Below are 56,709 nucleotides of genomic sequence, written 5' to 3' on the forward strand. Positions count from 1 at the left end.
AAAAAATCCCTTTCAACTTTGTTGGAAACGTAGAAGGCCGCGATCTTTATGGTGGCGGCCGAGAAGTGGACGTTGTTGTATGTGATGGTTTTATCGGGAACATTGTTCTTAAAGCAACAGAAGGACTTGCAAAATCCATATTCAATGTTTTAAAGAATTCTATCAGACATTCAAGCCTTGCAAAAACCGGTGCTTTACTTTTAAAATCAACCTTTACGGCTGCGAAAAAACGTTTAGACTATGCGGAATATGGCGGTGCCCTTCTTCTTGGTGTAGAAGGGATTTGTATGATTGGTCATGGTTCTTCTAATGCATTGGCAGTGAAAAATGCCGTTCGGGTCATTGCCGAGTGCGCCAAACACGGAATCAACGATCGGATTCGAACAAGACTTAGCGAATATAAAACTCTTTTGAGTGATTCAGTTTAAACATAAATAGGATTCATTTAGATTCATTTCATTTAGAAAATATTTTAGGAATTAGGAAAGAAGAGGAAAAAACCAAATGATTAGTTTATCAGGAAAAACAGCCATCGTAACAGGTGGAGCAAGAGGAATTGGAAAGGCAACTTGTTTGAAACTTGCTTCTCTTGGAGCCAACATCGTTGTAGCAGATATGAACCCAGAAGCAACGAGTGCTACTGCGGAAGAATTAAAATCCAAAGGTTACAAAGCAATTGCTGTAGTGGCGAATGTTTCTGTTGAAGAAGATGCACAAAAACTAATTGATGCGGCAAAAAAAGAATTTGGAACTGTAGACATCCTCGTGAATAACGCAGGGATTACTCGTGATACTCTCCTTATGAGAATGAAAAAAGAGCAGTGGGATGCAGTGATTGCAGTAAACCTTACTGGAACATACCTCTGTACACAAGCAGCAATCAAAGTGATGATGAAACAAGAAAATGGTGGATCAATCATCAATCTTTCCTCTATTTCCGGTGAAAACGGAAACATTGGACAAACAAATTACTCTGCATCCAAAGCAGGGGTCATTGGTTTTACAAAGGCTGTGGCTCTTGAGATGGCTTCTAGAAAGGTACGTTGTAATGCGATCGCTCCAGGTTTTATTGCTACTGAAATGACAGAAGCAATCCCTGAAAATATCAGACATGGTATGGTGCAAGCAATCCCACTCAAACGTGCGGGTCTTCCTGAAGACATCGCCAACGGAATTGCCTTCCTTGCCTCTGATGCATCTTCCTTTATCACTGGACATGTTTTAGATATCAATGGTGGTGGATTTTTGCCAGGTGGCGGTCACTAAGATTTTAAAATAGAATTCATTACTAACAATTAGTAATGATATACTAAATAATAAACAATAACGATTGATTGTTATTGTTCTGTCCCCTCCCGATCGGATGTAAAACCGTTTTCGAGGGGATTTTTTATTTGTTTCGATTTTGTTTCGATTGGTATGAAAAGGCTCGAGGGATTTCCATTGTGTAAGCAATCCCTTCCGTCTCTTCCCCAAAAAAACCAATGCCCTCTAATACAGAGATAACTTCTGGAAGATTTTTTTTGGGAATGAGAAGGTTTGCCACCTCTCTTGCTGGCGTAAATGCATTCAGTTCACTTTGTGAATGCATAAGTTTATTTAGAGATATTGTGGAGCTAGAAACTCCGACCTTTCGTAAACTAACAAGTGCAGATTCGATGGATTCCTCCTTACAATTTAGAACAACATTGACTCCTTCGAAATAATTTCTTTGGCGTGTGGATTGCCTAAATTGGTTGGATTTTTTTCTCCAGTCCATATTCCCGTATAACTGATCCAATGCGGAGATGATTTGGTCCATACTAGCAGCTTGTTTTGGTCCTTCTAAACTGACCTTGGTATTGAGTAATCCACGTCCCATAGGGAATTCAAAAATAAATCCTCTACCTGGAAGGTCGAGTCTTCCTACCTCAATGATAAAGTCCATCGCATGTTCTGCGTCAGACGAGTGAACAACGATTTTTAAGATTTCTTTTTCTTTGGGAATGGTGATTCTTAATAATCCCAACTTATCACGTAAACCTGTCCCTGTTCCATAACTAATGGTAGGAACTGCCACTCCATTTTGTAAAATCAAACGAGCAATGGATTCTGCTGATCCACGCGGAAGGATACAAAAAATTCCAGTGAGACCCGAAAACCCAATGGCTTTATTTTTTTCTTCTGTTGTAAAGATGTAGTCGGTAGGAACAGGACTGTGTAAGTCAATTGTCTCTGAATACACACTTCCATGTCCTGGAACATTTAATTCCGCTGCATCTCGAAATAGTGTGAGTAAAAAGTTTTCAGCTATTGGTTCGCAAGAAACTTCAAAGATGGTAACTGGTGTATCAATAATAGAATGGTTTTGGTAAAAGTCGAATAACAACCAACCTCGTTTTGCAAGGACTGGATACCTTCCCTGTTCCATAGAGAAATAATGAATTTTATTTCTTTTTAAAGCAGAAACAACAAGATCTGTTAGGTCTCTGTGAATAATTGCGGTGATTCTAATGGCTTTTCGTTTAGAATTCATTTTATTTCTCTTTTAGTTCCGAATCACGTAATGAAAGTTTGCGGGATTTTTCGACGATCATCCCCATAAGAAGAACGGATAAAATAGGGAAGGCGGAAGCTGCGGCAAGAACTCCGAACCCATCCACCGTACCCATTTGGTTTCCGATCCCAAGTCCCATGGCGATGATGAGTGGAACTGTTATGGGACCTGTGGTCACTCCCGCACTATCCCAAGCAATATCGATAAACTCGGATTTGCTGAAAGTATTTAAAATAAGAAGGAAGAGATAAACTGGAACGATGATCCAAACAAGTGGGATCTCAAGTAGAATCTTTAACATTCCTAGAAGTGTGCCTAAACCCACCCCTATGGCGACAGATTGGATTAATAGGGATTTACGAAAGGTTCCAACCGTTGTTTCTTCGACTGCATTCCCAAGAGCAGATAATGCTGGTTCTGCGAGAGTAGCACTATATCCTAAAAAGAAAGCAAAAACTAAAACAACTAAGTAACCAAGCAAATTGTCTTCCTTCCCAAAGATGGGTCCATGGATGGGAACATATTCATACACCTTACTTTTTGGATTCCAGTTTTCTTCGTGATAAGGAATTCCTGTATAGGATTTCCGTTCTTTAAGATAAAAGAATTTTTCTTCTTTTCCTTCTTCGTTGACTGCCTTCAATACAGACTTGGGGTTGAAGTTTGGGATAAATTTTGTAGAGTCTACAAGTTCAATGGAACGAAATGTAGAGGGAAGTTTTCCTCCCACTTGGTCTCCTAGTTTGTTCAGTCCAAAAATAATTCCAAAGTTAAAGATGGAAAGCCCAATGACAGAAAATCCTATTCCTAAAAAAACTTCTTCGGGATAAGGAATTTTTTCTCTGATAATAAAAGTCAAAAATAAAAGTAGAAAAATAGAAATGGGAAGGATGGCTCGCATCGCCATCTGTAAAGCATCTACGATATTATCTTTTGCTTTTTGATAAATTTCTTTGGGATTGGTAGCGAGTGTTAAGGAAGGTTTTTTTGTAAGAGGAATTTTATGAGAATCGCCAAGTAGGAGTTTTGCTTGCTCCAATGTAATTCCTTGTTTGAAAAAAATCTCTTCCGGCATGGGTTTTGGTAATTTTTCAGAAAAATACATTCCCACAAGAAATACAGAAAGGATTGGAAATAGGGAAGCGAGTGTCACAACTCCATAAGCACTACTTTGTTCATTTTTTTCAGCAACTTTGGAGATCCCGATCCCTAAAGCCACAACAAGTGGAACGGTTACAGGTCCCGTTGTCACAGCCCCTGAATCCCAAGCAAGACCAGATATGAATTTTAAATTCTCATCGAAGTACGCATATATACTCACACCTAACAATATGAATATGGTAGGAACAAGAATTCTCATCAAAGAAAATCCAAATAAAAACCGCAACATCCCAAAAACTACAGAAACGCCGACTCCGATGGCTATAGATAGATAAAGATAGTGAGAACCTTCATTGAGTAAAAAGTAAAGTAGGGGTGCATCCCAAGGAGCTACTTTGCTACCACAGGCTCTCAGTATGGAAATGGCAGGTTCGGCTAAGGTGGCCCCCACCCCAATGAGAACGGAAAATACAATGATACTGAAGAGGCCTAACTTTTGCGGCAATCGAAGCCCTAAGGCTTCACCCAAGGGCATAAGTCCAAGAAGTAATCCCTCCAAAAAAAAGGTAAGCCCAAGGACAACGGCAGAAATTCCAAAGGTAATGAGTCCCGCTTCTTTGATAGGAATTCGTAAAACAAATAATTGAAAGAGTGCAAGGTATAAGACAATCCAAATGACGGCTTTGATCTGGCCCCAAAGTTTTTTCTGAAAGTAAGGTAATATTAGGGTAATTGTTTCTCGAAATCCAATGTGAATGGACTCTTCTTTTTCATTCCTTGCCATATAGACAAACTGAATGGGAAAAACTTTTTTGCAAAGGGATTTTCAGAAAGAATGTCTCCCGGCGGATACCGGGAGACGAAGTGGGCAAACTGGGAAAGAGATTAGTATTTATAAGCCTTATCTTCTTGAATGAATTTTTTTGTAGTGGTTGCCGTAAGATTCACAGTGGGACGAACAACATGTGTTGGTTCATTGTACCAAAGGAAGTTTGATATACTTGCTGGATTCACAACAAGGGCATTTCTTGGCACATTTAGTCCCTGTGCTGTCCCATCATACTGAGCCGCAGGTCTTGCGTCGATAATCTGTTGTTTGGTGGTAAGTCCCCAGAGATTTGCAGGATAAGCGCCGGCTGTAATTCCATTTCCTGTTCCTACGGTAAAAACAACTAAGTCTTTAGAAAGATTGATTCCAGATGAGGTTCCCTGTGATATGACTTGGTTTGTTGGCAGCCAAAAAAAGTAAAGCAGCCAGTAAAGTATTGTTGTCTTCTTTCTTATCGACGCAAGAAACCGAGAAAGAAAGTCGGAGGAAAGCGGTTAGTGTTCGGGTCCATTTATGAATCATGGTGTTCTTCCTTTAAAAATGTTCTTAGAATTGATTTCGTAAGGAAGGGTTGGTTATAAAAGCATGTTCTGTTATAGCAGAATTTAAATCTGTTAAAATAGAGCAAACGATCGGAATTCCGTCCAGAATTTTGGAATTCTCAGGGGGATCGTTCGCTTCTCGCCATTTTTTTTAGCAAAACGTCCCCAATTGACCTTGTGTAATTTGCGTTAGGTGATGTTAGAATGATGTCAAAGGTTTCAAGAGGAAAATAATCTATTTAGACTTGCCAAAAATTCCGACAATTTCATTTTAAAAAAACGCTAGGCGTACATATATACCTAGCGGAAAACGATTTAACACTTGCCCCACTGATTAACAGTGGCCTGGAGGATATAAAATGGCAGATTTCGAAAAAATTAAGTCAATCATCGTAGAACAACTTGGTGTTGATGAATCAGAAGTTACACCTGAAGCTCACTTCATCAATGATCTTGGTGCTGACTCTCTTGATACAGTTGAACTAGTTATGGCTCTTGAAGAAGAGTTTGGTGTGGAGATTTCTGATGAAGACGCAGAAAAAATCCAAACCGTAGGCGATGTAATTAAATTCATCGATAAACTTAAGGGGTAATTCCCAATCCAAAAACCGGGTTCCTTGAATAGAGGAACCCGGATCTTTGTACCTTGCCGAACTCGATTCGTATCAAACTTCCCCCCGAAAGAATTTCCTCTCTCAAAGAACTTCAATCCCTTACAAAAACACAGTTTAAGGATATATCCCTTCTCCACCTAGCATTTGTTCATAGATCATTCGCAAACGAAGACTCGGATCGTTATCTTTCTGATAATGAACGATTAGAATTTTTGGGAGACTCCGTTCTTGGTATCCTCGCGGCCGAATTTTTATACAGGTCCCTTCCGAAAGGAAAAGAAGGAAAACTAGCCAAACTCAAAAGTAAAATGGTTTCGGCCCCTGCCATTGCGAAACTCGCTAGATCCTATAGATTCCCTGAATTTTTACTTCTAGGTAGGGGGGAGAGAGAAAAGGGGGAATCCAATACCAATCTCCAAGCAGATAGCTTTGAGGCCTTTCTAGGGGCTCTGTATCTTGACCAGGGTCTTGAGAGTTGTCGGAAATTTCTCACTCCTCACTTTCAGGTGATGGAAAAGGGTGTGGATGATGCGGAAGAGACAAAAGATTATAAAACCATTTTGCAGGAATTTTGCCAAAAGAAATGGAAAAAAATACCAGAGTATTCCGTTATGAAAGAAGAGGGTCCTGACCACGACAAAGAGTTCCTTGTTTCTGTTCTTTGCGAAAATCATTTCCAAACCAGCGGAGATGGAAAGAACAAACGTCGGGCAGAACAGATGGCAGCCAAGGCAGCTCTCCGCTTTTTAAAAATACTATGATCGACTTTTTATTAAAATCCAAATCGATGCGGGTTCGTGTGGCAGCCCTCATCCAAGATCCCAAGGGTAAAATTTTACTTGTACAACAGCAGAAAAAACAATCGGGGTATTGGCTACTTCCCGGTGGAGGGATTGAATTTGGGGAGTCGGGAGAAGAGGCACTCAAACGTGAACTAAACGAGGAGTTGTCTCTGGAGGTAAGCCAGATGGATTTTTTATTTTTAAATGAATCCATTGATCCGGATAAAAAACGCCACTTGATCCAAATTGTTTTTTTAACCAAAGTAAAAGATTTGTTACCAATCCTAAATCCAAAAGAAAAAGCAATTTCTGGATTTGGTTACTTTACAACAAAAGAGATTTTATCTATGGACATTCGTCCGGACATTAAACATTACTTCCGAGCTAAAAGCACAAATAAACCTAGATATATTTCCAGCCCATGGGTGAATGAACCATGAAGTTGTCAGAACGTGAAATTATTGGGCAGGGGTTTCGTTACCCAATTGAATTACACGAAGACTTCCAGGGCTTATCCGAAAAATTAAATTCACTTCCCAAAGTTTCCAAAGTATATGTCCTCACAAGTCGTGAAATTGCTGGCATTTACGAAAAATACATTACAAAAGAACTAAACTCGCTGAACGTTCCTTTTTCTTTTATTTATTTAAAACCCGGTGAAAAGAACAAACACATTGATCGGGTAAAGAAGGTCTACAACCAACTCATTGAAACAGATGCAGATAGAAAGGCAGTTGTTATCGCTTTTGGTGGGGGAGTTGTCGGAGACTTCGCTGGATTCATCGCAGCGACCTACCAGAGAGGTGTACGGTTTGTCCAGGTTCCTACGACACTTCTTGCTTGCGTTGATTCCTCTGTGGGGGGAAAGGTTGCAGTCAATGTAGATTCGGGTAAAAATATGGTAGGAGCTTTTTACCAACCAGAGTTTGTATTTGCACCTCTTTTTACCCTATCCACTTTACCAGAAAAAGAATGGAGTTGCGGACTTGCAGAAATTGTTAAACACGCATTTCTTGATGGCGGAGATTTTTTAGATAAAATATCCAAAACAAAACGTTCCGATTTTTCTGCCAATTCACCAACACTTCGTTATGCGATTGAGGAGTCGGTTCGAGTTAAGTCTGGGATTGTTTCTCAGGACGAAAAAGAAACGGGTTTACGTGCTGTTTTGAATTTGGGACATACCACGGGACATGCCATAGAATCCTTAACTCAATATAAAAAATACTCCCATGGGGAAGCAGTTGCTGTTGGTCTTGTGACAGCTTTGTTGTTATCACGAGAGCTTGTTGGTTTCTCAGAATCAAATTTTCAAAAAGCAATTACGCTTATGAAACAATTGGAACTTCCAACACGTTTAGGTGAGAAACCAGATGAAATCCTAAAACATATGGAACATGATAAAAAAAAGGAAGGGACTTCCTTAAAATTTGTTCTATTGGAAGATTTTGGAAAACCAAAATTTGGTGTTTCTGTGGATCGTAAAACTATCTTTGAAATTTTAAAACGTCAGAAAGGGAAATTGTAGAATGGGTGGAGGAAGCCTAAAAGAATTCTATTTGGATTTGAATCCATTAACACTGCTTCGTAGTTCCGGTCGTGATTTTGCAGAAACTATGATCCTATTTGGATACATGGTAGTTTTTGCTATTTTTTCCTATAAAATCACAATGGTTCTTGTTGAGAGAATCAAACCAGCACCCGATGCCGTTCACGAATACAACCGCAGAAAAGTGGCTCGTATGGGTTTCCTTTTGGTTTTCGGAATTGCTTATCTTCCCGTTATTTTTTCTAGTTTATCACTCCTGCCAACTGTCCTTGGTCTTGCTGGCGCGGGGATTGTCATTTCGCTGAAAGAAGTTTGGCTGAATATGGTCGGTTGGTTTATGATTATGGGAGGTAATGGATTTAAGGTTGGTGACCGAATTGAGATCGACAACATCAAAGGGGATGTTGTGAATATTGGTTTTTTTAAGTTCACTCTACTTGAAATTGCAGCAGATCCCAGATTTGAACAATCCACAAACAGACTCATTCATTTCCCGAATTATAACGTTGTATTACATCGATTTTTTATCGTTTCGGAAACCATGGATTTTGTTTGGGATGAGTTTCGTGTGTATTTGGATTTGAATTCTAATTGGGAAAAAGCAGAAAAAATTTGTTCTCAAATTCTGAATGAAGAATTGGTATTAGCACCAGAACTAGTAGAATCAAAAATTCGCGAGATGTCAAAAAATTACCTGGTGAGGCTTGGCAAAACCACTCCTATTGTGTATACTTCCTTAGAACCAGAAGGAACGATCCTAATGTGTTTGCGATATTTAACGCCTATTAGGTCAAAGCGTCTTAATCGAATCCTTATCTCCAAAGAAATTCTTACAAAGTTCAAAAATGAAAATGACATCCACATCTACTCCCATTAAAGATAATTCCATTTGGATCTTTGTATCCTTACTTCTTTTTGTTTTGTTGGCCGGTGTAATTTTGGGTCCATGTAAAGGTGGCACAACAAAACATAACTCAATTCCAAAAGAAGCGGTGTACAATAAAAAAACAAACTACTATAGTTTAACTAGTGAAGGTATCTATCGGGAGTGGTATGAAAATGGAAATTTAATCACAGAATTTCCGGTAAATGCACTCGGTCAACCCGATGGATATAGCAAAAAATTAAACTATCTTACTGGAATTACTATCATGGAAGGGAAATTTTTAAACGGAGATCGAGATGGTCTTTGGAAGTTTTATTTCTCTGATGGAAAGATTTATATTGAACAAAACTACAAATCGGGGAATCGAAAGAAACAATTGTGGATTCAAACTGCCGAACTTGGAAATGAAACGGGATCGTTCCATAGATATTTCCGAAGTGGTAGGTTAAACGAAAAAGGTTTCTTTGATGGTGGGCTTCGCACTGGGGACTGGGTGCGTTATTATCCAGACACTAGAGTGGAAGAGAAAGGTAGTTACGAAAACGACAAAAAAGTAGGTGAATGGTTTTATTATTATCCCACTGGCGCTAAAGAAGCCTCTGAAGTTTACTCCGATGAAGGAGATTTGATTGCGAGGTCAACCTATTATCCAAATGGGAAGGAATGGTGTTTAGTGAGGAAAGGGAAGGAACCAGAGTGCCATTAGGCACTCCTTTCATGTGGATTAGAATTCGGTGGCTTTACCGAAGAGACCCAAATGGTTTTGGATTAAGTCAATATTAAACAACAAAAGACTAAACAAAAACGTTACAAACAAAACAATCAAAATGGTGCTAAACACAGCCCAGAAACTATTTCTTAAAAATCTAAATTGTAGATAAGCAAAACTAACAGCCAGGTTCTTCCAGTTGTTACTATTTGGTTCTCCACCCACTTTTTTGTAGTTGAAGATATAAAACAGAGATAAAAGCCCAAGTAAAAAGAATATAAAGTAACTAAATTCAGTTACGTAGTGTTTTTGTAAGAGAAAGAGAGGAATGTAAATTAAATTTCCAATCAAAATCCCAATTAGGATGATGATGGCAACATGAAAAACAGGGGCAAAGATGGATCCTGTTTTTGTATTACTTGGTGATCTACCTTCTTCCTCTAAGGAAGAGGAAAACTGGAGAGATTGAAATCCTTCTGCCAATTCTTTGTTTTTTAAAATTAAACGGTAAGAGATGATTGTGATCACATAAGTGAAAACTAAAAAGACAAAATAGAAGTAGGATAAAACTTCCTTTTGTAGCATTAGGTTGAATTGAAAAAAGACTTTTGGCGCTAATACGAGAAAAGAAACAGGATAAAAAACATTTGCCAAAGACTTATGAAACCAAACTCGAAAGGCATAAGAAACTGCCGTTGAAAAGGTTAATAATAAATAAAATAGGGAAAGCCCAAGTAGTAACTTTTGTCCCACTAAAACACGTTTGATATTGTCTTTGGTTTCTTCTTGTTCTGTATCAACGGGGAGTTCTCTGGATTCCAACTCTACCAAAAAAGATTCTAAATAAGAAATCCGATTTAATACTCCATTTTCAGAAATCACTTTTGGTTTCATGGATTCCATCGCCGATTCTGAAGTTTCTGCTGCGATATAGTCAGGGAATTGAACTGTGTAATCGACAAAGAGGGAGTGGATGATTACGATAGCAATGAATATAGGTGTAATGATAGGGAGTTGTTTTTTCAATTTTTCCATAGAGATTATAAGATCACAAAAATAGTCATCATACCAATAGCAAGGACTACTAACATAATGATGTAAGGCCATAAATGAAAACTTTCATCCGCAGAAAGAGTCGGATTCTGTTTTGCTTTTGAGACTGCTACTGTTGGTGAGGCAACCGAATTCATGATGTTGGCTGCACCTTGTTGGCTGTCGGTGGTTTTGATTTTTACAGAGTTTTCTTCCTCAATGATTTTCCCGTATACTTGCTCATTGATTTTGATGACAACTTCCGAAAAATTCTTGTTATTCGAGATGTTCACAATTTTAGCGGGAATTTGTTTGATCGCACCAGACTCTTCTTTCAATTCTAAGGCATTGATAATAGAATCTGTGACTGCGTCTCCTGGAACCAAACGGATGTACACATTGTCACCTGCTTTCAGTTCTACGAGTGGTGTTCCATTTACGGGAGAGAGTTGGAATTTGAATTGAACAATTTGTTTATCCGCAGGAATTAAAAAACCAGAGGCTTGAGGAACTGGTGTTACCGGAGGCGCTTCTTTTTTTGCAATTTCCTCTTCATCCACGGTGGTTTTGGAAATATCGTTTGGATCGATTAGTTCAAAATGGATTTCGACCTTGGGTTCCGTGTTCCCTGAGGTTCTTTTGTGAATTTCACTAAAAACAAAATCCAAACGATCTGTTAGGTTGTGATCCATGTAATGGAGGATTTCTTCCAAAAAACTTTCTGAGCCAAATTTGGTTTTGATCAGCTCTTGGAGGGACTTGGTAATGTTTTTTTGTTGGTCCCCTTTGTAGATGACCCTCTGCATCCGGTTGTAAAAGTCCTGAAATGTGGACCGAACGGGCAAAAGGGACAGTGGGCTTGTACATGAAACTCCCTCAAACTTCACCGATTTGGTTTCAACCGGGTCAATGACGGCAGCAATCATGGTGTAGACCATGTTGGCTTCGTCTCGAAGGTTTACTTTGACAGAATAATAGTTTGGTGTCTCAGGCATAAGGTTCTTTTTTGACAGTATCCATCTTTAGAAGAAAGCTGTCAAAAAGATTAGGTCATCATGGGAATCGTCTCTTTAATCACAATCCGTTACATCCGAGGGTCCAGAGTTCTGGGTTTCCTCTCTATCAAATCCAGGCTGTCGTTCATTGTTATGGCGGTCGGAGTGGGACTCCTAGTAGTAGTCCTCTCCATTTTCAACGGATTCCAAAAACAAGTAAAGGAATCACTTTGGCAAGGGGGGCCTCATATCACCATTGAGAACTCTTACGGTTCTGGTGCCATTTATGATTACGAAAAGGTCATCAAACACCTGAAGGAAGACCCGAAACTTGCGGAGTCCTTTGTTTCCGTAGAAGGAAATATCACAAGCCACGGTCTCATCCAAAGTAATAACAACTTCAACCCGATTATGATTCGCGCAGTTCCCGTGGACTCCGTAGAAAAATTGGTGGAGAATGGTCTACCGAACTTTCCTCGGATCTTACAATACGATCGAGATGAAATCCAAGCTATCAATTCTAAAAAGTTGGTGGTTGTCGGAAAAGAAATGAGTGCCATTTACGGATACGGTCTCGGTCGTGAGATTACCATGGCAGTTCCTGGGGGAAGGTTTACTGTCGAACGAGGGGTTCAAGTGAACGTAAAAACCTTTCGTTTAGTTGGACTTTTTAAAACGGGTTATTATAACTACGATTCAAAGTTTGTGTTTTTGTCTCTTCCGCAAGCCCAAGAGTTTTTTAAAATGGAAGGTGCAGTAAACCAAGTGGCAATTAAGGTTCGTTCTCTAGATGATTTAAAACTGACTAAACATAGAATTTTATCTCGGTTAAACGAAGAGAATTGGAATCCAAAAATTCAAGAGGAAACTTCATGGTCTGTGCGAACCATTGCAGAAGAACAAGAAAACTTTTTGGCAGCCCTAAGACTTGAAAAAACAATCATCTCTATCATTGTTTTTCTTTTTATCGTTCTTGCTGCCCTTGGGATGGTGGCAACTGTGCACTCTCTCATCCGTGCGAAACGTAGATCCATTGGAACATTAAAAGCACTTGGTCTTGCATCCAATGATATACTACTTATCTTTACTTTGAATGCAATGATCGTCGGAATTCTATCTTCGCTTGTGGGTGGGATGACGGGAATCTTCATTGCTACAAAATTAGAAGTCATCATCAATATCATTTCTGAGATTATCAATGGGGTTGGTGGTTTACTCAATCCAGGCGATTGGGATCCAGTGGAACTTGTTCCAAAAGATATTTATTATTTTGACCATATCCCTGTGGATATCGATATATCTTTTATTTTTATGGTGACAACAGCCGCAACGATCCTCTCTGGACTTGCTGGTTATTTTCCGGCACGTATGGCAGCTAATCTAAACCCTGTGGATACAATAAGAAATGACTGATATAAGTGTAAAACCAACTGTTTCTGTTCGCAAATTAGAAAAATACTACCAGGTTGTAGACAAAAAGTACCATATCATTTCTGGTCTTGATTTTGAAGTGATGCCTGGTGAGATTGTTTCTGTGGAAGGGGCATCGGGTGTGGGAAAATCCACACTTCTCAATATCCTTGGTGCCATGGATTCTTTTGACGATGGTGAGGTGGAAGTTTGTGGGGTCAGTCTAAAAAACCTAAATGAAAAACAAAGAGAAACTTTCCGTGCTGAAAAAATTTCTTTTATTTTCCAACAACATCTTTTGTTACCAGACTTCACTGCATTGGAAAATGTGATGATGCCTCTTCTCATTGCCCGGATGAATCCGAGTGTCGCCAAAGGACAAGCCACAGAGATTTTAAAAAAAGTAGGCCTTGGGGAAAGGACTGGAAGTTTTCCTTCCCAACTATCGGGAGGAGAGAGTGCGAGAGTCGGTGTCGCTCGGGCCCTTGTGGGAAGAAGACAACTGATTTTGGCCGATGAACCCACAGGAAACTTAGACCGGGATAACTCAAGACATCTCATGGATCTTATTAAAGAACTCCAAAACGAATTTAAGTTTTCTTTGATTCTTGTGACTCATGACTTGGAGCTTGCCTCCATGGCTCATAAACGGAACAGAATTGTTTCAGGACAGCTAACGCCAGTTACGTAATATGATTTTTTGTCGTTTTTGCGGAACCAAAGAAATTCAGTTTCGTAAAAGCGGCAAGTTCGGGTGTATCCACTGCGCCCAAATTTTTAATTATCCCAAACCAAATCGCAGAACAAAAATTCCTGAAAGCATAATCCAAACTTTAGAATCCTTCGTAAAAACGAATGCAAAGTCTTTAAGACTTTTGTCATTACGAACTCGGATCACAAGAAATCTAAGATCGAGTTTGTTTCCTTTTTATGATCCATTCATCGAAAAATCCAAACAATTGTTAGTTGAAATTGGACTAGGTTCTCAATTGTATTCGGATGCAGACTTACCTTCTTTGGATTCTACTGAGAAGCCGGAACCTAGGATGGGCTTTTATTTAGGTTCGGAAGACCATGTACGGTGGGAAGAAATCTCACTTCAGGCATTTGCGAATCGAAATCAAAATTTAACCCAAAAAAAACAGAGAATTGGTCTTTTTCGATTTTTGTTCCAAAAATCTCACTGGGCAGAGTTTCCCGAGATTGGATTTGTTTCTTCTTGTCCTACCAATTTAGGGACTGGAAGGAGGGATTCGATACTCTTGGAATTAGATCCAGAGGTCAGTTTGCAGTTTTTTTCAATTTTACAAACATTACCTGAATTTGGTATAGAATTTGCTCCATCCACCGATCATAGAATGAGGAACTTCGGAAAAGACCGTGTTCTTGTCGTAAAAATCTCGTGGAAGAACGTTTTGGCAGTTCAAAAACGTCAGTTTTACAAAATTCTTGGTTTACTAGGCTCCTATTAAACCGGTACGGTCATGATGGGAACAAGGACGTTCGTCTAATTAATAAAGGCAGGGTGCGGCATGTTGGAATTCACAAAAAGAGCAAAAAGAGTCATCAACGAAATCGCCCAAGATGAGGCGAAACGTTTGGGTTCCGATTTTATCGGTCCTGAACACATTCTACTTGGGCTTCTCCGGGAGGAGGACTCTGTCGCGATTAAGATTCTTACGAATCTAAACATCAATTTGAACGAACTCCGTAAAGAAGTCGAAAAGAGAACTCGTGAGGGTTCCGGTGCCTTGTTACTTGATGTAAGCCAAGGACAAGACAAATACCAAAAAATGATCGAAGTTTCTAAAGAGGAAGCAAAACGCCTCAAACATAACTATGTAGGAACGGAACACATTCTTTTGGCACTACTTCGCGATAACAATAATATCGCCGGTGGATCGTTATCATCTTTCAGCGTAAATTATAACGTCATCAAATCAGAGATTTTACGTCTTCTCGGAGCACCACCTTCAGGTGCAGTGGGAGGCGGGGCAACTGGAACACAATCGGGTCCACAAGGCCAAACGCAAACAGCGGCTCCGAGACAAGAAAAAAGCAAAACTCCGATTTTAGATGAGTTTGCACGGGATTTAACACAACTAGCGCGTGAGAAAAAATTGGATCCAGTGATTGGTCGTTCGAAAGAAATCGAACGGGTCATCCAAATCCTTTCTCGTAAAACAAAAAATAACCCCGTTCTCGTGGGAGAATCAGGTGTGGGAAAAACCGCCATTGTGGAAGGCCTTGCCCAAGCAGTGATTGAAAAATTGGTTCCTGATCTTCTTTTCGACAAACGAGTGTTATCTTTGGATCTAGCAAGCCTAATTGCTGGTACTAAATATCGTGGTGAGTTTGAAGAACGATTGAAAAAAATCATGAAAGAAATCGTCACCTCCCAAAACATCATCATCTTTATTGATGAGTTGCACACTCTCATTGGAGCCGGTGCCGCAGAGGGAGCCGTGGATGCAGCAAACATCTTAAAACCAGCTCTCGCAAGGGGTGAGTTGCAATGTATTGGTGCCACAACCAATAACGAATACCGCAAATACATCGAAAAAGATTCTGCTTTGGAAAGAAGATTCCAAATGGTGAAGGTTCTTGAACCTTCTGTGGATGATGCAGTTTTGATCTTAGATGGTTTGAAAAAAGCGTATGAAGCTCACCATAAGGTGCGTTATACGGAAAAAGCGATCGAACAAGCGGTAAAATTATCTCACCGTTATATCAACGATCGTTTTTTACCGGACAAAGCCATTGATATCATTGATGAGGCTGGAGCAAAGGCTCGTCTTGCCAATTGCCAACGTCCTAACGAAATCAAAGAGATCGAAGAAGAAATCAAAGGTCTTTCTGTTAAAAAAGAAGATTTGGTTCGTAGCCAAGAGTATGAAAAAGCGGCTGCCGTTCGGGATGAAGTGAATCGTAAAAAAGGCCTTCTGGATGAAAAAACCAAACAGTGGCAAGAACGAATGGAAGGCTATGCTGTTTCGATTGAAGAAGAAGACATCCTATCCGTTGTTAGCCTCTGGACAGGAATTCCTTTGAAAAAAATGGAAGAGTCCGAAAATACAAAACTTCTCAATCTAGAAGAAGACATCAAAACTCGCATTGTGGGTCAAACTGACGCTATCGAAAAAGTGGCTCGTGCCGTCCGCCGTTCACGCACTGGACTCAAAAGTGAAAAACGACCTACAGGATCGTTTATTTTCCTTGGTCCAACAGGTGTCGGAAAAACGGAACTTGCAAAAGCACTCGCAGAACAACTCTTTGGTTCGGAAGACAATATGCTCCGTATTGATATGTCCGAATACATGGAACCTCATGCGGTTTCAAGACTTATCGGGGCTCCTCCAGGTTACGTCGGATATGATGATGGTGGCCAACTCACAGAATTTGTAAGAAGAAAACCATATAGTTTGGTTTTACTTGATGAAATCGAAAAAGCTCACCATGATCTTTTTAATATCCTACTTCAAATTATGGAAGAAGGGAATTTAACAGATACGAAAGGTCGTAAGGTAAACTTCCGAGATACCATTATTATTATGACATCGAACATCGCTGCGAAAGAAATATCCAAAGGTGGTCGATTGGGTTTTGAGGATTTTGCAGACGAAAGAGAAACTTACAAAGCAGAACAGGCTCGGGAACAATTGAAAAAACATTTCAATCCAGAGTTCCTCAACCGTGTGGATGAAGTTGTTTACTTTGCACCTCTCAAAAAAGAAGAGATTGTAAACATTGTAGACATCATGTTGAAAGACTTTAACAAACGTTTGACTGAAAAAAAAGTGCTCGTGGATCTTTCTTTTGCCGCCAAAGAACATTTTGCTACCATTGGATACGACCAAAACTATGGAGCTCGTCCACTGCGACGTGTGTTCCAAAGAGAATTGGAAGACTATATGGCGGTGCAGTCTTTGAAGGGTGTCTACGACAACCCAACTAAGATCCTCGTAGATTTGGTCGAGGGAAAACTCGTTTATACAGAGACTCCTTGGACTGAATACAAGGAAGCTCCGAAAAAAGACGGTGGTTCTTCTACCAGTGCTGAGGAAAAAGATTTGGCTCTCGTTTAGAGAGCCTTTCGGAAAGGCGAACGGAAATGGCTATCCTCATTCCCCTCGTCTTTCTGTTTTCTTATTTTTTCATTCGCAAAGTATGGTTCCAACTCCGGAAAATCCGCACTGTTGGAACCATCGAGCGGATTGAATTGGGTTACATTCGACCCAATCTTATCCTCCCTGAAGTCAAAGTTTTTTATAAGTATTACTTTCAGTCGGGCCTTTATTTTGGTTCGGGTTACCTGAACTTGTCCGATTTTCTCACCAATCAGGAATTTCATGTCCATCTAGGACCAGGTGAAAATCCCATTTTGTATACAGAAGATTCAGAGATCATCACGGAAGAACATATCGAACATTACTTGCTTTCCAAGGGGGGCAGCGTTTTCCTATACCTGGACCCCATCGAACCCTACCATTCTAGGATTGATTCGGTCAATTTGAACTCCATTACAGTTCCCTCGGATCTTTTATGAAACATTTTATTCACGCTTTTGCTGTTACTTGTCTTCTCGTAACTTCCCTTTACTCTCAAGAAAAAGAACAAGTTGGTTCGGCCTATTTTCAAGCTGTTGATGAATATAAGGTAAAAAATTACAACAAGTCAATTGAACTTGTAAAAAGCCTACTTACAGATGGTAAGTCTTCCTATGAATTCTATGCTTTACTTGCATATAACTATGATAAGCTGAATGATTTTGAGAATTCCTATAAAAATATTTTGGAAGCAAGAAAACGTAAACCCGATGATGAAGATCTTTTACAAGGTAGCCTTGCCATTTTAACTCGTCATAAAAAATGGAAACCTGCCATTGAACTGGCAGAAAAAACCATTCCTCTATACCCACAAAATCCAGAAGTTCGCTATTTTTATGCTTTAGCACTTTCTGAAAAAGGGGCTTCCAAAACAGCTCTTTCTCAAATTGAAAAAGCAAAAGCCGGTAGCCCTAGTGACTTTCGGATGTTGGAGTTAGAAGGCAAAATTTATTATAACTTAAAAAATTATGACAAAGCAGATGTTAGTTTACGCTGGGCATCTTCTTTGAACCAAAACTCCGCAGAAATTTGGAATAACTTAGCCCTTGTCCAAGAGTCCTTATACAAATCGAATAAAAAGTTGGGTAAAAAATCCCAAGCAAACACTTATTTGACGGAAGCTAAGGACTGTATCCAAAAAGCTTCTGATTTGAATGGGGAAAGTATTACCATTAAAGAAAATTCTAAACGGATTGCTGCCTTCACATCCCTGTGAAAATTAAGTTTCATACACTCGGTTGTCGGTTGAATTTTTTTGAGACCGATGGTATGTATTCTGTTCTGAGAGACAGAGGTTTTTCTCTTGCCCAAGCGGAAGAAGAGGCTCAGTATATTGTTGTCAACACTTGCACGGTTACCAATAAAGCTGACGTAAAGAACAGAAATATCATTCGTAATGCCATTCGGACAAATCCTGGAGCCAAAGTTTATGTAACTGGCTGTTATGCGGAAACAGATAAAGAAATTTTACAAAACATTCCTGGTGTTTTTGGCGTTTTTGGAAATACAGAAAAAAGTGCACTTCCCTATAAGATATTAGAAGATTGGGAAGGAAAAGAAACTCATCCCCATAAGATACTCGATCGTTTTTCTTATTCGGATGTACTTCCCGAAGGTCATACCCGCGCTTATCTAAAAATCCAAGACGGATGCAACAGGAAATGTTCTTATTGCAAAATTCCTGCAGCAAGGGGTCTTGGGGTCAGTAGGAACTACAATGACGTTTTAGACCAAGTTAGATACCTTCAGGACAATGGAGTTGGTGAAATTCAATTAACGGGTGTTAACCTTGGTTGGTACAGGTTAGAAAATGGGGAAAAGGGCTTTTTAAATCTTTTGGAAGGTATTCTAAAGATTTTAGAATACTCTCGAATTCGTCTGTCTTCCATTGAACCACCCGATGTGGGCCCGGGCCTACTTGATCTTATGAAACATCCCAGGTTTTGTAAATTTCTGCATATACCCATTCAAAGTGGCAGCCGTAAGGTTTTAAAAGATATGCGAAGGACTTACCATCCAGATGCCTTTCGCACAAGGATCGAACTGGCAAAAGAAAAACTTCCCAACTTGTTCCTCGGAACCGATGTAATTGTTGGATTTCCTTCTGAAACAGAATTAGAGTTCCAAGAAACAAAACAATTATTAGTGGAACTTGGGTTTGCAAAACTACATGTGTTTCCGTATTCGGTTCGTAAAGGAACAACGGCCGAAAGTTTTGGTGACCCGATTCCGGGTGATGAAAAAAAACGCAGGGTGCTTGATTTGATGTCACTGAGTTCTACGCTTCATAACAAGTATGCAGAGTCAGTGATTGGAAAATCTTATGAAGCCATTCTTGAAAGTGATGGAAGGTTTGTGACTGACAATTATCTGAAAGGCAGATTGGCTGATTCTTTCCGATTTGATACCTTACAAACAGGTCAATTTGTAGATGTTAGGTGCTTGGATTACAAACCCGCCAAAGATAGAGAAGGTGAGTTTGTTTTTGGATTGACTCTTTAGTTTTCCTTAGAAAAAGAATTCCCAAAAACACTTGATTCATTACGATTAGGTCATCATGGATCGTAAAAAGCTATATATTATTGGTTTTATTGTTGTAATGGTTCTAATCATTACGTCCTTTTGGTTCCTCAGGAATTCCCAATCCAACCGAATGAGAGTCGATAGAGGATCGTTAGTAGAAGCCGTTTATGCTTTAGGAACGGTAAAACCTGTAGATAGTTTCAGTTTAAAATTTGGAATTGCCGCTTCTGTCCGTGAGATCTTTGTAGAAGAGGGGCAAACGGTCACTAAAGGCCAAGCACTTCTTATTAATGATTCAGGAATTACCTTTCGTTCTCCTTTCAATGGAACCTTAACCAAGTTAAATGTAGCCAAAAATGAAACGGCTATGCCCGGGCTCCCGCTTTTGGAAATCCAAAATTTAAAAGAAGTTTATATCTCTGTATCTCTTGATCAAGAATCCGCTTTACGAGTCAAACCAGGGCAACAAGCCCAACTTAGTTTTGAATCCATTCGAGGGAATGTGTATAAAGGAAAGGTGGAAAGAATCTATCCATCCAATGGACAGTTTTTAGTTCGAATTGAGCCACAGGAACTGCCACAAGGGATTCTACCTGATATGACAACAGACGTTGCCATTGAAGTTTCTTCTAAAGAAAATGTCATCTTGGTTCCGTTAGTTGCAGTAGACCGTGGAAAATTAACTCGGTTTCGTAATGGGAAACGTGATAAAATTGAAATTCGTATCGGAGCCATCAATTCAGAATATGGAGAACTCATCCAAGGAGATTTGAAAGAAGGCGATGAAGTATTGGTAAAAAACTAATATGTTATTTCTTGCCATTAGACAGATTCTTTCTAGGCCCCAACAATCCATCCTTACACTCATTGGAATTATACTTGGGACCGCTGGTTATATTGTCTTTTCAGGAATTATGCTCGGGTTTCAGGCTGTCATTACGGACCAATTGGTGAACTCCGATGGGCAAATCAAAATCTCTCCTAAAGATGAACTCATTACGGAACGAACTTTCGAAGATGTTTTTTTTCAAGGCAAAACAGTTCGTTGGTTGTCTCCACCTTCTGGAAGGACAGACAATTCTCGATTAACGAATGTTCTTGGGTGGATGGACAAACTTTCCAACGATCATAGAGTTCTTTCCTTTGCCCCGCAGCTAACCAAGGAAGTTATTTTTGTAAATGGAAAAGCAACGGCACCAGCAAGGTTTGTGGGTGTTGATCCCAATATCCAACCTAAGGTTACTAATTTAAGCGATTATATTGTAGAGGGAAAAATTTCAGATTTATCCAGAGGAACTTCTCTTGCCATTATGGGGGAGGGTGTACTCAATAAACTTGGTGCAAAAATTGGTGATACCATCTCTGTATACATCCCAGGAACTGATTTAATTCCTTTGAAAGTGGTTGGTATTTTGAGTACGGGCAACCGCCTTGTCGATGAAGTCACCGTATATTCTTCGTTATCCACCGTTCAAAGTATAACAAAATCAAGTGGCGAAATCTCGCAAATCATTGTTAAAATTAAAGACATTCGAGCCGCTGCGCAAATTGCAGAGGATTGGCGTTACTTTAGCAAAGATAAGGTGGAAAGTTGGGATGAAGTGAATGCAAGTATTCTCCAAGTTTTTAGAACTCAGGATATTGTGCGTAACTCAACAACATTTACAATTATTCTCGTAGTTGCTTTCGGTATTTATAATATTCTGAATATGGTTGTGAACCAAAAGAAAAAGGAAGTAGCCATCCTTCGTTCGATTGGGTTTGATGAAAAAGACACAATCCAACTATTTATATTCCAAGGATTGTTTTTAGGAACCTTGGGAGCTGTGATTGGGATTTTTGTCGGGGTCCTCGGATGTTATTATATCGATGGAATTCCGATTGGGGATCCCAAACAAAATTCAAAAGCATTAATGAAAACCATGATGATTTCTTGGGATTGGGTAATTTATGTAAAAGGTTTTTCCATTGCCGTTCTCAGTGCATCGATCGCCAGTTATATTCCTGCACGGATGGCAAGTCGTCTTTCTCCTGTAGATATCATTCGAGGGGCAACCTAAATGTTAGGAATCGAGGCCAATCATATTTTTAAATCCTTTGGTGAACCACCGCAAGATGTAATCAAGGATGTTTCTTTGGAGATTGCCGTAGGCGATTTTGTTGCCCTTACAGGTAAGTCAGGATCTGGTAAATCTACCTTATTGTACATTGTTAGTGGTTTAGACAATCCTACTAGTGGTGATGTTAAGTTGAATGGACATTCGCTCATAGGGATGGGAAGTGCAGAGATCCATCGTTTGAGAAATTTATCCATTGGTTTTGTTTTCCAGTTTCATTACTTACTTCCTGAACTTACTGGCCTCGAAAACATTACTATGCCTGCCAGAAAAACCGGCTCTCAAAAAGCGATTGAGGATTATGCTCTCCATCTTATGGAAAGTTTTTCAGTTTTGCATTGTAAAGATAAGTTTCCAAGCCAGATGTCCGGTGGAGAAGGGCAAAGGGTCGCCATTGCAAGGGCTCTCGTTCAAAAACCAAAATTTCTTTTTGCGGATGAACCGACTGGTAACTTAGATACAGCTAACGGTGACAAGGTGATGGAGATATTCAAACGAATCAATCAAGTGGATGGAACAACCATTCTGTTTGTTACGCATGACCCTGATTATGCGGGCCTTGCGAGCCGCCGGGTTCATATGATCGATGGTAAAATTGCAGAAATTTCTTAAAAATTCTGTTATATTAGCTTAAATTCGATTCTATAGCAGATTTTTTCCAAAAAAATTAATGAATTCGAACGTTCCTCACCGACCTTGGTAGAAGATATGTTTGAACACTTTGAAACTGACGCCATCCGCATCCAAACCAAACGAACCGGGGAAAAGGAACATTCTACCCCTCTTTTTTTAACATCCAGTTTTGTTTTTGATGATGCGGAACATGCGAGGGCACTTTTTGCAGAAGAAGTCACCGGTAACCAATACACAAGGTTTTCCAATCCGAATACCACCGAACTCATCGATAAACTTTGTTCTTTGGAACATACAGAGGATGGAATAACAACAGCATCTGGAATGTCGGCAGTTTTTACATCTGTGTTTGGCCTTATCAAATCGGGAGACCATATTGTATCAGCAAGGGCCATTTTTGGGTCCACTCATCAGATTTTTGCAAACATTCTTCCTCGTTTTGGAGTGACCACAACTTATGTTGATATCAACAAACAAGAGTTATGGGAAGCTGCTTTCCAAGAAAATACAAAGATAGTCTATATTGAAACCCCCTCCAATCCAGGTCTTGATATTGTAGACTTAGCATGGGTATCAGCACTCTGTAAAAAGAAAAATGCGATCCTCATTGTGGATAATTGTTTTTGTTCACCTTATATCCAAAGGCCCGCTGACTTTGGGGCTGATGTCGTTATCCACTCGGCAACCAAATACTTGGATGGCCAAGGACGGGTCATTGCTGGGGTCATTTTAGGAAAAAAAGAATTTATCCAGCCCATTCGTTATATGGCTCGTAATACGGGACCATCACTTTCCCCTATGAATGCGTGGATTATTTCTAAAAGTTTAGAAACACTTGCTGTGCGGATGGATAGACATTCTGAGAATGCAATGAAGTTAGCTGAGTTTTTAGAACAATCACCAGATGTGGAACTGGTTCGTTATCCTTTTTTACCGAAGGATCCCGGTTATGCGATCGCTAAAAAACAAATGAAACTGGGTGGTGGTATTGTCTCTTTTGTAATTAAAGGTGGAGTGGATAGAGCAAGAAAATTTTTAGATTCATTAAAGTGGTTTTCGCTTACTGCCAATTTAGGGGATACAAGAACCACTGTAACTCATCCCACTTCAACAACACATTCTAAGTTATCGGAAGCCGAAAGACTTGCAGTGGGAATTTTACCTGGGCTCATTCGTGTATCGGTTGGTTTAGAGCATATTGATGACATCATTGCGGAAGTGAAACAGGCACTTTCAAACTCAAAGTAAAGAGCATATAACGAGAGTTCTTTTTTTCAGAAAGGGACTCTTGCAATAACTTTTTCGTTGGTATAGAAAGTTTGTCTCCTTTCTCTCTTAATTGTTCTTCAAAACTTCGTATATACTGTTCATCTGGATCTACTTCAAGCTCCCAAAGAAATTTTTGAATTTTATTTTCTTTTGGTTCGAAATCAAAACGAACAAAATGTGATTTCTGCGGTTGGATCCGCGTATCTAGATACTCTTCTGTCAGATTCGTATTTACGATTCTTCCAATGACTGATTCTTCGAGGAGGATGGGAGTGGGTTTTTCCTTTAATACAACATAAAAACGTAAGTAGATTTTGGGAACTATGTAAGTGGGAAACGCATGGCCAACACCAATGGACTTGAGTTCTGCTTTTATATGGTAGATACCCTTGTTTTCTGTAATGGTCCATGTTGGTAATAACGAATTTTGGACAAAAGTTTTATCGTGGATTCCTTTCCAGGAATGTTCCCTATCTGGCATATGACAATTTTGGCATTGGATCCCATGTTTTGCAAAAGGGCTTTTCTTCCATTCGGAATAAACTTCCATTAGTCTTTTTCCCGCGAGTTTGACTCCGGTCTCTTTGCTTTCATGACAAGACTTACAAAATTCGGAGGCTTCAAATTCCTGTTTCACAACATAGCCGTTATGCGGAAGTTTGTTTGACTGATATTCATGGACCAGATTCGTTCTTGGTGGCGGACCAAATCGAATTTGATTTCGAATATGACAAGAAGCACAAATGATGGATGGATTCGATATCCCTTCAGGGAAATTGTGAGCTTTTGAATTTAAAATCTCCTTTGTTTTGTAGGTGTCAGATAGTTCTGATTTAGTTTCTGCTAAAGGTGAGTGGCATTGGAAACAGGACCTATACTCTTCAGAAGATAAAATTTCCTTCTGCCATAAAAAACCTTTGTTTGCTGACTTTGCATGAAAACTTTTTTCCCAATTTTGGTACTGATTTTTATGGCATGATCCGCATGCATTCGGATCCAAATTTTTTTCTAGGTTAGAAAAATTTCCTGGGGGTAACCCTTGTTCTGCGATGGGGTGTTTCCAATGAGAGTCTAAAAAGTTTGAATCCAAACAACTTACGAACATGATCATAAAGAGAAAGATGCTCGTAAGTTGAATAGTTGGGAAAACCATACAATGGTTGATCGTATCTAAGAGATTATCCCCCGCAAGCATTTCCTCCACCGCCGGAAGGCGCACCGCCACCACCACCTGACCCAGAAGAAGCTGTTCCTCTTAAGAAAGATTTGTCTTCGGTTCTTAGTTTGTTGGAATTTTTGATAAACTGTCTAGAGACATCCAATTGGTAATTGGGAACATTTGCGTCAGCATTGGGAGTATTACTTTCTGACAGTGTTGCAATATCTGTTCGCCAGTAGGATGCAGGTTGTGAGATGGCACTGGGACTAGATCCGGAAGAAGGGGATCTAAGTCCCAGTGCACCGAATTGTTTCCAGCCACCTTCATATAATCTAGTTGGTTTTCCTAGGATTTGATGTAAAACAAACCAAATGAGAGATCCTTTCGTTGCATCCTCTCCATAAATATAAATCTGTTTATTTGTGGGGTATCCTGTATTACTCAAATAGGTTTGTAATTGGCTAAACGATTTAAACTGGAAAGTGGTTCCATCATATAAATCTGACGGAACTAAATTTGCAGATGATTTGATCCTTCCTTCATAAGTGACAACACAAGTATTCGATACAAATGTAGAATTAGTTTTAGTAGTGCAGTTGGCATACTTGGAACCAGAGGCAGTTGAATTTATTGTTCCCGTATACGATGCATTAGGCCTTCCATCAATTATATAAAAACCTTCTGCAGGGATTGGATCTACTTCCTCTAAATTAGTATTTCCATTTTTTATTGCATGGATCAAATCTCCAATTGTGAGTTGTAATACAGTATGATCACGGAAAAGGTTCTTTATGTTTCCAACACGATTACTATTTGCATAAGTGTAGGAAGGTGTGGTAAAAAGACTACTTGCTGCTGTCAAATCTGCAATCGATCCATTTAACACGGCTAACCTTTCTTTTGGAAAACCCCAGTATAACAAAGAGTAGTATGCAAATGTTGCTGATGATAGGTTAGCAAGGGAAGCTGTATCTCCTGCAAATACTATATAATCGATTGCTGGATCAATACCATAGATAGAGAAAAAGTCCGAAATTTTTTTACCTTTGGGAACAACTCCATCGATGGCTAACACGCCATCATCTCTTACATCTGCGAGAAGTTCCGGTAGGTTTGGAACGGGATATGCAAATGTTTGTTTACCGTCAAAAAAAACAAAACGTCCACTTCCTCCAGATGTTTGGACTTGGAAAACTATCAAATTTCCTGGGACTCCTGCAGGTCGATTGTTATTCCAGTTTGATAAATAATGAGATAACTTAGCCGCAGTGATAAGTCCACTTTCATTTAAGTTATAATCAGCATTTGATAAAGTTGCTAACTCTGCAGGTGAGTAAACACGGAATAAAAAGGGAGTTAAATCAAATTTTAAACTTTGCGGAAGGAATAAATATTCCGGTAAACCTTTACAGCCAATCATCTGAGCGAATATAAAAGTAAGGATTGTTAAGTATTTAAGTTTCATGATTATACCTCAAAGATTGTACGGAAGTGTTACAGCAAACCCCACGGTTTTTAGCCTTGCGGTGTTATATCCTGCAATTGTTTCTGAATAGAAGAGTGTGTAAAAGTTTCCGAAACTATCCGAATAACTTAAGCCCACTTCTGCGTTATGAAAACTTTCTTTTCTTCCCCATGCCGGCCGATCATTTTGTACATAAACATCATAAGGGTTGATTCCATAAAGTGATGGCTGCGGGTAACGAACTATATTTAAAGGTGGTTCTTGCCTTGGATCGGCATAAGCATACCCACCTTGGCCTACTTGGCCACGAAGACCTACAGTCAAAAATAACGACTCAAAGAAACGTTTGTAAATTGCGGAGTAATAAAGAATATCATCTGGAACTGGATTTTCCCTTTTTCGATAGGAAAATTCACCTAAGGATCCAAGACCCCATACACCAAAATCTTTTGCTAAGTAAAGATTGACCTCACCTCCGCTTGCACCATCACCTAGGGACTGAGGGTTACGATCGTAATCTCCGCGTTTGATTCCTCCGACACGTAGGGAAATTGTTGGCATCCATCGGTATTTAGAATCAAACTCGTCTAGAATTTTATAACGAAGTCCAAATCTTGTATCCATAAATCCATATTTATCGGGAACGTCTGGTGTTTGTTGTAAACCCAAATACCGATTGAATACTCTGTGGCGACCTAACTTTCCGAATCCTATTGTTAAGTCTGCTGTAAGTCGGTCTGTGATTCCGTATTCCAATGCTAAGTTGGCAACCGACAAACGTACGTTATCGTCATACTTTGCCTTCTGACCAGCAAGGAAGGCACTATCGTATTCCGAGTGTATGAATACAGGGCGAACCCAAAGTTGTCTTTCATAAGGGGCCCATGCTTGTTGTGCATAAATACTGGGAGTTATAAAAATAGAAAAAAAAGAAATATATTTTATAAAGTTAAAGAAAGATCTCATAGTTTATTCCTTCTTTTTTTCCGGAAATTTCACATTAAATCTTACTTGAACAAAATATTCGAGAGCTTGTAATTGTTCTTCCGTTAGTTTCCCAGAAAAATCGGGAAGGTTAACTCTTCTTTTTTCTGTATTTGGTAAACTTCCTTGTAAGTATTCCAATCGTTCTTCTTGTTCTTGTGGATTAACTTTTGTTTGGCTATCTAAGGTTATATCTTGGTTGTATACTGCTTTTCCTAAATGGTATTTTTCACGGTCTTGGCCTTGTGGAATATTGGCAATTCCTCCGCCCCCAATTCCACCAGATGCATTTATACCTGTAATCAGCAGTAGATTCATAATCAAAATTTTTATAAAGTTCTTCATGTAACTTTCCCTGTTAATACGGATTTTTATTTATAGATTTTGAGAGGAATGTAGAACCATTCCTCTCTCGTTTAGCTTTAGCGTTTGTATGCTTTATCATCTTCGATGATTTTTCTTGAAGTTGTTGCTGAAATATTCAAGTTTGTCGGTAAGGTTGTATCAACATCACCAGCAACATTATAAGTAATCACTTCGGAAAGTTCCGGTAAGTCTGTTCGAAAAGGCGAGTCTGCTGGCAATTTAGGAGCTGGTCCTGCACCTGTTAAACTTCCCCATTCGATCCAACTTCCATCATAATATGTAGATGGGTATCCTAGGATCGCAATGTATGAGAATCCAGTCACCTGAGATCTGTTATTTGTTCTGCAAAGTTGGATAGCAGTTTGGCCTGATTGGTAACCTCGGGCATCGAAGTATGCCTTTAGGTCTGCTTTTGATTTGAATCTATGTTCCGTATCCAAAAGACCAGTCCATGGAACATCTTTTGCACCTTTGATTCTACCTTCAAATCCAACATATTTACCTGCTGTTTCCGATTGAGTACTTCGGATGGTTCCGTTGTATTCTGCGGCACTTGCGGAAGACCTTGCATCTGAGACAAAAACACTGGAAGTAAGACCAACAATTGTAACATTATTAGGTGCCTTTACTGCTTTGATTACATCTTCTAATGGAAGCATTAGAATTGTATTATCCACTCGTAAACTTTTTACACTATAGCGATTGTTATAGCCTGGAGGTGTACTTGTTGTAGAGCCGAAAGGGACAAAGTTTCCTTCGGTATCAATAAGTCTAGGGAGTGTCCCGTTTAAGAAGGCAAGATTTTTATGATCAAATCCCCAATAACGAAAGGAATAAAAAGCTCTTAAAGTACCTTGTACATGGTTTGCGGCATCTGCAGTAGAAACTAAAACCACTAGATCATTGGCAGGATCAATTCCATATTGGTTTAAGACTTTGTCGATATGAGCGCCGTCCGCAATGATCGAAATTGTATCTGCAAGTCCATTGTTTCGTTTCTGACTAAATCCATCACCCCCATCCAGTGCATTCGCACCACTTGCAAAGTTGAAGGAATAGACTACGACATCGTTTCCATTTCCGCCGATATATTCTTTTCCAACTTGTGTACCGGTGCCGCCTGTTCCTCTTGGATTGACTCCGTTTTGTAAGATCACTAATTTGCCATTGATCCCAGCCGGTTTCGTTCCTGACCAATTGTTTACCCATTTTCCCAAAGTAGATGGAGTGACGAGTCCGTATTCGTTTAGGTTGTAATTTTCATTCGATTCTTTTGCTAACTCAGCGGCAGTATTGACTTTAATTCCTGAAGAAAGTGCAAGTGCTGCGAGAAGTAAGTTTTCAATATCCTTATTCTTCTTAGCTCCACCGCAGGCTCCGATGAACCCCGCGGTAATTAGAGCAATCAATTTGTAAAATAGATTGGTTTTCATTTTTTAATCCTTAGATTGTATTCCTGTTTCTTCTCTGTAGGGGTTGCACCAGAGGCAAAAACATGGTATGGACAATCTTAAAAAGGATTAAAAATCAAAGAACATAAAATCTCATATAATGAATATATATTCCTATATAACGTACAGTATATTCTCGTGATGTGTATCCTTTTAGCAGGTTACGTTGGGGATGGGCCTACCGTGCTTTTTTGGAAGCAATCCATAGGAATCTGGATTCTTCTGAGGATTCATTTTCTACGAATTCCATTTCCGCTATAGGAAAAAAAGCACTATCTGCTGGTCCCAAAACAAGCTCTTTCGTTTTTAATTTGATTCTGGTTTTTCCGGTTACTTGGTAGATTTTGATATCAAATGCTGATGGTAAATGATTGAACTGTGAAACTTTACCAGTTGCCAGTTTCCATTCCACGATACTCAATCGGTCTCTTTCCTCTTGGTAAAAAATGCGAGATTCTGCTGTATTTTTGGGAGAAATCCAGCGTTTCCCTTCATTTGCTCCAATGAAACGAGGGGATTGAGCAAACAAATCGGGAATCATTTCGCCAATTGGAATACGTAGTGATTTTGATAACTTCCACAAAATTCCAATACTGGGAGTAGTTTTTCCAGACTCTATGAGCCCGAGCATGCCTCGGCTAACAGTGGATAACTGTGAAAGTTTTTCCATTGATAATCCGAGTTCTAGCCTTCTTCGTTTTAAGGTCTCACCGAGGACAACCGTCAAAACTTCGTCGACATTTCTTTCGTTTTCTGTTGTGGCCGAAAAACTTTCAATTTCTGTTCCCATACCCAATACTTCCCTTTGGGGCTATGTTTGATATATTGGATATCTTGTAAAGTAAAATGAATATTTGCCTGAAATGCCATAGCAGACAGATTAGGGACGTAGTCGCTTCTAGAAGGAGGATAAAGTCCGGTATTTCATAGAAATAAGTAAATTGGAAACCCAAACGGGCTTTGGTTAAGTAGGATAACTGCGGTATAGAAATCAAAATCCAAGGAGTTAGGCTCTCTGATTTTTGTGTCACCAAAAGTGGAAGTAGGATTAAAAAGTACCAAGGATTATAAACTGGTAACAAAGTTAGAAATAGGTAACCGTATAGAAAGTACAAATCTAATTTTGCTGTTACGGATATAAATTTTCGCAGACGATTTTTTTTCTCCAGGGAAATGAATACAAAGACACTAATTGTGATTAAGTGTAATAAAAAAGGGAATGTCTTTAAGTCGATAATTCCAAATGTTTTCCAGAATGGTTCATAGAATTGGTTGAACTTAAAATTGTCGCCAAACTTCAATAAATTTAGAAATCCAAAATCTATTGTAGTTGGAAAAAAAATATAGTAGATGAAGTAGAATATAAAAAATCCGGCACTTAAAGCTGTGATACATAAGATCCAATGGAGCCAATCACTTTTCCATCTTTTATAATTCAGTGTTGTGATTAGTGACAACAAATAAGGAAGAGTTAAGATTTTAATGTGGATCACTAGACCTAAAATAAAACTAGAAAGGATTATTTTTTTGTCTCGGGCCAATCTAAAAAAAATCCAAAGTAGCGAGAGAATTAAAACTTCAAAGTGAAAATTAATATATATTTCTTTAATAAAAATTGGAAATATCCAATACAACAAACGAGATTTATTAAAATTCCCCTTAGAGAAAAAGATAAAACTAGATGTCTCAAAAACTAGATAAGCAATTTTTAAAAAAAACCCCGAAAAACCTAAAGAAAATAAGGCAAAAAAGAATAAAACAAAGGGACTGTAAATAGTTGTCCAATCTGGATGATTGATCTGCGATAAAATTTCAATTTCTGATTCATTTAAATTAGGTTTTTGAAAGTAATTAAGGGGAGCCATTTGGTAAGGTGACTCACCACTTCGAATTAAATTTCCTTCCCATAAGTATCTCGACCAATCGTCTTCCCAAAGAGGAGGTAAAAAGATACATAGAATTCGCAGTCCCAATCCTATGATGAAAATTTGATTTCTATATTTTTTAAAAAAATGTTTTTGGAGTGTTACCATCCAAAGAAAGAGAATGGTAACCAAAGAAAGTAGGGAAAATAAAATCCATTGCAACAATGTCGTACAACAAATTATTTATTGAAGTTTAGATGATTACACCTTTCACAAATTTCTTCTGGAATTACTCCCAGTTTCATAAGTAAAGCAAAGGCAAAACAACCAGCACACCAACCTAAAAAAGATTCTAAAGAGGCAAAGAAAACTAAAGTGGCTAGTGTGATTTGGTAAGCCAATGGGAAGCCGAGTATGAAAAATACAATGGCACCAGTGCAAAATAGAAACCCAATAAGCTGCGCAAACCGTTTTGGTGGTCCTGCGGTTCCGACAAAAGAAATCCCAAGCCATGGAACAAGGTAGCGGGAAGTAAAAAAGGCAAAGGGTTCAAACTTGGGCCCGTAACTGAGTCTCAACGCAAATCCGAAAAGAAGTAGTCCCAGCACATAAGGATTGGGAAATAAGATAGCGATGACTCCAAGGAATACGACAGTCGAGGCGACAATCCTCGTGACATTTTCATTGACCACATCCGGATAATAACCTATTTTCATATTGGCCTCCATTTGCTTCCAAAATACGGAGAGGGTTCGGTTAGGCAAGAAAAATTCGTTTTCTTGGATGAAATGTTTATTTTATTGACGGAAATTCGTCTTAAAAGAGAAAGAATGTAGAAATTGGGAGGGTATCTTCGTGAAAGTACTACGTGGTTATGGGATTTATCTATTTTCTATTTCTCTGTTATGGGCATTTTGGCTCCAATTGAGTGCGGGCCCCCCAGGCCCCTCCTTACCCAAAAAAGAAACTCCCTGGTTTTTGTCTGCAGAATCGGCTCTACAGGTTTCTAAATATACGATCGTTGACACCCGATCTTTCGTCCATCGTTTGAAAAACAAAGTTCCTGGTTCAAAAACAATTTCTTGGGAAGATCTGTCGCGAACGGATGCACCTCACAAGGGAGAACTACTTGAATTAAAGTTGGTTCGTAAAAAAATAAATGAGTTGGGAATCAAACAGAATGAAAATATTTTTGTGTTAGGTGATGGGAACTCGGGTTGGGGGGAAGAGGGGCGCATTGTTTGGAGTTTACGTGAAGCCGGGTTCCACGAGTCTTATTGGGTGGATGGTGGTTATTCTGCTTATGAAAAAGAGATTCAAAGGAAACCAAATGCAAAGGTGAAGGAAAACAAAGTAACCAGTTTAGCCATTCCTGAGAATAAAACAAACCAATCATCTGCAGTACAAAAAGAAGAGATCCTGAAAGGATTATCATCAAAACAATTCCAAATCCTTGATACAAGGGAACCTAGGGAATTTTCTGGAGCAACTCCTTACGGAGAAACCAGGGGTGGACATATACCTGGAGCTAAATCTTTATTCTACCAAGAATTATTCGATGCAAAAGGTAATATCAAATCCAAAGCTGAGGTAGAACTTTACTTAAAACAGCTAGGTATCCAAAAAGAGAAACCAATTGTTGCCTATTGCACGGGAGGGGTTCGCTCTGCTTTTGTCGTTGGAATTCTTCGCACTTATGGATATAATGCTTATAATTATGCCGGGTCTATGTGGGAATGGTCTAACGATCCGAAACTTCCGTTGGAAACTGGAAATTGAAACGAAACATTTACATTTCATTTTTTTTATTCTTAGTTTTAGGTATTAGCTTTTATCTCTATCGTAATCAACGAGAAATTGCCATCGAACAGGTGTTTCCTGGTAAAATTTGGGCAAAACCAATAGAAAATCTCCCCAATTTAAAAGGTGTTGGTGCACCCACGGCAAAAAACTGTGGAAGTTGCCATACAGAAATTTATGAGGAATGGAAACGTTCCACTCATGCCAATGCTCTTTCTGATATCCAATTCCAATCAGAATTAGCAAAACCGAGTTCGCCAAAATGGATTTGTTTGAATTGTCATATTCCTATTCAAAATCAAAGAGAAACCATTATCACTGGCCTTAAAAATGGAGACTACTTTAGACCAGTTGAAATTCCCAATCCAAGTTTTAATGCAGAAATGAAAGCAGAAGGGGTCACATGTGCCACCTGTCATGTTCGTGTGGATTCGGAATCTAAGGAAAGTTATGTGATCGGAGCTTTAGGTGGAACATCCCCTCCTCATCCAGTAAAAATTGATCGCAAACAACTACAAGAGCGTTGTTATGATTGTCATAACGAAACTTACACTTTAAACGAATCGCTTGTTTGTTCTTTTCAGACAGGTACAGAATTGTTTTCTACTAAATCAAATGAATCTTGTTCTTCTTGCCACCAACCGGAAGTTCGTCGGTCACTGGTAAAAAAATCCTTACACAAACCAATACGAACTTCACACAAACATGGATTTATTGGTGGCGGTGTTCCAAAAACTTTCGAATTATATCCTGACCAAATCCGATTGGGTTATAAACCGGGAATTGTTCTCTCTGAAATAAAGTTAGAGAAAAATAGTATTGAAGTTCAAATTACAAATGTGAATGCCAATCATCATGTTACAACCGGGGATCCTGAACGTTTTTATCGATTACTCCTTGTTGGGTTAGACCAAGAAGGAAATTCCATTTTCAATGCAGAAACTAAGATCGGGCAAGAATGGACTTGGTCTCCTGTCGCAAAAAAAGTTGGTGATACGAGAATCCCTTTTGGAAAAAAATTTGTTTGGCAACTCAAACGATCTGACTTGCCAATTGTATCTTATAAATTTCAAGCAATTCACGTTCGGTTAAAAAATATAACCTCGGATTATATGATACAAGCCTCAGGATACGTTTCTTCCCCTTATAAGGAAAAACTAGAAAAAATGAAAGATTTATACCCACATAGTTCACTGGTCATTGAGTCATTGTATCATATAAAAACAAAATCGAGGAAGGACACTCCTCTTGAAGAATTATTCAAAAGGAATCAACTCAGAAAAGGTGAATAATGTTTTTTGTATCATTCCGGCGAGAGACGAGGAAGAGGGCATAGAACGTGCATTAACTGGTCTTCTTTCTGGTTCTGGATTATCCAAATCCAATTTCATAGTTGTGAACAACGCATCTAAAGACCAAACGTCGGACATTGTGAAACAAATGGGATTTTTTTCAATGAATTGCCATCAAATTGGATATGGGAGCGCCTGTTTGGTGGCACTTGATTGGATCAAACAGGCGAATCTTCAGCCAGATTATATTCTATTTTGCGACGCCGATGGTTCGGACGATCCTTCCGATATTCAAAAATTAATTCGAGTCATCCAAGAGACTGGTGCGGATTTAGTGATTGGGTCAAGGACTATTGGTGTAGTGGAAAAAGGGGCTTTGTCGCCGATTCAAATTTTCGGAAATGCGTTAACTTGCTTTTTAATACTAATTTTTTTCCGACGTAAGTTTTCGGACATGGGGCCACTTCGGATTATCAAGTATTCTTCTATTTTACAATTGCAGATGGAGGATCCCACTTGGGGTTGGAATATTGAAATGCATGTAAAGGCTTTACAATTTGGATTTGATATTCGGGAAATTTCTGTTAACTATAGGAAACGGTTTGCAGGCGTCTCAAAAATATCGGGAACTCTTTCTATGTCCTTACGTGTTGGTATCAAAATTTTATACACTTTTTTTCGGTTACTCCTCTTTCGTGTCCACCGCTAACAAATCAATAAAAATTATATTGGGTGTGTTATACCCAATACTCTTATTTGTTTCGACTCATTTTGGTGATAGAAACGATTTAAGTATCATACTTGTTGTCGCTACTGTTTTGCCGTTGTACTTTTATTTTTTGGCTGATTTTGGATCTTTGTTTGGAAAACACTTTTATCTGTTTTTACTCTACTCAGCTTTATTGCGTATAACAGTCGTTGGATCTCCTGCTGTATGGAGTGATGATATCTATCGTTATTTATTTGATGCCAGAATTTTTTTAGAAGGGATTTCTCCTTATCGATATACTCCCCAGGAGTTTATAGGGTTTATCAAAGGTGATCACTTGGGATTGGAGCCTCTTCTATCAAAGATGAATAGTCCGAATTATTATTCCGTTTATCCCTTGTTACTACAGTGTTTTTTTTTGTTGGGGACTCTTTTGGGTTCAATTTTGGGGAGTAGTTTTCTTGGAGTTCAAATTTTACTTGTAGCTGTTGACTGTTTGAATTTATATTTAATTCGGAAATTGTATCCGCAGACGACAATGGAATCCTATTGGCTTTATTTTGGAAACCCGATTGTGATTTTTGAAGGTATCTCACAAATGCACCCAGAGATTCTTTTGGTAACAGGATTCTTATTGTTGTTTGGTGCAAGGTCAGTAGGTTCTCGTATCCTTTTTTTCTTTTTATTGACTCAATTGAAATTAAATACCTTCCTTTTTGTTTTGGGTTTTAGATGGGATCGTAAGTTGTGGGTTAGGTTGGCTGCCATCTCTGGTTTTTCTTTCATTGTATGGAAGGTGACAGTTTTTTCTGATTTGGTGTCACAAGGTAGCGCAGGGATTGGGCTTTTTTTTCATTCATTTCGATTTGCAGGAATTCTCGAACCTTTTTTCTATCTTCTTTTATACCCATTCCGAGGAGAGTATCTTTCTGGGATATTTTCCTTTATCATACTTTGTTGCCTTTATATACTCTGTTTTAAAAAGGATATCCTTTTTAGTTTTACCCTTCAGAGCAAATTTCTTTTTATTTATTCTTTGTTTCTTTTGTTTTCTCCTGTGATCCATCCTTGGTATTGGATTCCTTGGATCCTGTTTTTGGTTGGAAAAGAGAAAATGGGAAGACTGGTGGCATTCGTTTCTTTTTTAGCTTTTTTATCTTATGGATTGTATGTTTCTATTGATTTTGTGTACATCCACTGGGTTATCTCAATTTTGGTTTTAGGTTATTATGGAAAAAAACAAATTAATTATTTTTGCAAAACAACCCAAAATGGGGAAGATTAAAACTCGCCTTGCTGCTAGTATCGGGGAGGAAAAAACATTAAAGATTTACTTGGAGTTACTTGCGATCACAAAGTCTGTTACTTCTACACTTGAAGTAGATAGGATTGTTTTTTGGGATCACCTAACGGATGATCCGTCCCAAGAATTTGAGTTTGGATACCAAAATAGAATTCAGGAAATCGGAGACCTCGGGTTCAAAATGGAAGCCGCATTCCAAATGGAATTTCAATCGGGTGCAAAAAAAATCATCATCATAGGAACAGACTGTCCCTTTTTGACAAAAGAAATTTTACAAAATGCCTTTGTTATTTTGGATCATTCTGACTTTGTATTGGGACCAGCTTTAGATGGTGGGTATTACCTTTTGGGAATGAAAGAATTCTCTTCTTTCGTTTTTCATTCGATTCCCTGGAGCACAGAGCAAGTACTGCCACTAACAATCGATTTTATACAAAACAACAACAAAACAGTAACTCTTTTGGAATCGTTATGTGATATTGATGATATCGATGATTTGAAATTTTGGAAAGGTCAAATTTAAGGGATTAACTGGATTCGGATTTCAACTCGCCTGTTGAGTGCTTGGTGTTCTTTTGTTTTGTTCAGTAATTTAGAGTTCCCGTAGAAGAGCCGCCTAATTTGATTTGGTTCTACAAAGTGAATCAAAAAAAAACGTTCTACCTCCAAAGACCTTTTTTCGCTCATTCTCATATCTTCCGTTGCCGTTTTCCCTTCGTTCGCATGGGCTTGGATGTAAACTTCGTAATTTCTGTTTTGGTTCAGAAAATCTGCTGCGGTTTGTAATTGGACCAAATCTGATTTTGATATTTTGGATGACTGTTTTGAAAAGTATAAAGTAAAGGATTTGTCATCAGAGGCATTTTCTGTTTTTTTGTATGGATTTTCGAAAACCACACCTTCTTGTGCTACCAACCCTTGTGTAAATAAACAATATTGAACGGTGTAAGTTAACAAAAGCAAACGGAGGCCTTTGTTTGAATTGAGGTAGAGCATAGTCTAATCATCGGATAGTTTGAAAAGTTTCAATATGATAGATTTTAAAATTATGATTGAAATATGTCCCTTCCAATTATTTTTCAAGTGTAAGGTGTTTAAATGAAACTAAAAGATTTGGCTGAACAATTAGGTGCAAGTTTCACCGGAAATGGTGATTTGGAGATCAATGGAATCAAAGATTTGGAGCATTATACTCCCGTTGATCCAAATAGCATATATTATGTGGCTTCCAAAAAATATTTAACTAAACACAAAAAAGCATCCGATGTGAAAGTCGCACTCACCATTGAATCGTTAGCTTCCCAGTTCCAGAACGCAATTATCATCCCAGAAGAAGGCTCTAAAGTAAAGTTCATTCAAGTTGTATCTCTTTTTGAAAGAAAACCAAAATACACTGCTTCTATTTCCGAAAAAGCGAGTATCCATCCCACCGCCAAACTTGGTAAAGATGTTACCATTATGGATTTTGTCGTGGTCCAAGAAAATGTTGTCATTGGAGATCGCGTTGTAATTTATCCTAATGTTGTTTTAGAATCCAATGTGGAAATTGGAGAAGAAACTGTTTTGAAATCAGGAGTTGTCGTTTATTACAATTGTAAGTTGGGAAAAAGAAATTTGATCCATTCAAATACAGTCATTGGTGCTGATGGTTTCGGATTCTATGACTATGCAGGCGTACGTTATAAGGTTCCACAAATTGGAAACGTAATCATAGGTGACGAAGTAGAAATGGGAGCGCACTGTACGGTGGACCGTGCGGCCCTCGAATCTACAACGATTGGAAATTTTACAAAATTTGATGACCATGTACATGTGGGGCATAACTGTCGTGTTGGAAATTATGTTTATATAGCAGGGGCCACCGTTCTTGCCGGTTCTGTTACAATCGAAGATGGATGTTTTCTCGCAGGACAATCTGCTGTCGCAGAACACCTAACAATGAAAAAAGGGTCTATTCTTCTGGGGCTTTCGGGACTCACTGAAGATTCGAAAGAAAAAACAGTTTATTTTGGAATTCCGGCAAGGCCTGCATTGGAAATGCATAGAATCCACAGTTCGCTTCCGATGTTACCAGAAATATCGAAGGATTTTTTAAGACGAAAGAAGGGGGAGTCTTGAGATTTTTGAAATTCTTTTGTGAGGCAAAAAGCTGACCTTTTCCTTATAGAAGAAGGGAGTGACTTTTTATTTTTTAGATTCTAAAATCCACTGTTTCCAGATGTCAGGAACAAACCCGATGGTGGCACGTTTGCCATCGCGAACTATCGGTGTTTTGAATAGAAGCGGGTTTGTGAGTAGGGCTTCCTCTTTATCGTATAACATATATTTTAGATTTTTGTCTTCGTAAACTTTGGATTCCGTATCAATCAAATCATCCAATTTTACACTTCCTAAAATGGACTTAAGTTCCCCTTTGCTCATTTCTTTTTCTTGGAGGTTGATAAATTGAAAAGGTACACGACGTTCTTGAAAGAACAATTGTGCCTTCTTAGAATCTTTGCATTTTTTGGTTCCGAAGATTTGGAGGTTCATCCAAAAATAGACTTTTTGAAATCTTCTAAAAGAGGTTCTGTTCCAGATAACATCAACTCAATTTGATCCTTGTCCAAATCATACATCACATGTGCTTGTAGGTATAATGTGAATTCTTCCGCAGAAACTTTTTTTGCATCGAAGTTTTCTTTTAGAAAATTATACCAAGCAGCAAGGATGACTTTTTGGTGAGCCAGTTCTTTGATACCGATGGTAATGATTTTAGAGGATTTCATGTAATTTTCTTAAAGAATGATACCTTTCCCAAGAGATCGTCAATCCAAAAACCTTTGAAAGACTGAAAAATAGAGAACCCATGATCCCGAATTCATATCCAACCTTCTGAAAGTTTGTGCACTGCTCACAGTGGCATCAATGATTCTTGTATCATCAACGACACCGACTCTACCATCGGCTCGGATATAGAAACTAGATGTTTCTCCGTTATAATTTCCACTAAACTTATCAATAGCTACATAATGGTATCCAAGTCCAAGTTGAAAAAATGTATTTTCGTATAACCTATGATTGATGGCAGTTTCTACCCTGTAGGCGAGTCCGCTTCCCCTCAATCTTCCTTTTTGATTGAAGTATTGAGTATCAGGAGGTAAACCGCCACCAGCAGAATATCCACGAACGTTCCAATCTGCGGAAGTAAACCCTCCACCCAATCCATTTTCCCATTCCCAGTTTCGAAATACTGGTACATTAAAGTAATACATCCCCAAAAAATGATAGGAATAGATTTCGGAACGAAGTTTTGTGTAGTAAAAGTCACTTGTAACTTCGGTTAGGTGTAACATTTGCCAGTCATTTCTTCCGACAACAAATCCGACTCGGGACCTTGAGTCCAACAGGAAACGAACAAACCCCTCATACAAATTGGTAGATCTGCCACCACTTAGGTTCACATCAGAAGCAATCAAAGGGCTGAAGGTAGATGAAAACTGTTTTAGGTCTCCATCAAATCGCCCTGGAATTCTTTCTCCGCCACCATACCGCAGCCCCACTTCCATTCCAGAAGGTTCGGAGGCTAAGTTGCCAAAGACAATAGAAGAAATCATAAAAACCAGAAACGGAAGGATCACAATACATCTTGACATAACAATTTCATCCAATTTCGTGAGGAAGAACCAATATGGAAACACTCTTTCAAAACGGATCTAAGTTTAATCTGATTTTAGGATCGGACATCCTGAGCCCTTATTTCTATCTCATCCTTGTCGCCTCGCTCTATTTGAGTTTTCGATTGGGATTTCCACAAATTCGTTTTCTCTTTCTCGCACTCAAGATCCTCACGGGCAATATGGACTTCAAAGGTTCCAAGGGCCAGTTGGTTCATTCGCAAGCATTCTTTGCAGGGATTGGGTCCTCATTGCTTGCAGGTTCTGTGATTGGAACGGGTCTTGCCATCGCCTATGGTGGAATTGGCGTTCTTTTTTGGATTTGGGTAATGAGTTTGTTTGTGATGCCCATCCGATTTGTGTCCTCCACTTTGGCGGTGAAGTTTCGTAACCAACTTCCTAGTGGACGTTACCTTTCGGGTCCGATGTACTTTATCGAAAAGGCACTTAGAGCCAAGTGGCTTGCCGTAGCATTTTCACTAGCGAGTATGGTAACGGTTCTTTTGTTTGGTGGGATTTTCCCTTTTGTGGGACTCACATACATCACAAAAGAAGGTTTGAATTTATCCGGACTTTCGGGCCCCATTTCTATTTCTGTTATTTTACTTTTTATAGTAATTGGTGGTGTTAGGCGAGTGGGGCGTGCTGCCTCAATTCTTGCTCCTATCGGTATCATTCTTTTTATTTTCGGATATGTTTCCCTTTTTTCCAATGGAATGATTTCCTTTTTCGGATTTTTATCCGATGTCACCAAAGAAGCTTTTTCCATCAAAGCTTTGCAAGGTGGTGGAGCTTTCGGAATTTTACGCGCTCTTTCTGTTTCTTTGAGTACTTTCTTTTTGTCTACAGAAACCGCAGTTGGTAAGTCTTCTGGAATTGCGGGTGTGGTTCGAACTGATTATGCCGCAAAACAAGGGTTAGTGAGTATGCTCGCCTCCTTTTTTGAAGGTTTTGTTATGGCGACTCTTGTTGGATTCGTTTTGTATTCCTATGGAGCAGTCAATTTAGATACCATCTTATCATTTCCAAATCGAATTTTAGAACAAAAAGAATCCTTATCTGCCATTTTGTTTTTTGTCTCCTTCTTGTGTTTTGGAGTCCTAAGCCTTGCTGGTTGGTTCTATAGTGGAGAACAAAATGCATTTTATGTATTTGGAGAAAAGTTTTCCAATTTTTTTAGAATGTTGTTTATTGGTTCTACACTCGGTTTTGCTTACCTCTATGTAAAGTACGGAATCGACGTACTTGTTTTTGTCATGCATTGGGGTTATATTGCCGCAGTAATTACAAGCGTACCCCTGTTAGTTTCCCTGATGTTACTAGGAAAATCTGCCAATTTTGAACTTAAAAAATACCTCTCGGAATCGGGAGCACGGTATGAAATTTTCAAAGATATTTATCTTTTGTTTTTAACCTTACTTCCAAAAAACTTAATCTCCAAAATTTTTGGATACTTCTCTACCTTACGTTTACCACGATTTATGATGATTCCCATTTTAAAGGCTTTTGCGAAGGTTTATAAGATTAATTTAAGTGAAGCTGAACTGGAAATCAAAGAATACGCATCCTTAAATCAGTTCTTTACTCGTGCCCTTCGTGCTGAAGCGAGGATCATTGACTCGGCCGTTAATGCTGTGGTTTCTCCTACGGATTCCAAAATCACGAGTTTCGGTAATATCAACCAGTCTACCATCATCCAAGCCAAAGGGATCGATTATTCCGTAAAAGAATTGTTAGGTTCCGAAAAGTATTATCCTCACTTTACAAACGGAAAATATATCACTTTCTATTTATCGCCACAAGACTACCACCGCATCCATAGTCCGTTTGCTGGTCAAATTTTAGGATACTATTATGAACCAGGGAAACTTTTCCCGGTAAATGATTTGGCGGTTCTCAATATCCGAGGACTTTTTCCGAAAAACGAAAGACTCATCACCTTCTTACAAACAGAATACGGAAAAATTGCCGTGATCAAAGTAGGGGCCTCGAACGTAGGAAAAATCCGAGTGACTTATGATAATAAAATCGTGACAAACAATTGGATCCGTTTTGCCAAGGAACACCATTACAAAGACGTATCGATCATGATCGACAAAGGGTCAGAGCTCGGTCGTTTCGAAATGGGTTCTACTGTGATTCTTGTTTTCGAAAACGATACCATCGACTTGACAAACATAACTCTCGGTGACAAAATCCAATACGGGACCACCGTTGGAAATTTTCGTTCCAAAACGACAAAACTACCGGTGAAAGCATAAAAATGCCAAACTCGCAGTTAGCCACTTTCCCTAAGGAAATCTCTTTCGATGAGGATTCGCTCTATATCGAATGGAAGGACGGCCATGGATCCAAGTATTCTCTTCTCGACCTTCGAAAAAAATGTCCCTGTGCGACTTGTCGCGGGGGGCATGGTGGGAGTGTGGGTCAGGCAACGGGTCATATCGAGTCCATCAAACTCCTTTCCTGGACCAAAGTGGGTCGTTATGCGATTTCGATTGTTTGGAGTGACTACCACAATACGGGAATTTACTCGTATGACAATCTTCGTGCTTATTCTGACGGCCTTGCGAGTGCTTTCGACTAATCTCGCTTACTTTTTGTCAATTCGGAAAAAAACTGAGTGACAAAAAGATTCATATTATGTCTCATTATCCTAAGTTTTTCCGGAGATAAAAGGGTATGGGTGAAGGTTCACTCTCACAAGACGAGATAGACGCATTACTACAAGGCGCGGATGATACATTCGACCTCTCTTCCTTAAGTGGCGCCGCAAGTTCGTCATCGGACAACTTATCTCCAATTGACCGCGACATTATATCCGATGTGATCGGCTCTGCATTCCAGGTGGCGGGGAACACACTTGGCACGATCTTGGCAAAAAACACTCGTTTTATGAACCCTGCCACCGAATCGAGCTCCTCTGCCGATGTTCAAAAAGAACTCGGAACCAAATCAGTCAGTTTGTTTTCAACAATTAGCGGAAGTTTGGCGGGACGGGCTTGTCTTATTATGGCCCAAGAGAATGCAGCTAAAATTGCTGGTGTAATGATGGGGGGAATGACTCCTCCGGGGCAACTCGACAACGCACAACTCCAAACCCTAAAAGATTCTTTATCGCCGATTTTGGGAACTGTCACGGCACAAATTGGAATGAAACTTGGTGGCACCATGTCGGGCAGCCCACCAGAAATCGCTCTGGTTAATTCTGGGCGTGATTTACAGTTACCAGATGACAACAGTTTGGTGAAAACCTCCCTCAGTTTGAATATTGATGGAGTAGGTTCTTTTAAAGTATACTATGTGATCTCCCTCTCTATGGCGAATTCCATTTTGGATATTCAAAAAGGTGGGGGTCAAAAACAACCACAGCAGTCCGGTGGAATGAACGTCAACATGCAACCCAATATGGGATTGGGTGGTGGCCAAGGTTCTGTTGGGATCAAAGGTGTCAATTTTCCTTCTCTTGCCACGGCAGGTGGTGGTCCCGGACAAACCAACCTCAATCTACTTATGGATGTGCAAATGGCACTGACTGTGGAACTCGGAAGGACTAAAATGTATATCAAAGATATTCTAGGCCTTGGAGAAGGTTCCATCATCGAGTTGGACAAGTTAGCTGGTGAGCCGGTAGATTTACTTGTCAACGGCAAACTCATCGCTAAAGGTGAGGTTGTGGTCATCGATGAAAACTTTGGTGTTCGTGTTACCGATATCGTAAGTCCTACCGACCGACTCAAAGGCGAAAAATGATCGACTTCTCCAAGAGATTGTTAAAACAAAAGGGGCAAGTTATGTACTTTTGCCTCATTCTTGTTTTTACAGTTTTTCCTCTTCTTTCACAAGCTGTGGAAACCAAAGAACTTGACCAAATCCTTCGCCAAGAGTTAGGAGATTCTAAATCCAAATCAACGGATTCCAATAATTCCAATCAAGCTCCAAAGTTTGAAGGATCACCTAATTCTAATAAAACGAATGCGGGAGAGGCAACCAAGGTTTCCGAAGAAACCAATCTGATTCAAGAAAGGTATTCAGAAAACCCAGATGATTCTCCTTCTGCGACTTGGATTTTATTAAAAATTTTATTTATTTTGGCCATCCTTGTGGGTGCAGGTTATTTTCTCATATTACAAATGCAAAAAACAAAATCGGCAAAATACCCTGTAAAGGGATTTATGAAGGTTTTGTCTAGTCTCTCTCTCTCGGCAACACAATCCGTACAAATTGTGGAAGTGGGTGGGCGTACACTCGTGTTAGGTGTTGCTGATGGTTCGGTAAGTTTACTCACAGAAGTGACAAACCCGGAAGAAAAATCGCAAATCCAAAAAATGAAAGAGGAAGCCGATCCTTATGTTCCTAATTTTTTAGAATCGGTTCTTGAGAGTTTACAATCTAAAGCCCAAAGAAAAATTCGCATCAACCCATCCAAAATGGAAAGTTTGGAATTTGATGGGGCCGCTGAGATCCAAATAAAGGCCAAAGAAGGACTGGAACGCCTACGCAAACACCGGGAATTGTTAGAGGGAGGGGAATCATGAGAGTTCATTTTTTATCCTTCTGTAAGAGACATAAATCTATTATTTTTCTCATAAGCATTTTATTACTCATCACGGCTGGTGGGTTTACTGGGCTTATGGCCCAAGATAAGGGAACAAGGATTCCCATTCCCAATTTGTCATTTAACGTGAATGAGGCGAAGGGACCAAAAGACACCAGTCTTTCTCTTATGATCCTTTTTCTTGTGACCATTCTTTCTTTGGCTCCGGCCATTGTGATGAGTGTCACTTCGTTCACAAAGGTAGTGATTGTGTTTGATTTTGTGAGAAGGGCACTTTCTCTCCAAAACTTACCACCAAACCAGGTGATGATGGGCCTTGCCCTTTTTGTGACTTTTTTCATTATGGCACCTACCATTGGTAAGGTGAATGACGAAGCCTTACAACCTTTTTTAAACGGAAAAATTGACCAAACAGCTTTTATGGAAGGGTCGATGAAACACCTGCGTCAGTTTATGATCCGCCAACTCGGTCGGGATGGAACCAAAGACGTAGCTTTGTTTTTAAAAATCGGAAAAGTCCAAAATGTAAAGTCCTTTGAAGATGTTCCATCTTATGTTTTGGTTCCTGCTTTTATGTTAAGCGAAATCAAAAAAGCATTTATTATCGGAATTTATATCTTCATTCCTTTTATCGTCATCGATTTGATTGTTGCCTCGGCCTTACTTGCTATGGGTTTTATGATGTTACCTCCGGTGATGATCTCCCTTCCTCTCAAACTCATTCTCTTTATTTTGATTGATGGATGGAACTTACTTGTACTTGAGCTTGTAAGGAGTTATAAATGACAGAAGTCGATGTAGTCAACTTACTTCGGGAAGCATTCATTGTGACTTTAAAGATTTCTAGTCCGATACTCATTACAGCTCTAGTGGTGGGCCTTATTGTTGGTATTTTACAAACAACCACTTCCATCCAGGAACCAACCATCGCTTTTGTTCCGAAACTCGTATCTATATTTGCCGTGATTGTGTTTTTTTCGGCTTGGATGGTGCGAGTGATGACAGACTACACTCGTGAAATTTTTTTTATGATAGAAAAGATATGATATGGAACCATTTGTTTTACACTTTCAATCTTTTCTTTTGGTCTTAGTTCGCCTCCTCGGACTATTCCTTGTGGCACCGTTCTATTCATCGGAATCGATTAATTTTTCTCTACGTATGATCTTTTCCTTTATGGTTTCTCTTATTGTTTATCCGGTAGTTGCGAGTTTTATGCCACCGGTTCCGGGGCATATGATTAACTATGGGATTCTAGTAATTTCTGAGATGTTGATTGGAGTGTTTATTGGTTTTCTCGTCTCACTGGTGTTTGCTGCCTTTCAAATGGCTGGGGAATTCTTTAACAACCAAATTGGTTTTGGATATACGGAAATTTTAGACCCTGTCACTCAAAACTCACTTCCGGCCATTGGTACGATGAAAAACTTAATGGCCACAGCACTCTTTCTTGTGATCGGGGCACACCGGTTTCTCATTGAAACTCTCGCTTATTCTTTTGAAAAAATTCGCATCATTTCTTTTACAGGGCAAGTAAATGCAGGATTGTACCGGCTTATGGAAGAAGCGATTGGTGCCATGTTTGTTGTCGCTTTCAAAATTGCCCTGCCTGTGATGGGGATATTGTTTTTGGTTTCTCTGGCAGAGGGCCTTATGGGAAAGGCCGCCCAACAAATGAATGTGATGTCGATGTCTTTTCCACTCAAAGTATTTATCGGAACACTCACTCTTATTGCGACACTTACCTTCATTGCCACACAAATGGTACAAGGAATCCAGATTTCTATGGATAAGGCTAGTTTACTCATTCGGGAGTGGCCCAGTCTATGAAAAGGATAGGATTCATTGAGTTTAGGTTGAGTAAGGATACCATTCTTATTTGGATTAAATTACTGTTTGGTCGTTTGAAATCTTTCTATTTGACCCACGCTTTTTCTTTGGAATTCGATTTTTTCTCACCGAAAGAAATGAGACCGGTCCTCTCTGGTTTTACTTCTGGATACTATGAGATAAATCTCCAACTTTTTGCTGCTGCCGATGAAGGCCGAACCGAACCGCCAAGTGAACGTCGCAGAAGAGAAGAAAAAGAAAAAGGAAATGTTCCTAAATCCAATGAAGTGGCATCTACGTTAGTTTTGTTAGGTGGGACAGGCGTTTTGTTTGTGTTAGGTGATACCTTTATTAAAAACACTGCGATTTTTATCAAAAAATACCTTCCGATGGGTATGAGGATGGACCGGTTCGGGGCAGAAGAGTTCCGAGTGATTCTTTCTGGAGTATCCCGTGATTTTTTTACTCTCCTTTGGCCTGTCCTTGCTATTACCTTGGTTTTTGCTGTTGTAGGGAATGTGGTTCAGGTGGGATTTATGTTTTCACCAAGAGCATTATCGTTTCGGTTTGATCGAATTGCCCCGAATTTTAAAAGGGTGTTGCCGAACCGCCAAACATTGTTTAACTTAGTTAAGTCATTAGCAAAAGTGGTGTTAATCGGAGCGATTAGTTATATATTAATCTCTGGTGATTTTCTAAAAGTCCTTTTGACAGGAAATATGGGGATGATGCAAGCCATCAAACTCATCACCTATTCTGGATTCAAAATTATGATGGCCGCCGGACTTTTGTTACTTGGGATTGCTGTGGCTGATTTTTTTTTCCAAAAGTCAGAATTTGAAGAATCATTAAAACAAACTCCTTCGGAAGCCAAAAGAGAGATGAGGGAAGATTCTGGGGATCCGGTGATGAAAAATCGTAGGATGCAACTCGCACGGGACATGATGCAAGGAAATATGCTTCGTGAAGTTCCGAAAGCTGATGTTGTCATTACGAACCCCACACATTATTCTGTGGCATTGTCTTATGAAATGGGAAGGGACTCTGCGCCCCGAGTGATAGCCAAGGGTGAAAACCGCCTAGCACTAGAAATACGAAGGATTGCTCGGGAAAATGATGTTCCGATTGTGGAAAGTCCAAAACAAGCACGCCTTTTATATGCACAAGTCGAAGTAGGTAAAGAAATTCCGCAGGAGTTCTTCAATGCGGTGGTTCAAATCCTAATCACTCTTGAGAAGTTTAGAAAAAAAGTAGGAATGGGATAAGCGAATGAATTTTAGAGACTTACTCAAACAATCGGATGTGATTCTAGGAGTGGGGACACTTCTCATTTTGGGGATGCTCATAGTCCCTTTGCCCGGTTTTTTATTAGATATTCTCATTGTGATTAGTATTGGGCTTGGACTCCTCATACTTATGACGGCTCTTTCGGTAACAGAACCGAGTGAGTTTTCTATTTTCCCGAGTTTACTACTGATCACCACCTTGTTTCGGTTAGCCCTAAACGTTTCCACAACAAGACAAATTTTGTCAAAAGGGCCTGCCATGAATTCGAGTGTGATCGAAGCCTTTGGAACCTTTGTCGTGGGTGGGGAATCGGGACTGGGTAAGTATGTTGTAGGACTGATCATTTTTATCATCTTAACGATAGTTCAGGTACTAGTTATCACTAAAGGTGCAACTCGTATCTCGGAAGTGGCAGCAAGGTTTACTTTGGATGGATTGCCACAGAAACAAATGTCCATTGATATGGAACTGAATAGTGGTGCGATTACTGAGGCTGAAGCCAAGGTGAAACGTAAAAAAGTCCAAAGAGAAGTGGATTTTTATGGGGCTATGGATGGAGCTTCCAAATTTGTGCAAGGGGACGTGAGAGCCGGCCTTATCATTACCGCCATCAACTTGCTAGGTGGAATTTTGATTGGATCGACCATTCGTGGAGAATCATTCCTGGCTTCGATTGAAACTTACGGAAAGTTTACGATTGGGGATGGACTCGTTTCCCAAATTCCAGGACTACTTTCTACAACTGCAACCGGTATCATTGTCACTCGTTCTAGTTCTGAAAAGAAACTGACCGTGGAGATCAAAGACCAACTTTTTGGAAACGCCAAAACTTTGTATGTGGTATCAGGTGCCCTCGGCCTTTCTAGTTTGATTCCGGGTCTTCCTTTTTTCTCTCTATTGTTTTTAGCAAGTGCCATCGGGTATTTGGGTTATTCGATTGAAAAAGTAGCCAAAGAAGAAATTAAAAAAATCGAAACTGTGGCACAGGAAAAAGTCCAGGAGAAAAAGCCAGAAAACTATATTAAAGAAATTTCTGTCGAAGCCATTCAGGTGGAACTCGGTCGCGACTTACTCCCGTTAGTGGATTCCTCCTCGGGAGGACATTTACTAGAACAAATTGCCAACACTCGTAAAAAATTTGCAATCGATTTTGGTCTTGTGATTCCTGCGATCCGTATCATAGACAATTTAGAAATCCCCCATGATAACTATAGTATCCGTATCAATGGAGTGGTTGTGGGTCAGTCAGCAGTGAGAGCTGACCGTTTGATGGCCATGAACAACACGGCAAGGAATTTAGATGCTATTATCGGCGAGGCATTTACAGAGCCTGCCTTTGGTCTGAAAGCCACTTGGATTGATCCAAATGATAAAATTGAAGTAGAGAACAAGGGTTATTCGGTAGTAGATCCGTCGACTGTCATCATCACACACTTAAAAGAACTGATTTCCAATTATGCATCGCAGCTTCTCGGACGAGAAGAAGTGAAAGCTCTACTCGAACACTTAAGACAAACTCACCCGACACTTGTGGGAGAACTGGATTATGACAAACAAGGAAGGCTTGGGATCATCCAACAAACCTTACAAAATCTTTTGGCAGAAGGCCTTTCGATTAAAAACCTTCCTAAAATTATGGATGCGATTGCAAACCACCTTCCCAGAACGAACAACCCGTTTGATTTGGCAGAACATGTAAGACAGTCACTTTCACGCCAAATCATCAACGACTTTCTTTCTCCCGATGGTAAGTTACATGTGGTTACCATTGATCCAAGGATCATTGATCGGATGAATAAAAGTATCACACTCGATGAAACGGACGGAAGTAAAATCATCATCCTTCCGCATGATGTGCGTGTGCGAATTTTGGAATCGGTGTATAATGAACTCCAGAAGGCACTCGATGAAAATAGATTCCTTATTTTTGTGGTTTCTCGTTACCTCAGACAAGCGTTTGCATTCTTTTTGACAAAGGAACTCCCTCCAAGGAACTTTGCAGTAATTGCTTCGGAAGAGATCCATAGAGGCGTTCCTACGGAAATTGCTTCGGTTCTGAGCCTTCCCTCCAGAGAGGAACACCCGCAAGAAGCGTAAGGAGATAAGTTTTTGAATCCACAGGTCCCCGTCAGTCGAATCTCCGTCGCTCCGATGATGGACTGGACTGATAGGCACTTCCGCTATTTTATGCGGCTCATCACAAGGCGCGCACTTTTATATACGGAGATGGTGACCACAGGTGCCATCCTCCGTGGAAAAGACAATCATAGATACTTAAGTTTTTCCAAAGAAGAACATCCCATCGCTCTTCAGTTAGGTGGTGATTCGCCGACGGCTCTTGCAAAATGTGCTAAAATTGGTGAAGAATATGGTTATGATGAAATCAATCTAAATGTAGGTTGTCCTTCGGACAGGGTACAAAGCGGAAGTTTTGGGGCATGCCTGATGAAAGAACCAGACCTTGTGGCTGAGATGGTTGCTTTTTGTAAATCCCGAGTCAAAATACCTGTGACCGTAAAACACCGGATTGGTGTGAATGGAAAAGAAAGTTACGAAGACCTATATCATTTTGTATCCAAAATTAAGGAAGCGGGTGTGGACCAAATCATTGTTCATGCCAGGATTGCAATTTTAGAAGGGCTTTCGCCCAAAGAAAATCGAACAATCCCACCACTTCGGTATGAAGATGTTTATTCCTTAAAAAAAGATTTTCCCGATTTGTCCATTGTTATCAACGGGGGAATCAAATCCCATACGGAAATAGGAGACCACCTAACAAAAGTAGATGGTGTGATGATTGGGCGGGTCGCCTATGACAATCCTTTTCTTTTTAGTGAAGTAGATTCTTTGTATTATCATGAGGAAGGTTCCGCAAGGACTCGGGAAGAAGTTCTTTCTGAACTGATCCCTTATGTTCATTTTGTAATCGAGAAAGAGGGAAAGGTTCACTACATCCTTCGCCATATTTTGGGACTCTATCATGGGGAAAGAGGAGCTCGTGAATACCGAAAGTTTTTGACTGATAGAATGCATTCAAACGATGCCAGTGAATCCATTTTAAAAGACTATTTGGCTTTGCGTTAAGGATACGGAGGGCAAAGGTCACCTGCCATCGTTAGATGGCGGGGGACGGGAGCGTTAGCGCACCCCGAAGTAGCCTGACCCTTGTTAGAATAGAAATTTGGCTTGAGGTGAGATTGGGGAACGCCCATAAAAAAGGAAAAAGTCAATCCAATAATTTTAAACTGATTGGTATAGCTTAACCCAGATTAGACGGTCTAACCGGCAGATTCGTTCGAAAAATTCTCCATTTGAACGAAAAAGGGGGCGAAATGGCATCCAAAATCTATTAAAATCAAATGGGTTGACAGGGCGGTTTCCATTCCCAGCCTGGTTAAATTGAGAGGGAATACCATGACCAAGCCACTTACCGTACAAAGTGACAAAACGATGCTTTTTGAGGTGGATAACCCAGAATTTGAAGCCTGTCGGGACCTCATTGCCAAGTTTGCCGAGCTCGAAAAAAGCCCGGAATATATGCATACCTATCGCATTTCTCCACTTTCTTTGTGGAACGCAGCATCCATAAAAATGACTGCAGAAGAGATCATTGAAGGTTTAACAAAATTTGCCCGTTATTCTGTTCCTAAAAACGTAATGAATGAAGTGAGAGAACAAATCTCTCGTTACGGAAAAGTGAAACTTGTAAAAGAAGAAACCGGCGAATTGTATATCATTTCCAATGAAAAAGGATTCATCACAGAAATTGCGAATAACCGGGCCGTTCAACCCTTTGTGGATGGAATGGAAGGTGATAAAATTCGGATTAAAAAAGAATACCGTGGTCACATCAAACAAGCGTTAATCAAAATTGGTTTTCCGGTGGAAGACCTTGCGGGTTACGATGAAGGAAACAAATATCCATTTAACTTACGTCCTACGACAAAAGGTGGAATTAAGTTTGGAATGCGCGACTACCAAAGAGCATCGGTAGAAGCGTTCCATGCTGGTGGACGTAACGAAGGGGGATCCGGTGTAGTGGTTCTTCCTTGCGGTGCGGGAAAAACCATCGTGGGTATGGGGGTGATGCAAATTGTTGGGGCTGAGACTCTTATCCTTGTAACGAACACTTTGTCCATCCGTCAGTGGAGAAATGAAATTTTAGACAAAACGGATATTCCTGAGTCTGACATTGGTGAGTATTCGGGTGAGATGAAAGAAATCAAACCAATCACCATTGCGACATACAATATCTTAACTCATAGAAAGAAAAAAGGTGGGGACTTTACCCACTTCCATATCTTCAGTGCAAACAATTGGGGACTCATCGTTTATGATGAGGTTCACTTATTACCAGCACCAGTATTTCGTATGACGTCCGAACTCCAAGCCAAACGTAGGTTAGGTCTTACGGCAACTCTTGTTCGGGAAGATGGACTCGAAGAAGATGTGTTCTCACTTATCGGTCCGAAAAAATACGATGTACCTTGGAAAGAACTCGAAGCCAAATCTTGGATTGCCGAAGCCAATTGTGTGGAGATCCGAGTTCCTATGGAAGATGACCTTCGTATGAAGTATTCTGTGGCGGATGATCGTGAAAAATTTCGTTTGGCATCTGAAAATCCAGAGAAATTACGTGCCATCAGTTATATTTTAAAGAAACATTCATCTAACAACATTTTGATTATTGGACAGTACATCAATCAGTTGGAAGAAATTTCTCAAACTTTCAAAATCCCTTTGATTACTGGAAAAACTCCTCTGCCTGAAAGACAGGAACTCTACCAAGCGTTTCGTTCTGGCCAAATCAAACAACTTGTGGTATCGAAGGTGGCAAACTTTTCCATCGACTTACCAGATGCCAACATTGCCATCCAGGTTTCGGGAACATTTGGTTCGAGACAAGAAGAGGCGCAGAGACTCGGGCGGATCCTTCGTCCAAAATCCGTAGACAATACGGCTATATTTTTCTCGCTGATCTCGCGTGATACAAACGAAGAAAGATTCGGACAGAACCGACAACTTTTTCTCACTGAACAAGGGTATGAATACGAAATTTATACTTTGGATCAGTTTAAAGAAACTGTTCCGGAAGAATTACTCACTAAATAGAGGACAAAATGAAACTTGTAGCAAGACGACTGGATGTCGTAGAACCTTCTCCCACTCTCGCGATCACTGCAAAAGCAAATCAATTAAAAGCGAGTGGACTTGACGTTGTTGGATTTGGTGCAGGGGAACCTGACTTTGATACGCCAGTGCATATCAAAGAAGCTGCCAAAAAAGCAATGGACCAGGGGAAAACCAAATACACTCCCGTGAGTGGAACTGTTTCTTTGAAAGAGGCAATCATTCGTAAATTTGAAACCGAAAACGGTTTAAAATACGAAAAGAACCAAATCATCGTTGGAACAGGGGGAAAACAGGTTCTCTACAATTTTTTTATGGCAACTCTGAATCCTGGCGACGAGGTCATCATTCCTGCACCGTATTGGGTGAGTTATGCGGACATCGTTCGGCTTGCAGAGGGAACTCCTGTGATTGTTGCAACCGATATTTCCAGTGGATTTAAAATCACTGCCGAACAATTGGAAAAGGCAATTACTCCAAAAACAAAAGTTTTTATTTTTAACTCTCCATCGAACCCAACTGGTGCCGCATACACTCGTTCGGATGTGGAAGCACTCGTAAAGGTTTTGGAACCAAAAGACATCATCACTGTTTCCGATGACATTTATGAAAAAATCATTTATGATGGATTAGAATTTGTAAATCCAGCGATGATCTCTCCCCGAATGAAGGAAAAAACTTTTGTGGTGAATGGTGTGTCCAAAGCCTATTCCATGACTGGCTGGAGGATTGGATACGGAGCAGGGAATGCGGAGATTGTGAAAAACATGGATACTATGCAAGGCCAATCGACGAGCAATGCTTCGTCCATTTCGCAAGCAGCAGCAGAGGCGGCTCTCACTGGGGACCAAGCGCCTGTGGCAGAAATGCTAAAGGCCTTTGACAAACGTAGAAAGCTCATCGTAGGGCTGTTACGCGAGATTCCTGGGTTTGAATGTCGTATGCCAGAAGGTGCTTTTTATGCTTTTCCATATATCTCTGGTGTTTATGAAACTCCCGGATTTAAAAGGTTAGTGGCAGAAAAAAAAGAAAGTTCTTATTCCAAACTTTTTTGTGATATCTTACTCGATAAATACAATGTTGCGGCCGTTCCTGGAATTGCTTTCGGGGATGACAAAGCCATTCGTTTGTCTTATGCGTTAGGTGATAAGGACATCGAAAAAGGTGTCTCTCGCATCAAACAAATGGTTCTGGATTTACAAAAGTAAAATGAATTTCCGCCCTTTACTAAAAATTTTTTGTAGAGGGCCGGTTGCGTTTCGTTTAGGATATCCTAAAGGTTCGGGTTTTGGAAAATTTTCTTTTGTTACCCAAGTTGTATTTTTTTCACTAGTATTTGGTTCGCTTCTAGCGGCCCCAACCATTCAGGAAAAAATTAAACAAACAAAACCATCGGATCTTCGTAAACGTGATTCCAGTTCTTTGATTGTAATTCCTGTAATTGGCCTTAACTTACACTTGTTTGCTGACGAGAAAAGTGATGTTTTGCGCAAACTTAAATTCGGTGAACCCGTGATTTATGATAAGGATTCGCTCGAGAGCCCCAAAGAAGACTGGATTCCTGTTAAGTTGGAAGATGGACTTTCTGGATTTATCAAACGTTCTGCGGTTCGTTCTGTCCCACCGAAACAATATCTCTCCACTTTGTTATTTGAAGCGGAACGAATGATTCTCTCAAAGAACATTGATTTTACGGCCAAACAAGAAATAACCGATACCCTCTTTCACGTTTCCGGCTCTGGGAAATTCACTGGAGATGACTTTATTTTCATTCGAGCAAAGGCTGGATTTTTTTTGAAGAAAACCGTGGATTTGATGAATGAAAAGGAAATCAAACCTGATAATGATCCGTCCACTCTGGAATTTTTAAAACGCCACCAAACTAAGTTATTATATGATTATGCTTCCTCGATATATTATGTAGATTCCAATTATTTTTGGAAGTTACTTGAGTCCTATCCCAAAACAAAACATTCGGATTACGCAGGTTATTTGGCGTCAGAAAGTATGCCAAGTGTAGATTGCGGAACCGATTTAAAATGCAGATTGGAAGAAATGCGTAAGGGAAAACTGCGTTACCTTTATCTTTTCCCCACAGGTAATTATGTAAATTTATACACAAAAGATTTGGTTGCCAATTTACAATCCATGACTAAGGATCCAGATTCTATTCCTTGTTTTTCCCCTGTTGGGGAAGGGATTAAATCTGAGATTAACCAAATGATACGGTATGCCTCAGAAATTGGCCCTAGAGAAAAAAAACAAATCCTTCCTCATTTACAGATTCTAAAGAAGGAATGTTTTCGGTAAGAAGGTTTTTTCTTGAAACTCAGCTATAAACTTTATCCTTTTTTACCAACTGCGGAAAATCAAAAATCTATCGGTGATATTGTCATCTTACACGGGTTATTCGGTTCTTCCAAAAACTGGGTAACGGTGGCAAAGGCACTTTCTGGATTTGGATCCGTTTATACCTTAGACCAAAGAAATCATGGGGATTCACCTCATACAAACGAACATTCCATTAAACTAATGTCTGAAGATTTAGAAGAATTCCTTTCTGATCATCAAATTCAAAATCCAATTTTACTCGGACATTCGATGGGAGGACTTGTTGCGATGTATTTTGATTTTACTCATCAGGGTGTTTTAAAAGCTTTAATCGTTCAGGACATAGCACCTAGGTCCTATCCTTTTGTTTATGAGAAAGAAATCGCATCTATGTCCTTCCCACTTGGTGGATTTTCTACACGAACGGACATTGATACAGAGATGGCAAAATATCTACCAGACACGTTTATCCGCCAATTTTTACAGATGAGTTTGGAACGGTTGGACTCGGGGGAGTATCGTTGGAAACTGAATGTTGCAGGACTGAACCAAGCCAGGCAGGTTTTTGATCATCCTTTTCCAGAGAAAATATCCTCTGATACAAAGGTTTTATTTATTGTGGGCGGAGCTTCTGACTATATCACAAAGGATGATTTGATTTTGATAGAAAAATTCTTTACGAATGTTAAAATCAAAACGATTCCATTCGGTGGACATTACATCCATTTTACCAACCAGAAAGAATATTTGGAAATTTTGAACAAAGAAGTATTATTAATTTCTTGAGTATTTTATTCGCATAACTTGAAATTAAAGCAAGATACGATAAGTTTGCAATAAAAAAAGAAAAATTATACGTTAGTTGGTGAGTTTCTGTTGGAACTAGAATGGTTTTAACGGACGAACAAACAGTAGTCTGGATTTGACTACTGTTCCAATTTGTTTATTCTTCTAGTAACGATCGCAACATCCAAGCGGTTTTTTCATGAATGTCTAAACGTTGTGTGAGTAAATCTAAAGTGGCTTGGTCGTTTCCTTTTTCTGCTGGTTCGTAAGCGGCGCGTGCAGTGCGGATCACCGCTTCGTTTCCTTCCACCAAATGTTTGATCATTTCCTTGGCTTTGGGTACTTCTTTATCTTCTGTTATGCTTGAATACTTTGCAAATTCCCATCCACCCATAGGAGCATAGTATCCGAGGGATCTAATTCTTTCTGCAATGGGATCTATGGCATTCCAAAGTTCTGTGTATTGGGTCATAAACAAAATATGTAGAGTTTGGAACATGGGGCCTGTAACATTCCAATGGTAACTATGGGTTTTTTGGTAAAGAGTGTACGTATCTGCCAAGAGTTTTTTTAAAGACTCTGAGATAGCACTTCTTTCTTCTTCTGGGATTCCAATATTAATTTTCATCATTTGTCCTTAAATTAGCGATTTATTATTTTTTTAGTTCTGAAACAATACGTTCCACCAAACTTTCCGCGACAACGTCGTATTGGCTGGTTGTGAGTAGAATGTCCTCTCGGCTCCAAATGAGTCCGAGTCCTAAACTATATTGGAGAAGGCGACCCATGGTCCAGTCTGCACCAGGTTTTTTGCGTGCATTGACAATAACATGGCCAGATTCAATGTGAACGATTTTTAATGAGACTGTATCTACTAAATTGGGGATGAGTTTGCCTTTTTCATCGTATTTCTTTAGGGCAGATCCTCGTCCAAAGATAAGGGCATCCACACCTAAAACTTTTCCAAGACGAACAGCTGTTTGCGTATCGATAATCCCTGTTTTTGAAAAACTTTGTTCGTTCACTACTTTAGAAAGTTGTTCTCTCTCTATGACTTTGATTGGGAGGAGTTTGGCAATTTGTAATGAGACTGCATCCGTAAAT

General features: G+C 39.5%; 59 protein-coding genes (2 of these 59 cut by a window edge). 39 read left to right on the forward strand and 20 right to left on the reverse strand.

Features of this window, described 5'->3' with window-relative positions; genetic code table 11:
- Window positions 1-428, forward strand: partial view of a phosphate acyltransferase PlsX gene (plsX, locus tag LEP1GSC199_RS05030; protein WP_039926126.1) — the final stretch only. Its footprint begins 595 nt before the window's first position; only the last 428 of its 1,023 coding nucleotides appear in the window; the start codon falls outside the window, past its left edge; its stop codon occupies window positions 426-428.
- Between the two features lie 76 nt (window positions 429-504).
- A complete protein-coding gene (fabG, locus tag LEP1GSC199_RS05035; RefSeq protein ID WP_002978342.1) occupies window positions 505-1,266 on the forward strand; it encodes a 3-oxoacyl-ACP reductase FabG in 762 nt (253 codons plus the stop codon).
- Between the two features lie 124 nt (window positions 1,267-1,390).
- On the opposite strand, the gene LEP1GSC199_RS05040 is transcribed toward fabG, so the two are convergent.
- The 4 genes from LEP1GSC199_RS05040 to LEP1GSC199_RS21650 all read right to left on the reverse strand — a co-directional run bounded on the left by LEP1GSC199_RS05040 (window position 1,391) and on the right by LEP1GSC199_RS21650 (window position 4,988).
- Window positions 1,391-2,515 (reverse strand): P-II family nitrogen regulator, encoded by a 1,125-nt coding sequence (locus LEP1GSC199_RS05040; RefSeq protein ID WP_002978268.1) that lies wholly within the window; start codon window positions 2,513-2,515, stop codon window positions 1,391-1,393.
- A gap of 1 nt (window position 2,516) precedes the next feature.
- On the reverse strand, window positions 2,517-4,421 hold the full coding sequence (locus tag LEP1GSC199_RS05045; protein ID WP_002978402.1) for a DUF1538 domain-containing protein: 1,905 nt from the start codon (window positions 4,419-4,421) through the stop codon (window positions 2,517-2,519).
- Window positions 4,422-4,522: 101 nt separating this feature from the next.
- The gene (locus LEP1GSC199_RS21645) at window positions 4,523-4,672 is read right to left on the reverse strand and encodes a hypothetical protein (RefSeq protein ID WP_002978284.1); all 150 of its coding nucleotides are present in this window, start codon (window positions 4,670-4,672) and stop codon (window positions 4,523-4,525) included.
- A gap of 145 nt (window positions 4,673-4,817) precedes the next feature.
- A complete protein-coding gene (locus LEP1GSC199_RS21650; protein ID WP_002978144.1) occupies window positions 4,818-4,988 on the reverse strand; it encodes a hypothetical protein in 171 nt (56 codons plus the stop codon).
- Window positions 4,989-5,367: 379 nt separating this feature from the next.
- Here LEP1GSC199_RS21650 and acpP point away from each other — a divergent pair, with 379 nt between their 5' ends.
- Genes acpP through LEP1GSC199_RS05075 form a run of 6 tightly spaced genes read left to right on the forward strand, consistent with a single transcriptional unit; the run spans window position 5,368 to window position 9,545 of the window.
- Window positions 5,368-5,601 (forward strand): acyl carrier protein, encoded by a 234-nt coding sequence (acpP, locus tag LEP1GSC199_RS05050; RefSeq protein WP_002974954.1) that lies wholly within the window; start codon window positions 5,368-5,370, stop codon window positions 5,599-5,601.
- A 53-nt stretch (window positions 5,602-5,654) separates the two neighbouring features.
- Window positions 5,655-6,383, forward strand: coding sequence for a ribonuclease III (gene rnc / locus LEP1GSC199_RS05055; protein ID WP_002978303.1), 729 nt, complete (start codon window positions 5,655-5,657; stop codon window positions 6,381-6,383).
- A complete protein-coding gene (locus tag LEP1GSC199_RS05060; RefSeq protein WP_002978167.1) occupies window positions 6,380-6,844 on the forward strand; it encodes an NUDIX domain-containing protein in 465 nt (154 codons plus the stop codon). The genes rnc and LEP1GSC199_RS05060 overlap by 4 nt, the downstream gene beginning before the upstream one ends.
- Entirely contained in the window at window positions 6,841-7,932 is a 1,092-nt protein-coding gene (gene aroB, locus LEP1GSC199_RS05065) for a 3-dehydroquinate synthase (RefSeq protein WP_002978294.1), read from the forward strand. Before LEP1GSC199_RS05060 ends, aroB begins: the two co-directional genes overlap by 4 nt.
- Window position 7,933: 1 nt before the next feature.
- Window positions 7,934-8,830 carry a mechanosensitive ion channel family protein gene (locus tag LEP1GSC199_RS05070; protein WP_002978552.1) on the forward strand — a complete coding sequence of 299 codons (897 nt, stop codon included), beginning with the start codon at window positions 7,934-7,936 and terminating at the stop codon, window positions 8,828-8,830.
- Window positions 8,805-9,545: a toxin-antitoxin system YwqK family antitoxin gene (locus tag LEP1GSC199_RS05075; protein WP_002978309.1), complete on the forward strand. Its 741-nt coding sequence runs from the start codon at window positions 8,805-8,807 to the stop codon at window positions 9,543-9,545. Before LEP1GSC199_RS05070 ends, LEP1GSC199_RS05075 begins: the two co-directional genes overlap by 26 nt.
- A gap of 18 nt (window positions 9,546-9,563) precedes the next feature.
- Here LEP1GSC199_RS05075 and LEP1GSC199_RS05080 read toward each other — a convergent pair whose 3' ends face one another.
- Window positions 9,564-10,583, reverse strand: coding sequence for an LIC_10230 family protein (locus LEP1GSC199_RS05080; RefSeq protein ID WP_002978526.1), 1,020 nt, complete (start codon window positions 10,581-10,583; stop codon window positions 9,564-9,566).
- A 5-nt stretch (window positions 10,584-10,588) separates the two neighbouring features.
- Window positions 10,589-11,575 carry a hypothetical protein gene (locus tag LEP1GSC199_RS05085; protein WP_039926132.1) on the reverse strand — a complete coding sequence of 329 codons (987 nt, stop codon included), beginning with the start codon at window positions 11,573-11,575 and terminating at the stop codon, window positions 10,589-10,591.
- Between the two features lie 60 nt (window positions 11,576-11,635).
- On the opposite strand from LEP1GSC199_RS05085, the gene LEP1GSC199_RS05090 reads away from it, so the two are divergent.
- The 11 genes from LEP1GSC199_RS05090 (at window position 11,636) to LEP1GSC199_RS05140 (ending at window position 23,612) form a co-directional block, all read left to right on the forward strand.
- Window positions 11,636-12,988 carry an ABC transporter permease gene (locus LEP1GSC199_RS05090; protein ID WP_039926134.1) on the forward strand — a complete coding sequence of 451 codons (1,353 nt, stop codon included), beginning with the start codon at window positions 11,636-11,638 and terminating at the stop codon, window positions 12,986-12,988.
- Window positions 12,981-13,676, forward strand: coding sequence for an ABC transporter ATP-binding protein (locus tag LEP1GSC199_RS05095; protein WP_002978548.1), 696 nt, complete (start codon window positions 12,981-12,983; stop codon window positions 13,674-13,676). The genes LEP1GSC199_RS05090 and LEP1GSC199_RS05095 overlap by 8 nt, the downstream gene beginning before the upstream one ends.
- A 1-nt stretch (window position 13,677) precedes the next feature.
- On the forward strand, window positions 13,678-14,457 hold the full coding sequence (locus LEP1GSC199_RS05100) for an ATP--guanido phosphotransferase (protein WP_002978214.1): 780 nt from the start codon (window positions 13,678-13,680) through the stop codon (window positions 14,455-14,457).
- Between the two features lie 60 nt (window positions 14,458-14,517).
- On the forward strand, window positions 14,518-17,070 hold the full coding sequence (locus LEP1GSC199_RS05105) for an ATP-dependent Clp protease ATP-binding subunit (RefSeq protein ID WP_002978259.1): 2,553 nt from the start codon (window positions 14,518-14,520) through the stop codon (window positions 17,068-17,070).
- A gap of 26 nt (window positions 17,071-17,096) precedes the next feature.
- Window positions 17,097-17,531 (forward strand): hypothetical protein, encoded by a 435-nt coding sequence (locus tag LEP1GSC199_RS05110; protein ID WP_002978155.1) that lies wholly within the window; start codon window positions 17,097-17,099, stop codon window positions 17,529-17,531.
- Window positions 17,528-18,307, forward strand: coding sequence for a tetratricopeptide repeat protein (locus tag LEP1GSC199_RS05115; RefSeq protein ID WP_002978244.1), 780 nt, complete (start codon window positions 17,528-17,530; stop codon window positions 18,305-18,307). Before LEP1GSC199_RS05110 ends, LEP1GSC199_RS05115 begins: the two co-directional genes overlap by 4 nt.
- Entirely contained in the window at window positions 18,304-19,593 is a 1,290-nt protein-coding gene (gene mtaB / locus LEP1GSC199_RS05120; protein WP_002978184.1) for a tRNA (N(6)-L-threonylcarbamoyladenosine(37)-C(2))-methylthiotransferase MtaB, read from the forward strand. The genes LEP1GSC199_RS05115 and mtaB overlap by 4 nt, the downstream gene beginning before the upstream one ends.
- Before the next feature lie 55 nt (window positions 19,594-19,648).
- Window positions 19,649-20,419, forward strand: coding sequence for an efflux RND transporter periplasmic adaptor subunit (locus LEP1GSC199_RS05125; protein WP_002978373.1), 771 nt, complete (start codon window positions 19,649-19,651; stop codon window positions 20,417-20,419).
- A 1-nt stretch (window position 20,420) separates the two neighbouring features.
- Window positions 20,421-21,674, forward strand: coding sequence for an ABC transporter permease (locus LEP1GSC199_RS05130; RefSeq protein WP_002978112.1), 1,254 nt, complete (start codon window positions 20,421-20,423; stop codon window positions 21,672-21,674).
- Window positions 21,675-22,343: an ABC transporter ATP-binding protein gene (locus LEP1GSC199_RS05135; RefSeq protein ID WP_002978270.1), complete on the forward strand. Its 669-nt coding sequence runs from the start codon at window positions 21,675-21,677 to the stop codon at window positions 22,341-22,343. It begins immediately after the preceding gene.
- Between the two features lie 96 nt (window positions 22,344-22,439).
- Window positions 22,440-23,612 (forward strand): trans-sulfuration enzyme family protein, encoded by a 1,173-nt coding sequence (locus tag LEP1GSC199_RS05140; RefSeq protein ID WP_002978217.1) that lies wholly within the window; start codon window positions 22,440-22,442, stop codon window positions 23,610-23,612.
- Here the strand turns inward: LEP1GSC199_RS05140 and LEP1GSC199_RS05145 are convergent.
- The 8 genes from LEP1GSC199_RS05145 to LEP1GSC199_RS05180 all read right to left on the reverse strand — a co-directional run bounded on the left by LEP1GSC199_RS05145 (window position 23,572) and on the right by LEP1GSC199_RS05180 (window position 31,639).
- Entirely contained in the window at window positions 23,572-24,744 is a 1,173-nt protein-coding gene (locus LEP1GSC199_RS05145; RefSeq protein WP_002978478.1) for an ammonia-forming cytochrome c nitrite reductase subunit c552, read from the reverse strand. The genes LEP1GSC199_RS05140 and LEP1GSC199_RS05145 overlap by 41 nt on opposite strands.
- 67 nt (window positions 24,745-24,811) lie before the next feature.
- Entirely contained in the window at window positions 24,812-26,257 is a 1,446-nt protein-coding gene (locus LEP1GSC199_RS05150; protein ID WP_002978461.1) for a rhodanese-like domain-containing protein, read from the reverse strand.
- A 9-nt stretch (window positions 26,258-26,266) separates the two neighbouring features.
- Window positions 26,267-27,223, reverse strand: coding sequence for a hypothetical protein (locus tag LEP1GSC199_RS05155; RefSeq protein WP_002978473.1), 957 nt, complete (start codon window positions 27,221-27,223; stop codon window positions 26,267-26,269).
- A 3-nt stretch (window positions 27,224-27,226) separates the two neighbouring features.
- The gene (locus LEP1GSC199_RS05160; protein ID WP_002978367.1) at window positions 27,227-27,586 is read right to left on the reverse strand and encodes a hypothetical protein; all 360 of its coding nucleotides are present in this window, start codon (window positions 27,584-27,586) and stop codon (window positions 27,227-27,229) included.
- A gap of 77 nt (window positions 27,587-27,663) precedes the next feature.
- Window positions 27,664-29,040, reverse strand: coding sequence for a hypothetical protein (locus LEP1GSC199_RS05165; RefSeq protein ID WP_002978238.1), 1,377 nt, complete (start codon window positions 29,038-29,040; stop codon window positions 27,664-27,666).
- Between the two features lie 196 nt (window positions 29,041-29,236).
- A complete protein-coding gene (locus LEP1GSC199_RS05170; protein WP_002978412.1) occupies window positions 29,237-29,848 on the reverse strand; it encodes a helix-turn-helix domain-containing protein in 612 nt (203 codons plus the stop codon).
- The gene (locus LEP1GSC199_RS05175) at window positions 29,832-31,145 is read right to left on the reverse strand and encodes a hypothetical protein (RefSeq protein WP_002978204.1); all 1,314 of its coding nucleotides are present in this window, start codon (window positions 31,143-31,145) and stop codon (window positions 29,832-29,834) included. The genes LEP1GSC199_RS05170 and LEP1GSC199_RS05175 overlap by 17 nt, the downstream gene beginning before the upstream one ends.
- A gap of 17 nt (window positions 31,146-31,162) precedes the next feature.
- Window positions 31,163-31,639: a DUF4395 domain-containing protein gene (locus LEP1GSC199_RS05180; protein WP_039926162.1), complete on the reverse strand. Its 477-nt coding sequence runs from the start codon at window positions 31,637-31,639 to the stop codon at window positions 31,163-31,165.
- Window positions 31,640-31,778: 139 nt separating this feature from the next.
- Between LEP1GSC199_RS05180 and LEP1GSC199_RS05185 the strand changes: the two genes are divergently transcribed.
- From LEP1GSC199_RS05185 to LEP1GSC199_RS05205, 5 genes are read left to right on the forward strand one after another with little or no spacing between them, the layout of a single operon-like run.
- Entirely contained in the window at window positions 31,779-32,702 is a 924-nt protein-coding gene (locus LEP1GSC199_RS05185) for a sulfurtransferase (protein ID WP_002978164.1), read from the forward strand.
- Window positions 32,699-34,015: a cytochrome c3 family protein gene (locus tag LEP1GSC199_RS05190; protein ID WP_039926141.1), complete on the forward strand. Its 1,317-nt coding sequence runs from the start codon at window positions 32,699-32,701 to the stop codon at window positions 34,013-34,015. Before LEP1GSC199_RS05185 ends, LEP1GSC199_RS05190 begins: the two co-directional genes overlap by 4 nt.
- Complete coding sequence (locus LEP1GSC199_RS05195; RefSeq protein ID WP_232420649.1) at window positions 33,972-34,724, forward strand: glycosyltransferase family 2 protein; 753 nt, start codon at window positions 33,972-33,974, stop codon at window positions 34,722-34,724. Before LEP1GSC199_RS05190 ends, LEP1GSC199_RS05195 begins: the two co-directional genes overlap by 44 nt.
- Window positions 34,725-34,749: 25 nt before the next feature.
- The gene (locus tag LEP1GSC199_RS05200) at window positions 34,750-36,009 is read left to right on the forward strand and encodes a hypothetical protein (protein ID WP_232420651.1); all 1,260 of its coding nucleotides are present in this window, start codon (window positions 34,750-34,752) and stop codon (window positions 36,007-36,009) included.
- Complete coding sequence (locus LEP1GSC199_RS05205; RefSeq protein WP_332307928.1) at window positions 35,996-36,550, forward strand: TIGR04282 family arsenosugar biosynthesis glycosyltransferase; 555 nt, start codon at window positions 35,996-35,998, stop codon at window positions 36,548-36,550. The genes LEP1GSC199_RS05200 and LEP1GSC199_RS05205 overlap by 14 nt, the downstream gene beginning before the upstream one ends.
- On the opposite strand, the gene LEP1GSC199_RS05210 is transcribed toward LEP1GSC199_RS05205, so the two are convergent.
- Entirely contained in the window at window positions 36,547-37,023 is a 477-nt protein-coding gene (locus tag LEP1GSC199_RS05210; RefSeq protein ID WP_002978323.1) for an OmpA family protein, read from the reverse strand. The genes LEP1GSC199_RS05205 and LEP1GSC199_RS05210 overlap by 4 nt on opposite strands.
- A 102-nt stretch (window positions 37,024-37,125) precedes the next feature.
- On the opposite strand from LEP1GSC199_RS05210, the gene lpxD reads away from it, so the two are divergent.
- Complete coding sequence (gene lpxD / locus LEP1GSC199_RS05215) at window positions 37,126-38,145, forward strand: UDP-3-O-(3-hydroxymyristoyl)glucosamine N-acyltransferase (protein ID WP_002978150.1); 1,020 nt, start codon at window positions 37,126-37,128, stop codon at window positions 38,143-38,145.
- A 66-nt stretch (window positions 38,146-38,211) separates the two neighbouring features.
- Here the strand turns inward: lpxD and LEP1GSC199_RS05220 are convergent, their stop codons facing one another.
- From LEP1GSC199_RS05220 to LEP1GSC199_RS05230, 3 genes are read right to left on the reverse strand one after another with little or no spacing between them, the layout of a single operon-like run.
- On the reverse strand, window positions 38,212-38,559 hold the full coding sequence (locus LEP1GSC199_RS05220) for an arsenate reductase family protein (RefSeq protein ID WP_002978308.1): 348 nt from the start codon (window positions 38,557-38,559) through the stop codon (window positions 38,212-38,214).
- Complete coding sequence (locus LEP1GSC199_RS05225) at window positions 38,556-38,795, reverse strand: hypothetical protein (protein ID WP_002978532.1); 240 nt, start codon at window positions 38,793-38,795, stop codon at window positions 38,556-38,558. The genes LEP1GSC199_RS05220 and LEP1GSC199_RS05225 overlap by 4 nt, the downstream gene beginning before the upstream one ends.
- A 39-nt stretch (window positions 38,796-38,834) precedes the next feature.
- Window positions 38,835-39,662 carry an LIC_11366 family protein gene (locus LEP1GSC199_RS05230; RefSeq protein ID WP_002978172.1) on the reverse strand — a complete coding sequence of 276 codons (828 nt, stop codon included), beginning with the start codon at window positions 39,660-39,662 and terminating at the stop codon, window positions 38,835-38,837.
- A gap of 35 nt (window positions 39,663-39,697) precedes the next feature.
- Here LEP1GSC199_RS05230 and asd point away from each other — a divergent pair, with 35 nt between their 5' ends.
- The 14 genes from asd (at window position 39,698) to LEP1GSC199_RS05300 (ending at window position 55,605) form a co-directional block, all read left to right on the forward strand.
- Window positions 39,698-41,944, forward strand: a complete 2,247-nt coding sequence (asd, locus tag LEP1GSC199_RS05235) for an archaetidylserine decarboxylase (RefSeq protein WP_002978386.1) — start codon at window positions 39,698-39,700, stop codon at window positions 41,942-41,944.
- A 2-nt stretch (window positions 41,945-41,946) separates the two neighbouring features.
- Window positions 41,947-42,270: a DUF971 domain-containing protein gene (locus LEP1GSC199_RS05240; protein ID WP_002978436.1), complete on the forward strand. Its 324-nt coding sequence runs from the start codon at window positions 41,947-41,949 to the stop codon at window positions 42,268-42,270.
- 95 nt (window positions 42,271-42,365) lie between these two features.
- Window positions 42,366-43,436, forward strand: a complete 1,071-nt coding sequence (fliN, locus tag LEP1GSC199_RS05245) for a flagellar motor switch protein FliN (protein ID WP_002978229.1) — start codon at window positions 42,366-42,368, stop codon at window positions 43,434-43,436.
- Window positions 43,437-43,477: 41 nt separating this feature from the next.
- Window positions 43,478-44,221, forward strand: a complete 744-nt coding sequence (locus LEP1GSC199_RS05250; protein WP_002978147.1) for a FliO/MopB family protein — start codon at window positions 43,478-43,480, stop codon at window positions 44,219-44,221.
- Window positions 44,218-45,027: a flagellar type III secretion system pore protein FliP gene (gene fliP / locus LEP1GSC199_RS05255; protein ID WP_002978257.1), complete on the forward strand. Its 810-nt coding sequence runs from the start codon at window positions 44,218-44,220 to the stop codon at window positions 45,025-45,027. The genes LEP1GSC199_RS05250 and fliP overlap by 4 nt, the downstream gene beginning before the upstream one ends.
- Window positions 45,024-45,287, forward strand: coding sequence for a flagellar biosynthesis protein FliQ (fliQ, locus tag LEP1GSC199_RS05260; RefSeq protein ID WP_002974890.1), 264 nt, complete (start codon window positions 45,024-45,026; stop codon window positions 45,285-45,287). The genes fliP and fliQ overlap by 4 nt, the downstream gene beginning before the upstream one ends.
- Window position 45,288: 1 nt before the next feature.
- Complete coding sequence (fliR, locus tag LEP1GSC199_RS05265; RefSeq protein ID WP_002978265.1) at window positions 45,289-46,071, forward strand: flagellar biosynthetic protein FliR; 783 nt, start codon at window positions 45,289-45,291, stop codon at window positions 46,069-46,071.
- On the forward strand, window positions 46,068-47,336 hold the full coding sequence (locus tag LEP1GSC199_RS05270; protein ID WP_002978451.1) for an EscU/YscU/HrcU family type III secretion system export apparatus switch protein: 1,269 nt from the start codon (window positions 46,068-46,070) through the stop codon (window positions 47,334-47,336). Before fliR ends, LEP1GSC199_RS05270 begins: the two co-directional genes overlap by 4 nt.
- A 4-nt stretch (window positions 47,337-47,340) precedes the next feature.
- Entirely contained in the window at window positions 47,341-49,455 is a 2,115-nt protein-coding gene (locus LEP1GSC199_RS05275) for a flagellar biosynthesis protein FlhA (protein WP_002978198.1), read from the forward strand.
- 12 nt (window positions 49,456-49,467) lie between these two features.
- Window positions 49,468-50,442: a tRNA dihydrouridine(20/20a) synthase DusA gene (gene dusA, locus LEP1GSC199_RS05280; RefSeq protein ID WP_039926144.1), complete on the forward strand. Its 975-nt coding sequence runs from the start codon at window positions 49,468-49,470 to the stop codon at window positions 50,440-50,442.
- Window positions 50,443-50,772: 330 nt separating this feature from the next.
- Window positions 50,773-52,470, forward strand: coding sequence for a DNA repair helicase XPB (locus tag LEP1GSC199_RS05285; RefSeq protein WP_002978410.1), 1,698 nt, complete (start codon window positions 50,773-50,775; stop codon window positions 52,468-52,470).
- 8 nt (window positions 52,471-52,478) lie between these two features.
- Window positions 52,479-53,696: a pyridoxal phosphate-dependent aminotransferase gene (locus LEP1GSC199_RS05290; protein WP_002978485.1), complete on the forward strand. Its 1,218-nt coding sequence runs from the start codon at window positions 52,479-52,481 to the stop codon at window positions 53,694-53,696.
- A 1-nt stretch (window position 53,697) separates the two neighbouring features.
- Window positions 53,698-54,798 (forward strand): SH3 domain-containing protein, encoded by a 1,101-nt coding sequence (locus LEP1GSC199_RS05295; RefSeq protein WP_002978120.1) that lies wholly within the window; start codon window positions 53,698-53,700, stop codon window positions 54,796-54,798.
- Between the two features lie 12 nt (window positions 54,799-54,810).
- Window positions 54,811-55,605, forward strand: a complete 795-nt coding sequence (locus tag LEP1GSC199_RS05300; RefSeq protein WP_002978417.1) for an alpha/beta fold hydrolase — start codon at window positions 54,811-54,813, stop codon at window positions 55,603-55,605.
- 157 nt (window positions 55,606-55,762) lie between these two features.
- On the opposite strand, the gene LEP1GSC199_RS05305 is transcribed toward LEP1GSC199_RS05300, so the two are convergent.
- Together LEP1GSC199_RS05305 and LEP1GSC199_RS05310 are read right to left on the reverse strand one after the other, a co-directional pair.
- Window positions 55,763-56,236: a Dps family protein gene (locus LEP1GSC199_RS05305; RefSeq protein WP_198288756.1), complete on the reverse strand. Its 474-nt coding sequence runs from the start codon at window positions 56,234-56,236 to the stop codon at window positions 55,763-55,765.
- A 22-nt stretch (window positions 56,237-56,258) separates the two neighbouring features.
- Window positions 56,259-56,709: the 3' portion of a CsgG/HfaB family protein gene (locus LEP1GSC199_RS05310; protein WP_232420653.1), read on the reverse strand. It continues 167 nt past the right edge of the window; 451 of the gene's 618 nt are visible here — the last part of the coding sequence; its start codon lies beyond the right edge, outside the window — the gene reads right to left on this strand; its stop codon occupies window positions 56,259-56,261.

Origin of the sequence: Leptospira vanthielii serovar Holland str. Waz Holland = ATCC 700522, assembly GCF_000332455.1 — a bacterium.
GTDB classification, from domain to species: Bacteria; Spirochaetota; Leptospiria; order Leptospirales; family Leptospiraceae; genus Leptospira_A; species Leptospira_A vanthielii.

Bases quoted from the DNA above. Each gene is read 5' to 3' on its own strand.
- LEP1GSC199_RS05145 (WP_002978478.1), bottom strand. From the start codon at position 24,744: ATGATCATGTTCGTAAGTTGTTTGGATTCAAACTTTTTAGACTCTCAT.
- LEP1GSC199_RS05285 (WP_002978410.1), top strand. From the start codon at position 50,773: ATGACCAAGCCACTTACCGTACAAAGTGACAAAACGATGCTTTTTGAG.
- LEP1GSC199_RS05040 (WP_002978268.1), bottom strand. From the start codon at position 2,515: ATGAATTCTAAACGAAAAGCCATTAGAATCACCGCAATTATTCACAGA.
- LEP1GSC199_RS05070 (WP_002978552.1), top strand. From the start codon at position 7,934: ATGGGTGGAGGAAGCCTAAAAGAATTCTATTTGGATTTGAATCCATTA.
- fliQ (WP_002974890.1), top strand. From the start codon at position 45,024: ATGACAGAAGTCGATGTAGTCAACTTACTTCGGGAAGCATTCATTGTG.
- LEP1GSC199_RS05135 (WP_002978270.1), top strand. From the start codon at position 21,675: ATGTTAGGAATCGAGGCCAATCATATTTTTAAATCCTTTGGTGAACCA.
- LEP1GSC199_RS05130 (WP_002978112.1), top strand. From the start codon at position 20,421: ATGTTATTTCTTGCCATTAGACAGATTCTTTCTAGGCCCCAACAATCC.
- LEP1GSC199_RS05115 (WP_002978244.1), top strand. From the start codon at position 17,528: ATGAAACATTTTATTCACGCTTTTGCTGTTACTTGTCTTCTCGTAACT.
- LEP1GSC199_RS05230 (WP_002978172.1), bottom strand. From the start codon at position 39,662: ATGTCAAGATGTATTGTGATCCTTCCGTTTCTGGTTTTTATGATTTCT.
- LEP1GSC199_RS05075 (WP_002978309.1), top strand. From the start codon at position 8,805: ATGACATCCACATCTACTCCCATTAAAGATAATTCCATTTGGATCTTT.
- LEP1GSC199_RS05125 (WP_002978373.1), top strand. From the start codon at position 19,649: ATGGATCGTAAAAAGCTATATATTATTGGTTTTATTGTTGTAATGGTT.
- LEP1GSC199_RS05155 (WP_002978473.1), bottom strand. From the start codon at position 27,223: ATGAGATCTTTCTTTAACTTTATAAAATATATTTCTTTTTTTTCTATT.
- LEP1GSC199_RS05225 (WP_002978532.1), bottom strand. From the start codon at position 38,795: ATGAAATCCTCTAAAATCATTACCATCGGTATCAAAGAACTGGCTCAC.
- LEP1GSC199_RS05080 (WP_002978526.1), bottom strand. From the start codon at position 10,583: ATGGAAAAATTGAAAAAACAACTCCCTATCATTACACCTATATTCATT.
- LEP1GSC199_RS05270 (WP_002978451.1), top strand. From the start codon at position 46,068: ATGAAAAGGATAGGATTCATTGAGTTTAGGTTGAGTAAGGATACCATT.
- LEP1GSC199_RS05090 (WP_039926134.1), top strand. From the start codon at position 11,636: ATGGGAATCGTCTCTTTAATCACAATCCGTTACATCCGAGGGTCCAGA.
- fliP (WP_002978257.1), top strand. From the start codon at position 44,218: ATGAGAGTTCATTTTTTATCCTTCTGTAAGAGACATAAATCTATTATT.
- LEP1GSC199_RS05160 (WP_002978367.1), bottom strand. From the start codon at position 27,586: ATGAAGAACTTTATAAAAATTTTGATTATGAATCTACTGCTGATTACA.
- LEP1GSC199_RS05290 (WP_002978485.1), top strand. From the start codon at position 52,479: ATGAAACTTGTAGCAAGACGACTGGATGTCGTAGAACCTTCTCCCACT.
- LEP1GSC199_RS05205 (WP_332307928.1), top strand. From the start codon at position 35,996: ATGGGGAAGATTAAAACTCGCCTTGCTGCTAGTATCGGGGAGGAAAAA.
- fliN (WP_002978229.1), top strand. From the start codon at position 42,366: ATGGGTGAAGGTTCACTCTCACAAGACGAGATAGACGCATTACTACAA.
- fabG (WP_002978342.1), top strand. From the start codon at position 505: ATGATTAGTTTATCAGGAAAAACAGCCATCGTAACAGGTGGAGCAAGA.
- lpxD (WP_002978150.1), top strand. From the start codon at position 37,126: ATGAAACTAAAAGATTTGGCTGAACAATTAGGTGCAAGTTTCACCGGA.
- LEP1GSC199_RS05085 (WP_039926132.1), bottom strand. From the start codon at position 11,575: ATGCCTGAGACACCAAACTATTATTCTGTCAAAGTAAACCTTCGAGAC.
- LEP1GSC199_RS05250 (WP_002978147.1), top strand. From the start codon at position 43,478: ATGTACTTTTGCCTCATTCTTGTTTTTACAGTTTTTCCTCTTCTTTCA.
- acpP (WP_002974954.1), top strand. From the start codon at position 5,368: ATGGCAGATTTCGAAAAAATTAAGTCAATCATCGTAGAACAACTTGGT.
- asd (WP_002978386.1), top strand. From the start codon at position 39,698: ATGGAAACACTCTTTCAAAACGGATCTAAGTTTAATCTGATTTTAGGA.
- LEP1GSC199_RS05210 (WP_002978323.1), bottom strand. From the start codon at position 37,023: ATGCTCTACCTCAATTCAAACAAAGGCCTCCGTTTGCTTTTGTTAACT.
- LEP1GSC199_RS05305 (WP_198288756.1), bottom strand. From the start codon at position 56,236: ATGATGAAAATTAATATTGGAATCCCAGAAGAAGAAAGAAGTGCTATC.
- LEP1GSC199_RS05180 (WP_039926162.1), bottom strand. From the start codon at position 31,639: ATGAAAATAGGTTATTATCCGGATGTGGTCAATGAAAATGTCACGAGG.
- fliR (WP_002978265.1), top strand. From the start codon at position 45,289: ATGGAACCATTTGTTTTACACTTTCAATCTTTTCTTTTGGTCTTAGTT.
- LEP1GSC199_RS05100 (WP_002978214.1), top strand. From the start codon at position 13,678: ATGATTTTTTGTCGTTTTTGCGGAACCAAAGAAATTCAGTTTCGTAAA.
- LEP1GSC199_RS05240 (WP_002978436.1), top strand. From the start codon at position 41,947: ATGCCAAACTCGCAGTTAGCCACTTTCCCTAAGGAAATCTCTTTCGAT.
- LEP1GSC199_RS05150 (WP_002978461.1), bottom strand. From the start codon at position 26,257: ATGAAACTTAAATACTTAACAATCCTTACTTTTATATTCGCTCAGATG.
- LEP1GSC199_RS05165 (WP_002978238.1), bottom strand. From the start codon at position 29,040: ATGAAAACCAATCTATTTTACAAATTGATTGCTCTAATTACCGCGGGG.
- LEP1GSC199_RS05105 (WP_002978259.1), top strand. From the start codon at position 14,518: ATGTTGGAATTCACAAAAAGAGCAAAAAGAGTCATCAACGAAATCGCC.
- LEP1GSC199_RS21650 (WP_002978144.1), bottom strand. From the start codon at position 4,988: ATGATTCATAAATGGACCCGAACACTAACCGCTTTCCTCCGACTTTCT.
- LEP1GSC199_RS05170 (WP_002978412.1), bottom strand. From the start codon at position 29,848: ATGGGAACAGAAATTGAAAGTTTTTCGGCCACAACAGAAAACGAAAGA.
- LEP1GSC199_RS05110 (WP_002978155.1), top strand. From the start codon at position 17,097: ATGGCTATCCTCATTCCCCTCGTCTTTCTGTTTTCTTATTTTTTCATT.
- LEP1GSC199_RS05060 (WP_002978167.1), top strand. From the start codon at position 6,380: ATGATCGACTTTTTATTAAAATCCAAATCGATGCGGGTTCGTGTGGCA.
- LEP1GSC199_RS05045 (WP_002978402.1), bottom strand. From the start codon at position 4,421: ATGGCAAGGAATGAAAAAGAAGAGTCCATTCACATTGGATTTCGAGAA.
- LEP1GSC199_RS05295 (WP_002978120.1), top strand. From the start codon at position 53,698: ATGAATTTCCGCCCTTTACTAAAAATTTTTTGTAGAGGGCCGGTTGCG.
- LEP1GSC199_RS05220 (WP_002978308.1), bottom strand. From the start codon at position 38,559: ATGAACCTCCAAATCTTCGGAACCAAAAAATGCAAAGATTCTAAGAAG.
- LEP1GSC199_RS05140 (WP_002978217.1), top strand. From the start codon at position 22,440: ATGTTTGAACACTTTGAAACTGACGCCATCCGCATCCAAACCAAACGA.
- aroB (WP_002978294.1), top strand. From the start codon at position 6,841: ATGAAGTTGTCAGAACGTGAAATTATTGGGCAGGGGTTTCGTTACCCA.
- LEP1GSC199_RS05095 (WP_002978548.1), top strand. From the start codon at position 12,981: ATGACTGATATAAGTGTAAAACCAACTGTTTCTGTTCGCAAATTAGAA.
- LEP1GSC199_RS05275 (WP_002978198.1), top strand. From the start codon at position 47,341: ATGAATTTTAGAGACTTACTCAAACAATCGGATGTGATTCTAGGAGTG.